This is a genomic window from Acidovorax sp. Root275, from assembly GCF_001428965.1.
GTDB lineage: Bacteria > Pseudomonadota > Gammaproteobacteria > Burkholderiales > Burkholderiaceae_C > Acidovorax > Acidovorax radicis.
In genome coordinates, this window is sequence record NZ_LMJH01000010.1 from 171,154 (window position 1) to 227,693 (window position 56,540).

Annotated in this window: 53 protein-coding genes, 3 tRNA genes and 1 pseudogene (2 of these 57 only partly in view); 24 read left to right on the forward strand and 33 right to left on the reverse strand. The window is 63.6% G+C overall.

Features of this window, described 5'->3' with window-relative positions; translation table 11 throughout:
* The 4 genes from ASE52_RS20160 to ASE52_RS20175 all read left to right on the forward strand — a co-directional run.
* A protein-coding gene (locus ASE52_RS20160; RefSeq protein WP_010461849.1) for a YicC/YloC family endoribonuclease crosses the window boundary here: on the forward strand, positions 1-440 show its end. It extends 478 nt beyond the left edge of the window; the window shows 440 of its 918 coding nt (coding positions 479-918); the start codon falls outside the window, past its left edge; the stop codon is at positions 438-440.
* 36 nt (positions 441-476) lie between these two features.
* Positions 477-1,097, forward strand: coding sequence for a guanylate kinase (gene gmk, locus ASE52_RS20165; protein ID WP_010461851.1), 621 nt, complete (start codon positions 477-479; stop codon positions 1,095-1,097).
* Positions 1,098-1,113: 16 nt separating this feature from the next.
* The gene (gene rpoZ / locus ASE52_RS20170) at positions 1,114-1,317 is read left to right on the forward strand and encodes a DNA-directed RNA polymerase subunit omega (protein ID WP_005794722.1); all 204 of its coding nucleotides are present in this window, start codon (positions 1,114-1,116) and stop codon (positions 1,315-1,317) included.
* A 96-nt stretch (positions 1,318-1,413) separates the two neighbouring features.
* Entirely contained in the window at positions 1,414-3,693 is a 2,280-nt protein-coding gene (locus tag ASE52_RS20175; RefSeq protein ID WP_029413878.1) for a bifunctional (p)ppGpp synthetase/guanosine-3',5'-bis(diphosphate) 3'-pyrophosphohydrolase, read from the forward strand.
* Positions 3,694-3,759: 66 nt separating this feature from the next.
* On the opposite strand, the gene greB is transcribed toward ASE52_RS20175, so the two are convergent.
* The 4 genes from greB to hrcA form a co-directional block, all read right to left on the reverse strand.
* The gene (gene greB / locus ASE52_RS20180) at positions 3,760-4,320 is read right to left on the reverse strand and encodes a transcription elongation factor GreB (protein ID WP_057228778.1); all 561 of its coding nucleotides are present in this window, start codon (positions 4,318-4,320) and stop codon (positions 3,760-3,762) included.
* Between the two features lie 79 nt (positions 4,321-4,399).
* Positions 4,400-4,476: transfer RNA gene (locus ASE52_RS20185), tRNA-Arg, on the reverse strand.
* 206 nt (positions 4,477-4,682) lie between these two features.
* Positions 4,683-4,759, reverse strand: a tRNA-Ile gene (locus ASE52_RS20190).
* 52 nt (positions 4,760-4,811) lie between these two features.
* Positions 4,812-5,816: a heat-inducible transcriptional repressor HrcA gene (gene hrcA / locus ASE52_RS20195; protein WP_010461859.1), complete on the reverse strand. Its 1,005-nt coding sequence runs from the start codon at positions 5,814-5,816 to the stop codon at positions 4,812-4,814.
* A gap of 28 nt (positions 5,817-5,844) precedes the next feature.
* Between hrcA and ASE52_RS20200 the strand changes: the two genes are divergently transcribed.
* Genes ASE52_RS20200 through rapZ form a run of 3 tightly spaced genes read left to right on the forward strand, consistent with a single transcriptional unit; the run spans position 5,845 to position 9,277 of the window.
* Positions 5,845-6,741, forward strand: coding sequence for an NAD kinase (locus ASE52_RS20200; RefSeq protein ID WP_057228779.1), 897 nt, complete (start codon positions 5,845-5,847; stop codon positions 6,739-6,741).
* Positions 6,742-6,743: 2 nt separating this feature from the next.
* The gene (gene recN, locus ASE52_RS20205) at positions 6,744-8,414 is read left to right on the forward strand and encodes a DNA repair protein RecN (protein WP_057228780.1); all 1,671 of its coding nucleotides are present in this window, start codon (positions 6,744-6,746) and stop codon (positions 8,412-8,414) included.
* A complete protein-coding gene (gene rapZ, locus ASE52_RS20210) occupies positions 8,414-9,277 on the forward strand; it encodes an RNase adapter RapZ (protein ID WP_010461862.1) in 864 nt (287 codons plus the stop codon). The genes recN and rapZ overlap by 1 nt, the downstream gene beginning before the upstream one ends.
* A 21-nt stretch (positions 9,278-9,298) precedes the next feature.
* Here rapZ and mutY read toward each other — a convergent pair whose 3' ends face one another.
* The 3 genes from mutY to mutM form a co-directional block, all read right to left on the reverse strand.
* A complete protein-coding gene (mutY, locus tag ASE52_RS20215; protein ID WP_057228781.1) occupies positions 9,299-10,369 on the reverse strand; it encodes an A/G-specific adenine glycosylase in 1,071 nt (356 codons plus the stop codon).
* Complete coding sequence (locus ASE52_RS20220) at positions 10,366-12,327, reverse strand: dynamin family protein (protein ID WP_057228782.1); 1,962 nt, start codon at positions 12,325-12,327, stop codon at positions 10,366-10,368. Before ASE52_RS20220 ends, mutY begins: the two co-directional genes overlap by 4 nt.
* Before the next feature lie 106 nt (positions 12,328-12,433).
* Positions 12,434-13,249, reverse strand: a complete 816-nt coding sequence (mutM, locus tag ASE52_RS20225; RefSeq protein ID WP_057228783.1) for a bifunctional DNA-formamidopyrimidine glycosylase/DNA-(apurinic or apyrimidinic site) lyase — start codon at positions 13,247-13,249, stop codon at positions 12,434-12,436.
* A 29-nt stretch (positions 13,250-13,278) separates the two neighbouring features.
* Between mutM and ASE52_RS20230 the strand changes: the two genes are divergently transcribed.
* The 7 genes from ASE52_RS20230 (at position 13,279) to pth (ending at position 19,189) form a co-directional block, all read left to right on the forward strand.
* Positions 13,279-15,057 (forward strand): tetratricopeptide repeat protein, encoded by a 1,779-nt coding sequence (locus ASE52_RS20230; protein ID WP_057228784.1) that lies wholly within the window; start codon positions 13,279-13,281, stop codon positions 15,055-15,057.
* Positions 15,058-15,074: 17 nt separating this feature from the next.
* Positions 15,075-15,593: a lipoprotein insertase outer membrane protein LolB gene (locus ASE52_RS20235; RefSeq protein WP_010461870.1), complete on the forward strand. Its 519-nt coding sequence runs from the start codon at positions 15,075-15,077 to the stop codon at positions 15,591-15,593.
* Between the two features lie 36 nt (positions 15,594-15,629).
* Positions 15,630-16,487: a 4-(cytidine 5'-diphospho)-2-C-methyl-D-erythritol kinase gene (gene ispE, locus ASE52_RS20240; protein ID WP_057228785.1), complete on the forward strand. Its 858-nt coding sequence runs from the start codon at positions 15,630-15,632 to the stop codon at positions 16,485-16,487.
* Positions 16,488-16,517: 30 nt separating this feature from the next.
* Positions 16,518-16,594, forward strand: a tRNA-Gln gene (locus tag ASE52_RS20245).
* A gap of 56 nt (positions 16,595-16,650) precedes the next feature.
* On the forward strand, positions 16,651-17,625 hold the full coding sequence (locus tag ASE52_RS20250; protein ID WP_010461875.1) for a ribose-phosphate pyrophosphokinase: 975 nt from the start codon (positions 16,651-16,653) through the stop codon (positions 17,623-17,625).
* Between the two features lie 164 nt (positions 17,626-17,789).
* Entirely contained in the window at positions 17,790-18,422 is a 633-nt protein-coding gene (locus ASE52_RS20255) for a 50S ribosomal protein L25/general stress protein Ctc (RefSeq protein ID WP_010461878.1), read from the forward strand.
* 158 nt (positions 18,423-18,580) lie between these two features.
* On the forward strand, positions 18,581-19,189 hold the full coding sequence (gene pth, locus ASE52_RS20260) for an aminoacyl-tRNA hydrolase (RefSeq protein WP_057228787.1): 609 nt from the start codon (positions 18,581-18,583) through the stop codon (positions 19,187-19,189).
* Between the two features lie 74 nt (positions 19,190-19,263).
* Here the strand turns inward: pth and ASE52_RS20265 are convergent, their stop codons facing one another.
* Entirely contained in the window at positions 19,264-19,521 is a 258-nt protein-coding gene (locus ASE52_RS20265; protein ID WP_010461882.1) for a YfhL family 4Fe-4S dicluster ferredoxin, read from the reverse strand.
* Between the two features lie 208 nt (positions 19,522-19,729).
* Here ASE52_RS20265 and ASE52_RS20270 point away from each other — a divergent pair, with 208 nt between their 5' ends.
* The 8 genes and pseudogenes from ASE52_RS20270 to ASE52_RS20305 all read left to right on the forward strand — a co-directional run.
* Positions 19,730-20,692, forward strand: a complete 963-nt coding sequence (locus tag ASE52_RS20270; protein ID WP_010461883.1) for an ABC transporter permease — start codon at positions 19,730-19,732, stop codon at positions 20,690-20,692.
* Positions 20,693-20,699: 7 nt separating this feature from the next.
* Positions 20,700-21,575 (forward strand): ABC transporter permease, encoded by an 876-nt coding sequence (locus ASE52_RS20275; RefSeq protein WP_057228790.1) that lies wholly within the window; start codon positions 20,700-20,702, stop codon positions 21,573-21,575.
* A 34-nt stretch (positions 21,576-21,609) separates the two neighbouring features.
* A complete protein-coding gene (locus tag ASE52_RS20280; RefSeq protein WP_057228791.1) occupies positions 21,610-22,647 on the forward strand; it encodes an ABC transporter ATP-binding protein in 1,038 nt (345 codons plus the stop codon).
* Entirely contained in the window at positions 22,644-23,543 is a 900-nt protein-coding gene (locus ASE52_RS20285) for an ATP-binding cassette domain-containing protein (RefSeq protein ID WP_057228793.1), read from the forward strand. Before ASE52_RS20280 ends, ASE52_RS20285 begins: the two co-directional genes overlap by 4 nt.
* A 109-nt stretch (positions 23,544-23,652) precedes the next feature.
* Positions 23,653-25,143: an ABC transporter substrate-binding protein gene (locus ASE52_RS20290; RefSeq protein WP_057228794.1), complete on the forward strand. Its 1,491-nt coding sequence runs from the start codon at positions 23,653-23,655 to the stop codon at positions 25,141-25,143.
* A gap of 264 nt (positions 25,144-25,407) precedes the next feature.
* Positions 25,408-26,811: an amidase gene (locus ASE52_RS20295; protein ID WP_057228796.1), complete on the forward strand. Its 1,404-nt coding sequence runs from the start codon at positions 25,408-25,410 to the stop codon at positions 26,809-26,811.
* Between the two features lie 125 nt (positions 26,812-26,936).
* The gene (locus ASE52_RS20300; RefSeq protein WP_010461896.1) at positions 26,937-27,545 is read left to right on the forward strand and encodes a hypothetical protein; all 609 of its coding nucleotides are present in this window, start codon (positions 26,937-26,939) and stop codon (positions 27,543-27,545) included.
* Between the two features lie 23 nt (positions 27,546-27,568).
* Positions 27,569-28,909, forward strand: a pseudogene (locus ASE52_RS20305) (tetratricopeptide repeat protein); the annotation flags it as partial.
* A 578-nt stretch (positions 28,910-29,487) separates the two neighbouring features.
* On the opposite strand, the gene ASE52_RS20310 reads toward ASE52_RS20305, so the two are convergent.
* The 12 genes from ASE52_RS20310 to ASE52_RS20365 form a co-directional block, all read right to left on the reverse strand.
* Positions 29,488-29,706 carry a histidine phosphatase family protein gene (locus ASE52_RS20310; protein ID WP_241777068.1) on the reverse strand — a complete coding sequence of 73 codons (219 nt, stop codon included), beginning with the start codon at positions 29,704-29,706 and terminating at the stop codon, positions 29,488-29,490.
* A 144-nt stretch (positions 29,707-29,850) separates the two neighbouring features.
* The gene (locus ASE52_RS20315; protein WP_140426302.1) at positions 29,851-31,218 is read right to left on the reverse strand and encodes a nitrate/sulfonate/bicarbonate ABC transporter ATP-binding protein; all 1,368 of its coding nucleotides are present in this window, start codon (positions 31,216-31,218) and stop codon (positions 29,851-29,853) included.
* A 5-nt stretch (positions 31,219-31,223) separates the two neighbouring features.
* Complete coding sequence (locus ASE52_RS20320) at positions 31,224-32,978, reverse strand: ABC transporter permease subunit (RefSeq protein WP_241777069.1); 1,755 nt, start codon at positions 32,976-32,978, stop codon at positions 31,224-31,226.
* A gap of 8 nt (positions 32,979-32,986) precedes the next feature.
* Entirely contained in the window at positions 32,987-33,760 is a 774-nt protein-coding gene (locus ASE52_RS20325) for a hypothetical protein (protein WP_140426303.1), read from the reverse strand.
* Between the two features lie 500 nt (positions 33,761-34,260).
* Positions 34,261-34,932, reverse strand: a complete 672-nt coding sequence (locus ASE52_RS20330; protein WP_010461910.1) for a histidine phosphatase family protein — start codon at positions 34,930-34,932, stop codon at positions 34,261-34,263.
* A 136-nt stretch (positions 34,933-35,068) separates the two neighbouring features.
* On the reverse strand, positions 35,069-35,293 hold the full coding sequence (locus tag ASE52_RS20335; RefSeq protein WP_057228802.1) for a hypothetical protein: 225 nt from the start codon (positions 35,291-35,293) through the stop codon (positions 35,069-35,071).
* 36 nt (positions 35,294-35,329) lie between these two features.
* The gene (locus ASE52_RS20340; RefSeq protein ID WP_057228804.1) at positions 35,330-36,214 is read right to left on the reverse strand and encodes a DUF429 domain-containing protein; all 885 of its coding nucleotides are present in this window, start codon (positions 36,212-36,214) and stop codon (positions 35,330-35,332) included.
* Positions 36,211-37,092, reverse strand: a complete 882-nt coding sequence (locus ASE52_RS20345; RefSeq protein WP_057228806.1) for a DMT family transporter — start codon at positions 37,090-37,092, stop codon at positions 36,211-36,213. The genes ASE52_RS20340 and ASE52_RS20345 overlap by 4 nt, the downstream gene beginning before the upstream one ends.
* A 208-nt stretch (positions 37,093-37,300) precedes the next feature.
* Positions 37,301-37,723, reverse strand: coding sequence for a BLUF domain-containing protein (locus tag ASE52_RS20350; protein ID WP_010461918.1), 423 nt, complete (start codon positions 37,721-37,723; stop codon positions 37,301-37,303).
* Positions 37,724-37,726: 3 nt separating this feature from the next.
* A complete protein-coding gene (gene folE, locus ASE52_RS20355; RefSeq protein WP_057228809.1) occupies positions 37,727-38,455 on the reverse strand; it encodes a GTP cyclohydrolase I in 729 nt (242 codons plus the stop codon).
* A gap of 238 nt (positions 38,456-38,693) precedes the next feature.
* Complete coding sequence (gene clsB, locus ASE52_RS20360; protein WP_057229635.1) at positions 38,694-39,932, reverse strand: cardiolipin synthase ClsB; 1,239 nt, start codon at positions 39,930-39,932, stop codon at positions 38,694-38,696.
* Between the two features lie 142 nt (positions 39,933-40,074).
* Entirely contained in the window at positions 40,075-40,812 is a 738-nt protein-coding gene (locus ASE52_RS20365; protein WP_010461924.1) for an endonuclease/exonuclease/phosphatase family protein, read from the reverse strand.
* Positions 40,813-40,932: 120 nt separating this feature from the next.
* Between ASE52_RS20365 and ASE52_RS20370 the strand changes: the two genes are divergently transcribed.
* On the forward strand, positions 40,933-42,684 hold the full coding sequence (locus ASE52_RS20370) for a tetratricopeptide repeat-containing response regulator (RefSeq protein ID WP_057228811.1): 1,752 nt from the start codon (positions 40,933-40,935) through the stop codon (positions 42,682-42,684).
* Positions 42,685-42,718: 34 nt separating this feature from the next.
* Here the strand turns inward: ASE52_RS20370 and ASE52_RS20375 are convergent, their stop codons facing one another.
* The 6 genes from ASE52_RS20375 to ASE52_RS20400 are packed head-to-tail and all read right to left on the reverse strand — an operon-like array spanning position 42,719 to position 48,769.
* Positions 42,719-43,567 (reverse strand): aldolase/citrate lyase family protein, encoded by an 849-nt coding sequence (locus ASE52_RS20375; RefSeq protein ID WP_057228813.1) that lies wholly within the window; start codon positions 43,565-43,567, stop codon positions 42,719-42,721.
* A 9-nt stretch (positions 43,568-43,576) separates the two neighbouring features.
* Complete coding sequence (gene hpaH, locus ASE52_RS20380) at positions 43,577-44,392, reverse strand: 2-oxo-hept-4-ene-1,7-dioate hydratase (RefSeq protein WP_057228815.1); 816 nt, start codon at positions 44,390-44,392, stop codon at positions 43,577-43,579.
* A gap of 10 nt (positions 44,393-44,402) precedes the next feature.
* Positions 44,403-45,401 carry a Bug family tripartite tricarboxylate transporter substrate binding protein gene (locus ASE52_RS20385; protein ID WP_057228817.1) on the reverse strand — a complete coding sequence of 333 codons (999 nt, stop codon included), beginning with the start codon at positions 45,399-45,401 and terminating at the stop codon, positions 44,403-44,405.
* Between the two features lie 26 nt (positions 45,402-45,427).
* Complete coding sequence (locus ASE52_RS20390) at positions 45,428-46,372, reverse strand: fumarylacetoacetate hydrolase family protein (protein WP_057228819.1); 945 nt, start codon at positions 46,370-46,372, stop codon at positions 45,428-45,430.
* Complete coding sequence (locus ASE52_RS20395; RefSeq protein WP_057228821.1) at positions 46,369-47,268, reverse strand: extradiol ring-cleavage dioxygenase; 900 nt, start codon at positions 47,266-47,268, stop codon at positions 46,369-46,371. The genes ASE52_RS20390 and ASE52_RS20395 overlap by 4 nt, the downstream gene beginning before the upstream one ends.
* Before the next feature lie 25 nt (positions 47,269-47,293).
* A complete protein-coding gene (locus ASE52_RS20400) occupies positions 47,294-48,769 on the reverse strand; it encodes an aldehyde dehydrogenase (protein ID WP_057228822.1) in 1,476 nt (491 codons plus the stop codon).
* Positions 48,770-48,924: 155 nt separating this feature from the next.
* Between ASE52_RS20400 and ASE52_RS20405 the strand changes: the two genes are divergently transcribed.
* Positions 48,925-49,830 carry a LysR family transcriptional regulator gene (locus ASE52_RS20405; RefSeq protein WP_057228824.1) on the forward strand — a complete coding sequence of 302 codons (906 nt, stop codon included), beginning with the start codon at positions 48,925-48,927 and terminating at the stop codon, positions 49,828-49,830.
* 30 nt (positions 49,831-49,860) lie between these two features.
* Here ASE52_RS20405 and nudB read toward each other — a convergent pair whose 3' ends face one another.
* The 7 genes from nudB to ubiB all read right to left on the reverse strand — a co-directional run.
* The gene (gene nudB / locus ASE52_RS20410) at positions 49,861-50,340 is read right to left on the reverse strand and encodes a dihydroneopterin triphosphate diphosphatase (protein WP_057228826.1); all 480 of its coding nucleotides are present in this window, start codon (positions 50,338-50,340) and stop codon (positions 49,861-49,863) included.
* Positions 50,337-51,170: a CsgG/HfaB family protein gene (locus tag ASE52_RS20415; RefSeq protein WP_198928155.1), complete on the reverse strand. Its 834-nt coding sequence runs from the start codon at positions 51,168-51,170 to the stop codon at positions 50,337-50,339. Before ASE52_RS20415 ends, nudB begins: the two co-directional genes overlap by 4 nt.
* A 148-nt stretch (positions 51,171-51,318) precedes the next feature.
* Positions 51,319-53,121: an aspartate--tRNA ligase gene (gene aspS / locus ASE52_RS20420; protein ID WP_010461942.1), complete on the reverse strand. Its 1,803-nt coding sequence runs from the start codon at positions 53,119-53,121 to the stop codon at positions 51,319-51,321.
* A 41-nt stretch (positions 53,122-53,162) separates the two neighbouring features.
* The gene (locus ASE52_RS20425; protein WP_010461944.1) at positions 53,163-53,786 is read right to left on the reverse strand and encodes a DUF502 domain-containing protein; all 624 of its coding nucleotides are present in this window, start codon (positions 53,784-53,786) and stop codon (positions 53,163-53,165) included.
* A gap of 9 nt (positions 53,787-53,795) precedes the next feature.
* Positions 53,796-54,140 carry an FmdB family zinc ribbon protein gene (locus ASE52_RS20430; protein WP_057228829.1) on the reverse strand — a complete coding sequence of 115 codons (345 nt, stop codon included), beginning with the start codon at positions 54,138-54,140 and terminating at the stop codon, positions 53,796-53,798.
* A gap of 63 nt (positions 54,141-54,203) precedes the next feature.
* Positions 54,204-55,649 (reverse strand): sodium:solute symporter family protein, encoded by a 1,446-nt coding sequence (locus tag ASE52_RS20435; RefSeq protein WP_057228831.1) that lies wholly within the window; start codon positions 55,647-55,649, stop codon positions 54,204-54,206.
* Positions 55,650-55,746: 97 nt separating this feature from the next.
* On the reverse strand, positions 55,747-56,540 hold the 3' portion of the coding sequence (gene ubiB, locus ASE52_RS20440) for a ubiquinone biosynthesis regulatory protein kinase UbiB (RefSeq protein WP_010461949.1). The gene runs 772 nt beyond the window's last position; the window shows 794 of its 1,566 coding nt (coding positions 773-1,566); its start codon lies off the right edge, out of view; its stop codon occupies positions 55,747-55,749.

Consider the following 56,540-nt stretch of genomic DNA (forward strand, 5'->3'; position numbering starts at 1 on the left):
AGCGCCTGGCTACCATGCTGCTGGACAGGGTCAAGCAATTGCGCGCCCTGGCAGAGCAGGCTGTCCCCATGGTTCCCCTGCTGGTCGAGCAGCAGCGGCTGCGCTTCATGGAGCGCTGGAAGGAAGCCATGGCCCTGACCGACGGCGCGACCCTGCCCGAAGCAGCGCGCGACCGTGCCCTGACAGAAGCCACGGCCTTTGCCATCCGCATCGACGTGGCCGAGGAGATCACCCGGCTGGACTCCCACCTGGATGAGATCGAACGCCTGCTCAAGAAGGGCGGCGAAGTGGGCAAGCGCCTGGATTTCCTGATCCAGGAACTGCACCGCGAAGCCAATACGCTGGGCTCCAAATCTGCCGCACTCGACCTGACCCGCATCAGCGTGGACATGAAAGTGCTGATCGAACAGATGCGCGAGCAAGTGCAAAATATCGAGTAATACTCATTTTTTGATAGCGCCTAGCGCACATCAACTATGGACTATCCCGGAAATCTCATCGTAGTTGCGGCCCCCAGTGGTGCCGGAAAATCCAGCCTGGTCAAAGCCTTGCTGGAGTTGGACTCCCATGTCCACCTGTCGATCTCCCACACCACCCGCGCGCCACGTGGTCAGGAAAAGCATGGCCGCGACTACTACTTTGCATCGCAGTCCGAATTTGACGCCATGGTGGAGGGCAATGCCTTCGTGGAGTGGGCACACGTCCACGGGAACCGCTACGGAACCTCCAAAAAAGCCATTGAGGAGCGCATCGCCCAGGGCTCGGATGTGATCCTGGAAATCGATTTCCAGGGCGCACTGCAGATCAAGGAGGCCTTTGCGAATGCCCTTCTGGTCTTCATCCTCCCGCCGAGTTGGGAAGAGCTACGCTCGCGCCTGGAACGCCGGGGCGAAGACTCCCCGGAAGTGATCGAAGTCCGCCTCAAGAACGCGGCTACAGAGATGGCGCAGGTGAGCAAATTCGACTTCGTTATAATCAATGAGTTGTTTGAGCGCGCGCTTTTCGACCTGAAAGCCGTAGTTCACGCCCAGCGACTCAAGTACGCCGCCCAGCGCCGCGCCCGTGCTGACACCTTCCAGTCGCTCAATATCACCTGAATCCCGGAGTAAAACGATGGCACGCATCACTGTAGAAGACTGTCTGGAAAAGATCCCCAACCGCTTCCAGCTCGTGTTGGCCGCCACGTACCGTGCCCGCATGCTGAGCCAGGGTCATGCCCCTCGCATCGAAAGCCGCAACAAGCCCGCCGTGACCGCCCTGCGCGAGATCGCCGAAGGCAAGGTCGGCCTGGAAATGCTCAAGAAGGTTCCTGGTTGAATTTTTTCCTGGGCGCTGCCCGCAAAGAGCACCGCGACAGCGGTGCTTTTTTTTGCCCCGAAGTCGTCTGATGCGCTCCCGCGCTACATTTAAGGCATGAACGCGGTGCTCAATTCACCTTCTGCAACGCAAGCCCGACCCGGTGAAGTGCCAACGGCGGGAACCTTGTCAGCAGCCGCAGCGGCCGCCAATGCGGCGGCGGCCAGCTTTGCTGCGCTGACAGATAGTCTCGACTACCTGGACGCGATCAGCATAGAACAGGTGCGTCAAGCCTACCGTTTCGCTGATGAGGCCCATCTGGGCCAGTTGCGCAACAGCGGCGAGCCCTACATCACGCACCCCATTGCCGTAGCAGCGCAATGCGCCACCTGGAAGCTCGACGCCCAGGCGCTCATGGCAGCACTGCTGCACGATGCCATGGAAGACTGTGGCGTCACCAAGGCCGACCTGATCGACCGCTTTGGTGCCCCCGTGGCCGAACTGGTGGACGGGCTGACCAAGCTGGACAAGCTGCAGTTCAACACCCGCGAAGAGAACCAGGCCGAGTCTTTCCGCAAGATGCTGCTGGCCATGGCACGCGATGTGCGCGTGATTCTCATCAAGCTGGCGGACCGCACGCACAACATGCGCACGCTGTCGGACATGCCACGTAGCAAGTGGGGCCGCATCTCCTCGGAGACGCTGGAAATCTACGCGCCCATCGCCCACCGCCTGGGCCTCAACCAGACTTACCGGGAATTGCAGGACCTGGCCTTCCGTCACCTGCACCCCTGGCGCTATGCCACCCTCTCCAAGGCTGTCAACAAGTCTCGCAACCGCAGGCGCGACCTGGTGCAGAAGGTGCAAACCGAAGTGGATGCCGCCTTCTCAAAGATTGGCATGAAGGTGCGCCTCGCAGGCCGCGAAAAGACTTTGTACGCCATCTACCAAAAGATGGATCTCAAGCATCTGAGTTTTGCCCAGGTCACGGACATCTACGGTTTTAGGGTGATCGTGCCCACTGTGACGGACTGCTACACCGCGATGGGCGTGCTCCACCAGATGTACAAACCGGTTCCTGGCAAGTTCAAGGACCACATCGCCATCGCCAAGCTCAATGGCTACCAATCCTTGCACACCACCTTGGTGGGGCCCTCCGGTGTGAACATTGAATTCCAGATGCGCACGGACGAGATGCACGTCATTGCCGAGGCCGGTGTGGCAGCGCACTGGTTGTACAAAGCACAGGACGGCGATGGCACTTCGGCCGAACGGCTGGGGACCAAGTGGCTGCAGTCCCTGCTCGACATCCAGAACGAGACCCGCGATGCCGCAGAGTTTTGGGACCATGTGAAGGTGGACCTTTTCCCGGATGCGGTCTATGTCTTCACCCCCAAGAGCCAGATCATGGCGCTCCCTCGCGGGGCTACTGTGGTGGACTTTGCTTACGCCATTCACAGCAACGTCGGCGACCGCACCACGGCGGCCAAGATCAACAACGAGCAGGTGCCCCTGCGCACTGAACTCAAGAATGGCGACGTCGTGGAAATCATCACGGCGCCCGTGTCCACCCCCAACCCGGCCTGGCTGGGTTTTGTGCGCACAGGCCGCGCGCGCTCCAAGATCCGGCACTACCTGAAGACCTTGGCGCAGACTGAATCTGAAGGACTGGGCGAAAAACTGCTGACCCAAGCCATCCGAGCGGAAGGCCTGGAGCAGTTGCCCCCCCTGGATGCAGAGACCCAACCCATGTGGGACAAGCTGCTGCGTTTTACAGGGAACCGCACCCGCAGCGAGCTGATGACGGACCTGGGCCTGGGCAAGCGGATCGCCAGCATCGTGGCCAAGCGGCTCATGGTGCTGATGTCCGAACATGGCCATCGCCCCGATGCACTGCTCATGACGCGGGAGCGCTATACGTCCCATGAAACGCTGTCCCAAGGCGCAGTCACCCTGGACGGCAGCGAGAACGCATCGGTACAGTACGCATCATGCTGCCGCCCGGTGCCCGGCGACAGTATTGTGGGCTACCTCGGACGGGGAGAGGGGCTGGTGGTGCACAACGTGCACTGCACAGTGGCAAAGCGCCTCCAGCACAAGGACAGCGAGCGTTTCATCGCCGTGGACTGGTCTGACGAGCCCACGCGCATGTTCGAGACCGGTGTTGTTGTCACCGTGACCAATGGCAAGGGGGTGTTGGCCCGAGTGGCTGCGGAGCTGGCCAATTCAGAGGCTGACATCACCCACGTTGACATGGATGACGAAGCCGCACTGGACACCACCGATCTGCGCTTTATCGTGGCCGTGCGTGATCAGGCTCACCTTGAACTGGCACTAAAAAATCTGCGCCGCACTCAGGCAGTCATCCGCGTCGCCAGAATCACGCCACAGGCCTGACAGGCGCTTACCGCAAGGAAAGCAGCGCCTGTTTCATCGCGCATCGCCCCCACCCGAGGGTGGCTGCTACGCTGTGCGCGGCTGCGGGTACCGCACTTCCATCACTTCCAGATTGCGAGCGCCGCCCGGGGTTGGCAGTTGCACCTCATCACCCACACGAGCTTTCAACAGTGCCCGGGCGACCGGTGAAATCCAACTCACCTGCGATTCTCGGCTGTCTGCCTCATCAATTCCCATGATGGTGATCGTGCGCTCCACATCCTCATCATCCCGATAAGTCACGGTAGCCCCAAAAAACACCTGATCACTTCCCGCATGCAGACTGGGGTCTACGACTTCGGCAATCTCCAGCCGTTTGGTCAAGAACCGTATGCGGCGGTCGATCTCACGCAGGCGCTTCTTGCCATACAAGTAATCGCCATTTTCAGACCGATCACCGTTGCTGGCAGCCCAATGCACAACATCCACCATCTTGGGCCGCTCGTTGTCAATCAAATCAAACAGCTCATCCCGCAGGCGCGCATAGCCCACAGGGGTGATGTAGTTTTTGCCGCCCGCAGGCAATGGGGGTAGTGCCAACTCGTCGTCGTCACCGCCATCTGCCTCTTTGGTAAAAGCCTTGCTCATCGCCAGATCTCCCCGACAAGCGCAAAGCGCTTGGACAAATGAAAAAGCCTGCAATCTTGCGATTGCAGGCTTTAAACATTGGTGCGGCTGGCAGGAATCGAACCCACGACCCCTTGGTTCGTAGCCAAGTACTCTATCCAGCTGAGCTACAGCCGCTAAGCTTTGAATTATAGCATGATTTCTTGGCGACCCTTGAAATCAACTTTTTTACCAGCTCCATGCCGCATGGGCCTGTTCAGTAAAAACTCAACTCAATACAAGCCAAGATTGTAATGCACTCCAGAGACTCCAAAAGAGGAATGGCGCACATTGCGACAAGAAAACTGGCTGTGACCGTGATGATCGCCCACTCGAATGATGGGTGGTAGGGCGTGTTGGACTTGAACCAACGACCAAAGGATTATGAGTCCTCTGCTCTAACCAACTGAGCTAACGCCCCAAGCCATGCTCCAGCGCTATACAACGGGGCAAGCGCCTTATTGTAGGGGGCTTTACTTGCGATAGCTGAGTGCGTTGGACACCAGTTTTGATGTGATGTCCACGATCTGAATCATCCGGTCATAAGGCATGCGCGTAGGACCGATCACACCCAAAGTACCGACTACCTTGCCATCGACCTCATACGGCGCACTCACGATAGAAAGCTCCTCAAACGGCACCACGTGGCTTTCCCCGCCAATGTAGATGCGCACTCCCTCTGCCTGGCTAGAGATATCGAGCAGCCGCAGAATCTGCGTTTTCTGCTCGAACAGATCGAAGGCGCGCCGGAGGTTTCCCATGTCACTGGAAAAATCGCTCACAGCCAGAAGGTTGCGCTCACCAGAAATCACTACCTCGTCCTGCGCTTGTGACAGAGCCTCAGAACCCACGTTCACCGCAGCCTGCATGAGCGAAGCGATCTCGCCCCGCAGCACATCCACCTCCGATTTCAGGCGCTCACGCACCTGCTCCATCTCGAGCCCTGCATAGTGCGCGTTCAGAAAGTTGGAAGCTTCAATGAGTTGTGACTGGGTGTAGTCCACATCCGTGAAGATCACCCTGTTTTGAACGTCGCCCTCCGGCGAGACGATGATCACCAGAAATCGTCGCTCGGACAATCTCAGGAACTCGATGTGGCGAAACACAGAGGTCCTCCTGGGCGCCATCACAACACCAACGAACTGCGATAGATTGGACAACAACTGTGCTGCGTTCGCGATCACCTTCTGCGGCTGTTCGGGCGCAAGCTGCGGAGGGGTCAATGGGTCCCGCTGCACTGTCAGCATGGTGTCTACAAATAGCCGATAGCCCCGAGCAGTAGGGATGCGCCCTGCAGAAGTATGGGGACTCGCGATCAGCCCCAACTCCTCCAGATCTGCCATGACGTTGCGAATGGTGGCGGGGGATAGATCCAGCCCCGACGCGCGCGACAGAGTCCGCGACCCAATGGGCTGTCCATCGGCGATGTAGCGCTCGACCAGCGCTTTAAGCAACAACTTGGCACGGTCATCGAGCATGGAATGATTTTAATGATGTAATTTCGCGATGACGTCCAATTTCCGCCGTGTCGCACTCATAGGCAAATACCAAGCTTCGTCGGCAGGCGCCCTCAGTGACAGTTCCCGCCACGCCCTGGAAGACATCGCCCATTTTCTTGAACGCGAATGTTGCGAAGTGGTGCTGGAAGCAGAAACCGCAAGCAACACCGGAATCACACAATACCCAGTCCTGAATGTAGACGAGATAGGCCGCCGGTGCGACCTGGGCCTTGTGGTAGGTGGTGACGGCACCATGCTGGGCATAGGCCGACGGCTGGCGCGGTTTGGCACGCCCCTGATTGGGATCAATCAGGGGCGTTTAGGCTTCATCACCGACATTCCTTTTGACACGTACCAAGCCACACTGCCACCCATGCTTCAAGGCGAATACGAAGAAGACCTGAGGCCGCTCATGCACGCGACAGTTGTGCGCGACGAGCGCATCGTCTTTGAAGCACTTGCGATGAACGACGTTGTTGTGAACCGTGGCGCGACTTCGGGCATGGTGGAATTGCGAGTCGAGGTTGATGGACGCTTTGTGGCCAACCAGCGCGCAGACGGGCTCATCATTGCATCACCAACGGGGTCAACGGCGTACTCCTTGTCTGCAGGGGGGCCTATGCTTCACCCCTCCATTCCTGGATGGGTGCTGGTGCCCATCGCCCCCCACACGCTCTCCAACCGCCCCATTGTGCTGTCGGATGCCGCCGAAGTGGCTGTCGAGGTTGTGAGCGGTCGGGATGTTAGTGCTAATTTTGATATGCAGTCGCTGGCCTCTCTGCTGCATGGCGACCGCATTCTGGTCAAAAGGTCGGAGCACTGCGTGCGGTTTCTTCACCCGCAAGGGTGGAACTACTTTGCCACTCTGCGCAAAAAATTGCGCTGGAATGAAGGAGGCTCCTGACCATGGCGCTCAGGCGGATTACCCTGCGTGATTTTGTGATTGTTCAGGCACTGGAGCTTGAACTAACTTCTGGTTTCACCGTGCTGACCGGAGAAACTGGCGCTGGAAAATCCATCCTGATTGATGCACTTCAGCTTGTGCTGGGGGCACGCTCGGATGCGGGCGTTGTTCGCGAGGGTGCTGATAAAGCAGACCTTTGTGCAGAATTCGACTGCCCTGCCCATCTGCACCCATGGCTTGACGAGGCGGGTTTCGACATTGACGAGCTGTTGCTTCTACGCCGTACGGTGGACTCCCAGGGCAAAAGCCGGGCGTGGATCAACGGCACGCCAGCCACTGCAACTCAGCTTCGAACCGTCGGGGACAGCCTGCTGGACATCCATGGCCAACATGCATGGCAAAGCCTCACAAAACCAGAATCGGTGCGAGGTCTGCTGGACGCATTTGCAGGTGTGCGCACCGCAGAAACTGCAGTGCGCTGGACCCAATGGCGCTCGGACCAAAAGGCGTTGGAGCAAGCGCGCCTGGCTCAAGCTACTTTGCAACAGGAGCGTGAGCGCCTGCAGTGGCAAATCAATGAGGTGGGCAAGCTGGCGCCTGCGGAGGGCGAATGGGAAGACCTCGATGCACAGCACAGACGCCTCTCGCATGCGCAAGCGCTGCTGGATGGAGCCGAGGGGGCCATCCAAGCCCTTCAAGATGAAGAGACAGGGTCACTTACAGGGCTCACACGCGCACACGATCTCCTGCAAAGCCATGAGCACATTGAGCCTGAGTTCGCCAATCTCGCAGACATCCTTGCCTCTAGCCTCGCACAAGCCGGCGATGTCCTCCACTCGCTGCAGCTGTACCTGAGGCATGCCGAAATCGATCCACAACGCCTGGCTGAACTCGACACCCGCATCTCGCTCTGGATGACGCTGGCGCGCAGGTACAAACGCACGCCCGCAGAGCTGCCCGCACTGCACCAGAATTGGAAAGAAGAGATGCGTCGGCTGGACGCTGCTACAGACCTGGAACAACTGGAGGCTGCGGAGGCCTCCAGTGCCACGGCTTACCACGTATCGGCACGGGCACTCTCCCTGAGACGTGCAAAAGCAGCGCCGAAACTGTCCAATGCCATTACGCAAGCCATGCAGGGCATGGGCATGGAAGGTGGCAAGTTCGAGGTATCTATTGCGAAGGCACAGGAGCCTTCGTCCCATGGTATCGATGACGTGGTATTTCTCGTGGCAGGTCACCCTGGCATGACGCCCAAACCCATTGGCAAAGTCGCCTCGGGCGGTGAGTTATCTCGCATTTCGCTGGCCATCTCGGTGACAACCAGTGAATTGGGCATGGCCCCCACCCTCATATTTGACGAAGTGGACTCTGGCGTAGGGGGCGCGGTGGCAGAAACGGTGGGGCGCCTGATGCAGCAACTCGGTAGAGATCGCCAAGTGCTCGCGGTGACCCACCTGCCACAGGTGGCAGCCTGCGCACACCACCATCTGAAGGTCTCCAAACACAAGAGCCCTAAAGGTACCACCAGCACGGTATCGATGGTGCAAGGCGAGCACCGCGTCACGGAAATTGCGCGCATGCTAGGCGGTGAGCGCTCCACCGGCACTACGCTTGCGCACGCACGGGAGATGCTGGATCTCGCCGTCGCGGCACCGGAAGGACGTAGCTGATGGCGCTTGAAATTGTCCTGATCACGGGTATGTCAGGCTCAGGGAAGTCCGTTGCGCTGCACGCCCTGGAAGATGCCGGGTACTACTGCGTGGACAACCTCCCCCCGGAACTGCTGCCAGCTTTTGTGGCGCTGGAGCACCGCCACCATGCGAACCGCGTGGCCATCGCGATGGACGTTCGCAGCGCTACCTCGCTGCATCAGGTTCCGCAGGAATTGAGCCGACTAAGAAACCAGGGGGTGTCGGTGCAATCGGTTTTCCTGGATGCAACCATTGATACGCTGGTTCGACGCTTTTCAGAAACGCGCAGACGCCACCCCCTGTCGCACGATGACCTTCAGCAGGGGCGTAGGGCGCTAGTCCAGATTATTGAGCTGGAGCGGGAACTCTTGGCCGAACTGCGTGAGCAGTCGCATGTCATCGACACAAGCACAATACGGGCGTCGCAACTCCAAAGCTATGTGAAGAGTTTGCTTGTCACCACGCGGGGACAGATGACCTTGGTATTCCAGTCTTTTGCATTCAAGCGTGGCATACCGATGGATGCGGACTACGTCTTTGACGTACGGATGCTACCCAATCCACACTATGAGCCTGCGCTGCGCGATTTGACCGGGCTGGACGAACCTGTTGCACACTTCCTCAGCCAGCAACCGGACGTATCACTTATGCAAGCGCACATTGAGCAATTCCTGGCGCACTGGCTGGAAATGCTTGATCGGAACCACCGCAGCTACGTGACGGTAGCCGTTGGTTGCACCGGCGGCCAGCATCGCTCCGTCTATTTGGTAGAGCAACTCGCCGAGGTTTTGAGCAATCGCTGGACCACTCTGAAAAGGCACCGCGAGTTGGATGGGCGTTAGTGCACACGACCCCAGCTCCGTTCACCACAACTGCGCCTGCATCGAATCAAGCAGCTTGCGGATGGGCGCAGGCAGGCCAATAGAGGCCCATTCGTCAACACCAAACCACGCACCCTCTTCCGTGGGTTGGTTGGGAATGCTGCCAGATACCACGACGGGGTGAAGATGCAAGTCTCTGTGCGTCAGCACGTGGAGGAAAGGCTGAAGTTCGTTGCAGGAAATGCGGGATGCATCTCCCAAAGATGCAACATATCCGCGCAATGAGGTGCTATCGGCAAAGACCGGGACGCAGTGCATGCCAGCCCATATGCCCACCGAAGGGCGACGCTGCAACCACACCCGCCCTCCGGAACTCAGGAGAACGAGGAGTTGCCAAGATTCTGATCGGCGTGCCAACCGGCGGATCTTGACGGGGTAGCGCTCGGGGTCTCCGCCTTTGGCTGCCACGCAACGGTTTGTCAACGGACACTGTCCGCAACGTGGCGCTCGTGGCGTGCAAATCGACGCGCCAAGATCCATGAGCCCCTGGGTGTACCGGGGCATGGCCGTGAGCAAATTTCTCTGAGGGAGCAAGGACTCCGCTTCATTCCAGAGCAGACGTTCATTTCCCGACGATGCAAGGTCTTTCTCAAAACCGAGAAAGCGCGTCAACACCCTGCGCACGTTGGCATCCAGAATAGGAACACGCTCAGAAAAACAGAAAGCGGCAATCGCCCCAGCTGTAGAACGGCCAATGCCCGGCAACGTAGCCAGCATCTCGGCAGTACGGGGAAAAGAGCCTCCGTGTTCCGCAACGACCTGCTGGGCGCAGCGGTGCAGATTGCGGGCTCGGGTGTAGTAGCCCAGCCCGCTCCAGAGGCCCATCACCTCGTCCTGGTCTGCTCGTGCCAAGGCAGCCACGTCAGGAAAGCGAACAAGAAAACGCGCGTAGTAGTCGAGCACCGTGGTCACCTGCGTTTGCTGCAGCATGATCTCGGACAGCCAAACCCTGTATGGATCACGCGTCTGCTGCCAGGGCAGATGGTTGCGACCGTGTGACCCCTGCCAGGCAACTACAAGCTCAGCTACGCCGTCCCGATCCAGGGCACTCATGCAGATACCAGATGGCTATCCGGGTTCATGGCGTCAAGGCTGGGCAAAGCGACGAGCTGGGATGTCAGTTCCTGCAACCTGTGCTCCAGTTGCACCAACTCATCCTCACTCGCTTCGATTTCCGCAATACGCTCCACCAAGCCACTGGCAGCCTGCTGAATACGATCTACGGCTTCGATGCGACGTGCGAAACTGCGGCGACGCTCCCTCAGCTGCGCATCCAGTTGGGCCGTGGCAGATTTGCTCCACAGTTCCAGATCGTTTGCAGCCGACTCATACACTGTCCGCAAGCGCATGGCCAAAGCCCGGACCAGACGCTCCGCAAACTCGGGCTGAGCGAGCTTTAATGCGTTCCCCACGCCAAGGTACTGGAGATGGCTTTGTTCGATCTGATTCAGATCGTGCGTGAAGTGCTCCAGTTGCGGCGGCGACGGCACTTGCAAAGAAAATCCAAACTCGGCATTGAGTTGCCTGAATGTCCCGCCCAGCATGGCCTGGATCTCGGTTCCCGACGCTTGTGCCTTGTCCAGCGTGCCGCGCAGTTTGTCGAAAGTCTGGAGATAGATTTTCTTCACCCCCAGCTTGAGTCCCTTTTGTTGCAGCGTCTGAGCCAACTCTGCAAGCTCGGCTTTGAGCGCCTTGGCACCCAACTGCTGAAACACATCTCGAAGAAGTTTCAGATGAACCGCGCGCACTGCCTGGATTTTGGAAGTGCTCAGATCGAACTCCCGCTGCTCCTGTTCGATGCGATGGCGCATAGATTCGATCACCGACGCGTTCTTGCCCCGCAAGCTTCGCAACTCGGCCATCTGGTCATCGAGATCCCTGCGCCGGATATTGATGACCCGTGATGTCTCGGTGCGCAAACTGGCGACTCCATTGGCCACGGCTGCCCGCAAAATAGACTGCCGCCGGCCCATGATGCCTTTGGCCAATGCCTCTTCCAGAACAGGGAGTCCGCTGGTCTCCAGCAAAAGGTCATCGGCCGTGATCTTGGCGACCAGGCCTTTCTGCGCAGACACGGGCACAACCCTGTCCAACGGAACCCCGAGCATCTCTGCAGACGTACGGCATTGGCGCTCCATCTGCGCCTGCACCTGTTCAGCGGAGTTGAGCGTGTCCCACAGCGTGTCGATTTTGTTGAGCACCACCAATCGGGCATCCATGCTGTCCGCGGAAATGGCCAAGTGCTCTCGCCAGATGGACAGATCGGAACGGGTAACCCCGGTGTCGGCACTCAGAATGAAAACAACCGCATGCGCTTGCGGAATGAGATTAACCGTGAGCTCCGGTTCCGCCCCAACCGCATTCAACCCTGGCGTATCCAGAATCACCAGCCCCTGTTTGAGCAACGGATGGGGAATATTGATAAGGGCGTGGCGCCACATGGGCACCTCCACCAGGCCCTGAGCATCAGGCACCGGGTTTTCATCTGTCAGGTCATCGTGCCAGAAGCCCAACGCGCGCGCGTTTTCCAGGCTGACCTTTCGCACTTCGGCCACCTTTTCGAGCGCCTTGGCAATCTGGTCCGCGTTTCCAACATCCAGGGGAATCTCCTGCCATCGTTCGGTTTTGACCCGCCACTCGGCCAAGCTCTGCATCTGCAGTCGGGTTTCAATTGGCAGCAATCGAAGGCTGGGGGCCAAACTCGCGTCGTAACCAAGTTCGGTAGGGCACATGGTAGTGCGCCCTGCACTCGCAGGCATGATGCGGCGACCATAGTCCGCAAAAAAGATTGCGTTGATCAGCTCGGACTTACCGCGCGAGAATTCGGCAACAAAAGCCACCATGACCTTGTCACTGCGAACCTGTTCCTCCAGACGGTGCAACCGCTCATGGACAGCAGCGTCCATGAGCTCGTGCGAGGACATCCACTCGGCCAGCCGCTTGAGTTGCTGGGCGAACTCACGCCGCCACGCACCATGCTGGTCGAACTGTTCGTTGAATGAAGGTCCCACTTTGCTCCCAGAGATCTAAGAATGGCCTACAAGGCAGGCATACACAAAATATAGCATCGACCGCGCGTGGGCCGTAATAGAACCAGGAATTTGCGGTCAGTCTGGTTCAGGGTCGCTGGCACACAGGGCAAAAATAGGTACTCCGCTGCCCCTGGCGAAGCACCCGTATCGGAGTGCCACAGACATGGCATGGTGCTCCATCGCGCCCGTAAACATTGGTTTGGGTCTGGAAGTGGCCGGCCATTCCGTCTGCATTCGAAAAATCGCGCAACGTGCTGCCCCCCATCTCCACGGCCCGTGTCAGCACAGTGCGAATGGCGGAGTGCAGCTTGTGCACCCGCTCCACCCCGATGCGTGCAGCGCGGGTCGTCGGGCGGATTCCAGCCAAAAAAAGCACTTCCGATGCATAGATATTGCCGACCCCCACCACCAGCCGGCCAGCCAGAAGCAATTGCTTGATGGGCATCTGGCTCTTTTTCAGTCCGATCCGAAAAGCCGCGAGTGAAAACGCATCTGACAGTGGCTCCATTCCCAACCCACCCAGCAGCTTGACCGCAACAGGGTCGTGTTCTCCTTGAACGTAAACCACAGCACCAAATCGACGCGGATCATGCAGTCTCAGGGTCCCCTCGCTGGTCAGCATGTCAAAGTGGTCGTGAACTCCCGCCGCAGGCAAACCCTGGCTGAAGCGCAGGCTTCCAGACATTCCCAGGTGCAAAAGCAGGACCCCGTTGCTGATGTCAGCCAGCAGGTATTTACCGCGCCGACGCAAACCAACCACGTGCTGCCCCACCAAAGCCTGCGGAACACAACCCAAAGGCCAGCGCAAAGGTTTTCCGAGGTTGACCGCCTCAATGCGCGCGCCCGTGATGGCCGAGACCAAACTGCGGCGTGTCACTTCCACTTCGGGCAACTCAGGCATACAAAGACCCCGGCAATGGGTTAACAGGCATGGATTATTATGACCCGATGGTGCTATTTCACAGCTTTCGGATTGCCGCATTGACTACCGTTTTTGCAGTATCCGCCCACTCAGCATGGGCACAACCAACGGGCGGTGACAGCCCCCCCGCCACAAACGACTCTGCAGTGACATCCAATCCGGCGCTGGATGCGGAATTGTTCTATGAGATTTTTCTGGGCGAAATCAGCGCCCGGACAGGTGACCCGGGGGCTGGCTATGCCTTCATGCTGGAGGCGGCACGCCGCAGCGTTGACGGTCAGCTCTACCAAAGGGCCGCTGATATCGCTTTGCAGTCGCGGTCGGGCGAATATGCATTGGCAGCAGCCAAGGCATGGAAGGAAGCGCTACCCCAATCGCGCGAAGCAAACCGCTATGTGCTGCAAATTCTGGTTGCACTGAACAGGATCGGTGAAACGCCCGATCTATTGCGCCAGGAACTCGCCCAATCCCCTCCGCGTGCGAAGGCCTCGACACTTTCCGCACTTCCTCAAATGTACGGACGTGCGAGCGACAAGGCCCTGGCGGCCAAAGTGGTGGAGGCAGCCCTAGTGGACGAGCTCGCACACCCCGCAACAGGACCTGTGGCCTGGGTCTCCCTGGGGCGCCTTCGTCTGGCGGCAGGTGATAAATCGGGCGCATTGAATGCAGCGCAGCGAGCACAGGTACTGGACGGCGCCAATGAAGACGCAGCCAGGCTGGCGCTTGAACTGATGGAGGAGAACACGCCTGAGGCTGAAGCCCTGGTGGCGCAAGCACTGGCCAAACAGCCGGTGCCGGAATTGCGCATGGCCTATGCGCGGGTTCTTCTGGGCTTGCAGCGCTATCCAGACGCCAGCCGCCAATTGGAATATGTCACCAAGGAGAAACCGGAACTGGTGGAGGCCTGGCTGGTGCTGGCCACTCTGCAATTGCAGGACAACCAGCTGCCAGCTGCGGAAAACGCGTTGCGGCGCTTCATGGAACTAGTTTCCACCTCTACCGATGCAGAAGTGCGCCAAAAAGGTCTGACGCAGGCCTATTTACTGTACGCACAGATCGCGGAGAAGAAGCAGGATTTTGCAGCCGCAGAGGCCTGGCTCGGTCGCATCGACAACGTGGACGAAGTATTCGGCGCGCAAAGCCGCCGCGCATCCCTGTTGGCACGGCAGGGCAAAGTCGCCCAGGCAAGGGCGCTCTTGCGCAATCTGCCGGGGACTTCGCCCGACGAAATCCGCATGAAGCTGCTGGCCGAAGTGCAGCTGCTGCGCGACCTGCGGCTCTACCAGGATGCCTACAAAGTCCAGAGCGAACTTGTTGCGTTCGCGCCGGATGACGCGGAATTGGTCTACGACCAAGCCATGCTGGCCGAAAAGGCCGGCCAGCCCGAAAAAATGGAGCAACTTCTGAGGCAGGTGATTGCCCAGAAGCCCCAGTACCACCATGCCTACAACGCCCTCGGCTATTCGCTGGCAGACCGAGGCGTGCGATTGGAAGAAGCCAAACAGCTGATTCTCAAGGCGCTGGAATTCGTACCCGCAGATCCGTTCATTACGGACAGCCTGGGGTGGGTGGAATTTCGCATGGGCAACAAGGCAGAAGCTCGGCGACACCTTGAAACCGCCTATAAAGCCCGCCCGGACGTAGAAATCGCAGCACATCTCGGCGAGGTACTCTGGAGCCTCGGGGACAAGGACGCTGCGGTCAAAGTCTGGAAAGAAGGTCGGCGCGCGAGTCCTGACAACGAAACCCTGAAAGAAACGCTGACGCGCCTCGGGGTGAACTTTTGATGGAGGGCGGGCAAAGAATGCCCTTCCACCGACTGGCCCGCCAGTTGCTCGCTCAACGCCTCATGGGGCTGTTCTTGTGGGCCGTATGCGCGCTGTGGCTGGCTGGCTGCGCGCAGCCGCCACCGAGCCCGGCAGGCGAAGAAGACGCATGGAGCGGACGAATCGCCCTGCAAGTGGAAGGACAGGCATCCCAGTCGTTCTCGGCGATGTTTGAACTCCGAGGCAATGCCCAGAGAGGCGGACTCGCACTGATCAGCCCGCTGGGCAACCGTCTTGCGCAGCTGGAATGGAAAGATGGCCACGCACAACTGATCAGTGCTCAAGAGACGCGCTCTTCTGATTCACTCGATGCACTGCTGCAAGAAGTGACCGGTACGAGCATACCCGTCGCCGCGTTGTTCGACTGGCTCAAGGGCCTACAAACTACCGCGCCAGGCTGGAGGGCCGACCTTTCAGCCCTCGAACAGGGACGGCTGGTGGCGCATCGCGACGACCCCGCGCCACAGGCCACGTTGCGCCTCGCCCTGACCCGCTGACCTTCCTGACACCTTCATCGCGCACTGTTCGTTGCCATGCAATCCCTGTATGACGTGCCGGCTCCGGCAAAGCTCAACCTTTTCCTCCACATCACGGGGCAACGCGCCGACGGGTACCACCGGCTTCAGTCGGTGTTTATGCTGATCGACTGGTGCGACACCCTTCATTTCGAGCGCCGCGCAGGAAGCGGGATCACCCGCGAAGACCTGGGCACTCCGCTGCCGGAGGTAGACCTCTCCATCAAAGCGGCGCTTGCATTGCAGCAAGCCACCGGTTGCGCGCTTGGCGCGCACATTGGCGTCCTGAAAAGCATCCCCTCGCAAGCCGGCATGGGAGGCGGCTCTTCAGATGCGGCCACGACCTTGCTCGCCCTCAACCGGCTGTGGGGCCTGAACCTGTCGCGATCAGCACTGGAAACCATTGGGCTGAAGCTCGGAGCCGACATTCCATTTTTTTTACGTGGCCACAACGCCTGGGTCGAAGGAATTGGTGAGACAATCACGCCGCTTGAGAAAGCCCAGCAACTACCGCAAGCGCGCTTCGCCATCGTGAAGCCCGCAGCAGGTTTGGAGACAAAAGCAATTTTTTCGTCGCCAAGTTTGAAACGTGATTCAGATAGTGCTACAATCTTAGGCTTTGCTGCAACACACTTTGACTTCGGTCGAAACGACCTGCAGCCAGTTGCCCAGGCACTTTGCCCCGAGGTCACCGAAGCCATTGATTGGCTCAGGGTCCGAGGATTGCAAGGCCGGATGACAGGCTCAGGCAGTGCAGTGTTTGCGCAGATGTCACATGCGGTTGATTTGAGTGGAGCTCCACAGGGCTGGCAAGTCAAGGAATGTGAAAATCTGATGGTTCATCCTCTGGCAGGCTGGGCATCAGACAAGAATTAAGGTTAGCTGCCCTCGGCAGTTGACCTGTGTAGGGGAGTCGCCAAGCTGGTTAAGGCACCGGATTTTGATTCCGGCATGCGAAGGTTCGAATCCTTCTTCCCCTGCCAAATTTCTTCTCGCTCACGCGCAGTACGGGCTTTTTTTTCAGACCGCTGGGACGCTCATGCAAGGCAATCAACCCGACTTCATGGTTTTCACCGGCAATGCCAATCCTGGCATGGCAGCTGAAATTGCCCAACACCTCGGAACCACCCTCGGAGCTGCCGATGTCGGTCGCTTCTCGGACGGTGAGGTCACCGTCGAGATCAAGCAAAACGTTCGTGCGCGGGATGTGTTCGTGGTGCAATCCACCTGCGCTCCGACGAACGAAAACCTCATGGAACTGCTGATCATGGTCGATGCGCTCAAGCGTGCATCGGCAGAGCGCATCAGCGCCGTGATCCCCTACTTCGGCTATGCCCGCCAGGACCGCCGTCCCCGCTCTTCGCGCGTGCCCATCACCGCCAAGGTAGTGGCCAACATGCTGCAGGCCGTGGGCGTGGCCCGCGTGTTGACCATGGACCTGCATGCCGACCAGATCCAGGGTTTCTTCGACATTCCGGTGGATAACATCTACGCATCGCCCGTGCTGCTCGGCGACCTGCGCCAGAAGAATTACGAAGACCTGATCGTGGTCTCTCCTGACGTGGGCGGCGTGGTGCGCGCCCGCGCTTTGGCCAAGCAGCTCAATTGTGATCTGGCCATCATCGACAAGCGCCGCCCCAAGGCCAATGTGTCGGAAGTGATGCATGTGATCGGCGAGATCGAAGGTCGCAACTGCGTGATCATGGACGACATGATCGACACTGCCGGCACGCTGGTGAAGGCGGCAGAAGTGCTCAAGGAGCGCGGCGCCAAGAAGGTGTACGCCTATTGCACGCATCCCATTTTTTCGGGTCCTGCCATCGAACGCATCGCCCAGGGCTCGGCCCTCGACGAAGTGGTGGTGACCAATACCATCCCATTGAGCGACAACGCCCGGGGATGTACCAAGATTCGCCAACTCTCCGTGGCCCCGCTGATCGCAGAGACGATCCAGCGCATTGCCAAGGGTGAGTCGGTGATGAGTCTGTTCTCGGACCAAGACAACCTGTTCTGACGCGCTTCCCTTCGGGAGCGTTGCAGACTGGATTGCACGCAGGCCTCCTTCGGGAGGCTTGTCTGTTCGAGGACATTGCGTGGGCCTGCTGCCAAACAATGGCACAACAGGCCTTTTTACAACAGGGCAAGACTGGTCGCGGTCTGTCCTTTCAGGAGCTAACTATGAACTTCGTCGCTTTTGAGCGCGCCAAGCAAGGTACGGGTGCGAGCCGCCGTCTGCGCAATTCGGGCAAGACGCCTGGCATCGTCTACGGTGGCACCACCGAACCCCAACTCATCGAGGTGGACCACAACGCACTGTGGCACGCCCTCAAGAAGGAAGCGTTCCACTCCAGCGTGCTGGACATGGAAGTTGCCGGCACGACCGCCAAGGTTCTGCTGCGCGACGTGCAATACCACCCTTACAAGCAACTCGTGCTGCACATCGACTTCCAGCGCGTGGACGAAAAGACCAAGCTGCACATGAAGGTGCCACTGCACTTCTCCGGCGCTGAAGAATCGCCTGCCGTCAAGGTCGACAAGTGCATGGTCAACCCGATCGTGAACGAACTCGATGTGACCTGCATGCCTTCGGACCTGCCAGAGTTCATCGCTGTGGACCTGTCCACCCTCGAAAAGGGCTCGTCGCTGCACCTCAAGAGCATCAAGCTGCCAAAGGGCGTGACCGCCAAGATCCGTGGTGGCCAGAACAACAACCCCGTGCTGGTGTCTGTGGTTCCTCCTGTGGTCGTGGTCGAAACCCCCGTCGAAGCCGCTCCTGCCGCCGATGCCAAGAAGGGCAAGGGCAAGAAGTAATCTTCAAGCCGCAGGTTTTTTCCTGCGTGCCGGTCAGCCCGCCTTGGCGGTGCTGGCCAATGAAAACGGCCCACCTGTGTGGGCCGTTTTCATTGGCAACGGCGCCCGGCATGGACAGGCCCCACGTCCATCCACAACCCCCACGGATAATCGCGCAGATGATCAAGCTGTTTGTAGGCCTTGGAAACCCGGGGCCAGACTACGAGTCCACCCGCCACAACGCTGGTTTTTGGTGGATTGATGCGCTGGCGCGTGAACTCAAGGCCACATTGGTGCCCGAGCGCAGCTACCACGGGCTCGTCGCACGCACCACGGTGCACGGACAGAGCGTGTGGCTGCTGGAGCCCCAGACCTTCATGAACCTCTCGGGCAAGTCCGTCGCTTCGCTGGCGCGCTTCTTCAAGATCCAGCCTGAAGAAATCCTGGTGGTGCATGATGAACTGGACATTCCACCGGGACAGGTCAAGCTCAAGCGCGGTGGCAGCCACGCTGGCCACAACGGCCTGCGCGACATCCATGGCCAGCTGGGCTCCCCCGACTATTGGCGCCTGCGCGTGGGCATCGGCCATCCTGGGGTGAAGAGCGAAGTCGCCAACTGGGTACTCAAGAAGCCCTCCCCCGACCAGCGCACGCTGATCGAAGACAGCATCGCCCATTCGTTGAAGGCCTACCCGGCCATGCTGGCGGGCGAGATGGACAAGGCCACCTTGCTCATCCACACCACCAAACCGCCCCGCCCCAAGCCACCCCGCCCGGTGGAAGATTGAGTGTGGCAAAACTACTATTTTGATAGCAGCTAGCGCTTTATGGATAAGCGCCAGGGCCCGAAAACCCCTAAAAATCAGCTGGCCGTAGGCACCTGCAGCCGCTGGAACTTCTGCCACAGCGTCTCCCGGCTTTCCACATGCTGCGGGTTCACGGGAATGCAGGCGACGGGGCAGACCTGCACGCACTGGGGTTCGTCAAAATGCCCCACACATTCCGTGCACTTGCTGGGGTCGATCTCGTAGATCTCCTGCCCCAGGTAGATCGCCTGGTTGGGGCACTCGGGCTCGCACACATCGCAGTTGATGCATTCGTCGGTGATCATCAGCGCCATACGGCCTCCTTGGGCACGGGGCCAAAAACAATGGCAAGGGGGTACGCAGCGCAGTTCATGCTCCGTATTATCCCGCGCTGGTGGCATGTGCCTTGCATGCCACACTGCAACCCACCACCGCTGACGGGGATGTTTTTACCGTTATGCTGTGTATACACATTAATTTTGACGCCCGCGCGCCCTACCCCTCTCCTCACCCACCTCACCCATGGGCCTGTTTTTTCTCAAGCGGTTTATCACCCTCCTGGCCACGCTGATTGGCGCGTCCATCGTCGTGTTCCTGGTGCTCGAGATCCTGCCGGGCAATGCCGCCCAGATCCTGATGGGCCCCGATGCCTCGCCAGAGGCCGTTGCCGCATTGGCCAGCAAACTGGGGCTGGACCAACCGGCGGGCCTGCGCTACTGGCAATGGGTCAGTGGGCTGGTGGTGGGCAACATGGGCGACAGCTATGCCTACAGCTCACCCGTGCTCGACCTGGTGCTGGAGCGCCTGGCCCTCACGGTGCCACTGGCCCTCATGGCCATGGTCATCACCACCGTGCTGGCGCTGGCGGCAGGCGTGTATGCGGCGTCCCGCCACAACAAGCTGGGTGATGTCGGTGTGATGGGGCTGGCACAGATCGGTATTGCCATTCCCAATTTCTGGTTCGCGATCCTGCTGATCCTGCTGTTTTCGGTGAAGCTGCAGTGGTTCTCGGCCGGTGGTTTTCCGGGCTGGACGGAAGACGCCGGTGGCAGCCCGTTCGAAGCCCTCAAGGCCCTGCTCCTGCCTGCCATCGCACTGGCCGTGGTGCAAGCCGCCATCCTGGCGCGCATCACGCGCTCGGCCGTGCTCGAAGTGCTCCGCGAGGACTTCGTGCGCACCGCACGCGCCAAGGGGCTGACGCAGCGCGCCGCGCTCTGGGGCCACGTGCTGCGCAACGCCATGATCCCCGTGATCACCGTGATGGGGCTGCAGTTTGCCAACCTGCTGGCCGGCACCATCGTGGTGGAGAACGTGTTCTACCTGCCGGGCCTCGGCCGCCTGATCTTCCAGTCCATCTCCAACCGCGACCTGATCGTGGTGCGCAACTGCGTGATGCTGCTCGCCGCCATGGTGGTCATCGTCAACTTCGTCGTGGACATCCTTTACGCCGTGATCGACCCGCGCGTGAAGGCCTCCGATATCTGACCCGACCATGAGCGCCGCCATCACCCCTTCCTCTCCTGCCACCTCGGCACCCGGTTGGCTGCACCGTGCGCTGCGCCACCGCAGCTTTGTCATCGGCGCAGTGCTGTCGCTGCTGCTCATCCTGGCGGCGGCCCTGTCGCTGGTCTGGACGCCCTGGTCTCCGTACGAGATGGACCTGGCCGCCAAGCTGCAGCCACCTACCGGCACCCACTGGCTGGGCACAGACGCATTCGGGCGCGACGTGGCCTCGCTGCTGCTCGTGGGTGCGCGCAACTCCATCCTGGTGGGCGTGATCGCCGTGGGCATAGGCCTGACCATCGGCACGGCCCTGGGCCTGCTGGCCGCGGCCAAGCGCGGCTGGGTCGAGGAACTCATCATGCGGCTGGCGGACTTCACCTTCGCCTTCCCTGCGATCCTGTCGGCCATCATGATGACGGCGGTGTTCGGCGCGGGCATCGTCAACTCCATCATCGCCATCGGCATCTTCAACATCCCGACCTTCGCGCGCGTCACCCGCGCCTCGGCCAATGCGGTGTGGTCGCGCGAGTACATCATGGCTTCGCGCGCCTGTGGCAAGGGCGCATGGCGCATCACCCTCGAGCACGTACTGCCCAACATTTTGTCGGTGCTCATCGTGCAGGCCACCATCCAGTTCGCCATCGCCATCCTGGCCGAGGCCGCCCTGTCGTACCTGGGCCTGGGCACACAGCCGCCCCAGCCCTCGTGGGGCCGCATGCTCAGCGAGGCGCAGACGCTGATGTTCCAGGCGCCCCTGCTTGCTGTGTGGCCCGGTGTGGCGATTGCCATGGCGGTTCTGGGCCTGAACCTGCTGGGCGACGGGCTGCGCGACCTCCTTGATCCCCGCCTTTCTCGCAAGCGCTGACCGGCCATATCAAAAGACAAGCCAAGAGCCCACGATGCCCCTGTTAGAAGTCTCCAACCTCCGTATCCGCCTGCAGACCCACCGGGGTCCGGCCGATGCTGTGCGCGGCGTGAGCTTTTCGCTGGCGCGCGGCGAAACGCTGGGCCTGATCGGCGAATCGGGCTGCGGCAAGTCCATCACGGCGATGTCGCTCCTGGGTCTGCTGCCCGACAGTGCGCAGGTCACCGGCAGCATCCGCTTTGACGGCGAGGAGCTCGTGGGCCGCACCGATGCGCAGATGTGCAAGTTGCGCGGCAACCGCATCGGCATGGTCTTCCAGGAGCCCATGACGGCGCTCAACCCGGTGCACACCATCGGGCGCCAGGTGGCCGAGCCGCTGCGGCTGCACCGCGGTATGAACGCGGCGGCCGCACGCACCGAGGCGATTGCGTTGCTGGACCGCGTGGGCATTCCCAACGCGGCGCAGCGCTTTGATGCCTACCCGCACCAGTTCTCGGGCGGGCAGCGCCAGCGCATCACCATTGCGATGGCCCTGGCCTGCGGGCCCGATTTGCTGATTGCCGATGAGCCCACCACCGCGCTCGATGTGACCATTCAGCAGCAGATCCTGGACCTCATCAGCGACCTGGTGGCCGAGCGCAACATGGCACTGATCCTCATCTCGCACGACCTGGGCGTGATCTCGCAGAACGTGGACCGCATGATGGTGATGTACGGCGGCAGCGTAGTCGAGAGCGGCTCCACGGCGTCCGTCTTCTCCGCGATGACCCATCCCTACACCCGCGGCCTGTTCGCTGCACGGCCCCACCTGGGAGCGGTGCATGCGCCGGGCCAGCGCCCGCGGCTGTCCACCATTCCCGGCACGGTGCCCGAGCTTGTGGACCTGCCCGCCGGCTGCCCCTTTGCCGGCCGCTGCAGCTACACCATCGACGCCTGCCACCACGAGCAGCCAGCCCCCACGCTGGTGTCCACCGATGCCGACGGCGACCACGTCGTGCGCTGCATCCGCCGCGAGGCCATTGCCGCGGCCCTGAGCGCAGAGGCCGTCAAGGTCGTGGAGGTGGCCGCATGAACAACGTCATCGCTCCCTCCACGCAAGGCACCTCCGCAGCACAGCCCGATGGCGCACTGCTGCAGGTCCAGGACCTCGTGCGCGAATACACGCTGCCGCGCGAACATTTGTTCCGTCCCCCGGGCAAGGTGCATGCACTGAACGGCGTGAGCTTTTCGATAGCGTCCGGGCGCAGCCTGGGCATCGTGGGCGAGTCAGGCTCGGGCAAGTCCACACTCGCACGCGTCGTGATGGCGCTGGATGCACCCACCTCGGGCACCGTCCACCTGCAGGGCCGCAACCTGCACCAGCTGCCCGCGGCCGAATTGCGCGAGGCGCGGCGCGACTTCCAGATGGTGTTCCAGGACCCGTATGGATCGCTCGACCCGCGCCAGACGGTCGAGCGCATCGTGACCGAGCCGCTGCAGGCGCAGGGCCAGACCACGCGCGCCGAGCAGCGCGAGCAGGCCGCCCAGGTGCTATCGCAAGTGGGCCTGCGCACCAATGACCTGGGCAAGTACCCGCACGAGTTTTCAGGCGGCCAGCGCCAGCGCATCGCCATCGCCCGCGCCCTCATCACCCGCCCGCGCCTCATCGTGGCGGACGAGCCCGTGAGCGCGCTCGACGTGTCGGTGCAGGCCCAGGTGCTGAACCTGATGCAGGACCTGCAGCACGAGTTCGGCATCACGTACATGCTGATCAGCCACGACCTCGCGGTGGTCAACCACCTGTGCGACGAAGTGGTGGTGCTGTACCAGGGCCGCATCGTCGAGCGCGGCTCGCCGGCCGAGCTGTTCCGCAACGCGCAACACCCCTACACGCAGTCGCTGGTGGGCGCCGTGCCGCAAGTGCAGCCCGGCCGCGCCCGCGCGCGCCGCGCGGCGGCGGCCGCACAAGCCACCTCGAAAACCGCATAACCACATGCGCGCGTGATGGTGTAAAAAGCTTTTGTGGGCCCCGGTAACAATTTGCACCGGGCCCGTCCTCTGGTTTTTTTGTCAGGTCTTTTGTCTGGAGTATCCGAACATGCTGAACCGCCGTACCGTCCTTGCCACTGGCGCCATCGCCGCAGTGCCCCTGTCCACCCCGCTCGGCGCGCTGGCGCAGAGCCGCAAAGATGCGGTGACGCTGGCCATGACGCTCGAGCCACCAGGCCTGGACCCGACCGCCGGCGCGGCGTCTGCCATTGCAGAGATCGTCCAGTACAACATCTTCGAGACGCTCACCAAGATCAATGCCGACGGCAGCGTCTCACCCCTGCTGGCCGAGAGCTGGGAAGTCTCGCCCGACCTCAAGACATACACCTTCAAGCTGCGCCGCGGCGTGAAGTTCCAGAACGGCGAGCCCTTCACCGCCGCCGCCGTGAAGTTCTCGTACGACCGCGCCGGCGGCGAGAAGAGCACCAACAAGGACAAGCGCACCTTCGCCAACCTCACCACGCAGGTGGTGGACGACTTCACCGTCGTGGTGCTGAACAAGGACATCGACCCCGACCTGCTCTTCGTGCTGGGCCAGGCCACCTCCATCATCGTGGAGCCCAAGAGCGCCGAGACCAACGCCAACAAGCCCGTGGGCACCGGCCCCTACCAGCTCAATGCCTGGAACAAGGGCTCGTCCATCGTGCTGACGGCGTGGGAAGGTTTCCGCGACGCCAAGGCGCTCAAGATCAAGCGCGCCACGTTCCGCTTTATCTCCGACCCGGCCGCCCAGGTGGCCGCCCTGCTGGCGGGCGACGTGGATGCGTTCCCGCGCGTCACGCCCCGCAGCGTGCCGCAGTTCAAGTCCAACCCCCGCTTTCAGGTGGTGGTCAGCGGCTCGCGTGCCAAGACCATCCTGGCCATCAACAACGGCAAGAAGCCGCTCGATGACGTGCGCGTGCGCCGCGCCATCGCTGCCGCCATCGACCGCAAGGCCGTGATCGAAGGCGCTGCCGACGGCTACGGCGCTCCCATCGGCAGCCACTATGTGCCCGGCGCGTTTGGCTACGTGGACACCACGGGCGTGAACCCGTACGACCTGGAAAAGGCCAAGAAACTGCTGGCCGAAGCGGGCATCAAGACCCCGCTGGAGCTGACCGTGACGCTGCCGCCCACCCCCTACGCCCGCCAGGGCGGCGAAGTGATCGCCGCCCAGCTGGCCAAGATCGGCATCGTCGCCAAGCTGCAGAACGTGGAATGGGCGCAGTGGCTCAGCGGCACCTATGGCAGCAAGAACTACGACCTGACCATCATCAGCCACGTGGAGCCGTTCGATCTGGGCAACTTCGCAAAGCCCGACTACTACTGGGCCTACAACTCGCCCAAGTTCAACGAGCTGTTCAACCAGATCAAGAACGCTGCCCGCCCCGCCGACCGTGCCCGCCTGCTGGGTGACGCACAACGCCTGCTGGCCAACGATGCAGTGCACGCGTTCCTGTACTCCAACCAGTGGATCACGGTGGCCAACAAAAACCTCAAGGGCCTGTGGAAAGACATGCCCGTGTTCGTGAACGATATCTCGTCGCTGTCCTGGTCTTGAATTCGGACACCCCCCTGAGGCCCTGCGGGCCTTCCCCCCGCTCTCGCATCGCTGCGCGATGCGGGCAGGGGGACGCAGCCCTCGCTGCGGGGCGGCCCTTGCTCGGCTGCCCGCGCCTGGGCTGCGTCAGTTTCATAGGCTACGCGTTCCGCACAGAGCCCTGGAAAACGGAAACACGCGGAAGCCCTATTGCTACAAAAATAATAGCTACCAGCGCTTTACCAAAAAGCGGTAGCGGCCTTTTTTATTGGTAAAACTCCAGACATGACTGCCTTGCACGACCTGCCCGCCCACGAACTCCTGGCTGCCTACCGCCAGCGCACTCTCTCTCCCGTGGAGGTCACGCAGGCCGTGCTGGCACACATCGAGCGCTGGGAGCCCCACATCCAGGCCACCTACCTGCTGCGGCCCGAGGCTGCGCTTGAACAGGCCCGTGCGTCGGAAGCCCGCTGGCACAAGGGCGAGCCCCAGGGCCTGCTGGACGGCGTGCCCAGCACCATCAAGGAAAACATCGCCACGCAGGGCGACCCGACACCTCTGGGCACTGCAGCCGTGGAGCTGGTGCCTGCCGCTGCCGATGCGCCGCCCGCCGCCCGCATGCGCGAGGCCGGTGCCGTCATCGTGGCCAAGACCACCATGCCCGACTACGGCATGTTGTCCTCAGGCCTGTCCACCTTCCACCCGCTCTCGCGCAACCCGTGGGACACCCGCAAAGGGCCCGGCGGCTCCAGCGCCGGCGGTGGTGCGGCAGCCGCCGCAGGCTACGGCCCGCTGCACATCGGCACGGACATCGGCGGCTCGCTGCGCCTGCCAGCCAGCTGGTGCGGCATCTTCAGCCTCAAGCCCAGCCTGGGCCGCATCCCCATCGACCCGCCCTACACCGGCCGTGCCGCAGGCCCCATGACGCGCACCGTGGCAGACGCCGCGCTGATGATGCAGGTGCTGAGTCAGCCCGACGCGCGCGACAGCATGAGCCTGCCCGCGCAGGACATCGCCTGGAGCCAGTTCAACAAGGGTGCCGAGCGCCTGCGCGGCCTGCGCATCGGCTTGCTGCTGGACGCCGGCTGTGGACTACCGGTGGAGCCCGAGGTGAAGGCCGCCGTGGAACGCGCGGCCAAACTCATGGAGGCAGCGGGCGCCACCATCGTGCCCATGGTGCCCTTCATGACCCAGGCCATGCTCGACGGCATGGACCATTTCTGGCGCATGCGTTCGCACACCGACCTGAAGGCCCTTCCAGCGCAGCAGCGCGACAAGGTGCTGCCCTACATCCGCACCTGGGCCGACAGCGCCGCAGGCATGAGCGGCACCGAAGTCTTCAACGCCAGCCACCAGTTCCACCTGACCCGCGTGAACACCGTCAAAGCCTGCAGCGCCTTTGACTATGTGATCTCGCCCGTGGCACCCATGCCCGCCTTCCAGGCCGAGCTGCCCTCGCCCACCAACGACCCGCTGCGCCCGCTGGAGCACATCGGGTTTACCGTGCCCTTCAACATGTCTGAGCAGCCTGCGGCTTCGGTCAACTGCGGCTACACCCGCAGTGGTCTGCCCATCGGCCTGCAGATTGCAGGCGCCCGTTTTGACGACCTTGGGGTGCTGCAGGTGGCGCACGCATTCGAGCTGATCCGCGAGCCACAGCGGGCCTGGCCCCAGCCGCCTGCGGCTTAACCCTTGGCAGGCCGATGCGCTGTTGTTGGTAACCTTGAGGGCATGCTCTGGGTGTGCTGCCCCGCCATTCGATAGCGGGCAAATGCCCTGGACCCCACCCCTACAACACCTTACGCAACCACCGCATGGACATCCTTATCCTGGCGATTCTCATCGCCACCGGCACCTACATGCTCAACGCCAAGGAGCAGCGCAAGCGCATCGCGCTCCTGGGCAGCCACCTGGCCAACTACCAGATCGAGAAGCTCATGGAGGCACTCACCGACGGCTACCTGCGTGCCCTGGGCGAGAGCACGGACGAGCGCCGCAACCAGATCTGGAGCCTGCTGAGCACCACCGAATCACAGCTGACCGAGCAGTTCAACCGCTTTGCCGCCGACTTCGCCAAGGTGAACGAGGCGGACGCGCGGGTCAGCCGCCTTTCCATGGCCATCCCGTTTGCTGAAAAGCTGCTGCCCGCCATGACCTTCGACATGCGCAAGGCGTTGGCGATCCACGCGCGGGGCATTGCCCATGTGGTGCAAAACACCAGCCACCTCTCACCCAAGGACCGGGCCTTCATGATGACTGCCGAACTGTTCCTCATGCAGCACACCTGCCATTGGTTCTGCAAGTCCAAGACCATTGCCACGGCCCGCATGCTGGCGCGCCACCAGACGCCGCACGAACAGCTCGTGGCTTCGGTGTCCGCCGAGACTCGCAACGCGTATCTGACCCTCATCAAAGGCGGTTGACCCACCGCCTCCAACAATGCCCCATGCCATCCTCCACGCACACCCGCATGACCGATAGCCTGGGTAACTCCGTCACGTTGCACGACCCGGCCAGCGCGGCCGCCCTCAACGACTTTGTTGAAGGCTTCATTGCGTGCGAAGCCCGCGCGGTGAATGTGCTGAACGCGGCAGCAGACACCAGCCCCATCGTGCAGGCCAGCTGCGCAGCGCTGCACATGTTTGCCGAGTCGGCCGATGCCTCGCGCAACGCGCGCCCCTTCATCAATCGGGCGCTGGCCAACGCCCCACAGGCCAGTGACCGGGAGCAGCGTTTTGTCGCTGCCGTGGCGGCCTGGGTGGATGGCGACCTGCCGCGCGCCATTGCGCTGCATGAGGAACAGGCCCGCCTGTTCCCCCGCGACCTGGCCTCGCTCAAGCTCGGCCAATACCATTTGTTCAACCGGGGCGACTCGCCTGGCATGCTGCGCCTGGCCTTTCAAGCTGTCCCTGCCGCTGCCGACGTGCCTTACCTGCACGGCATGCTCGCCTTTGGCTGGGAGCAATGCCACTTGCTCGACCATGCCGAGGCAGCCGCACGCCACGCCATCGCCCTGTGCCGCAAAGAGCCCTGGGCCCACCACGCGCTGGCCCACGTGATGCTGACCCAGGGCCGCATCCGCGAAGGCACCGACTTCATGGCCAGCGTGAGCGACACCTGGACGGGCCTCAACTCCTTCATGGTCACCCACAACTGGTGGCACCAAGCGCTGTTTCTGCTGGAGCAGGACCGGCATGCGGAAGTGCTGGCGCTGTACGACCAGCAGGTCTGGGGCGTGGTCAAGGAATACACGCAGGACCAGATCGGCGCCGTCTCACTGCTGGCGCGGCTGGAGCTGGCGGGCGTGGACGTGGGTGATCGTTGGGCCGATGTGGCCGACCACCTCGCCCTGCGCCTGGCCGACCATGTGCTGCCGTTTCTGGACCTGCAATACCTCTACGGCCTGGCCCGCGCCGGGCGCATGGAGGCCGCGCGCACGCTGCAAAACAACATCACAGCCCACGCCGCCACCCGCACCGAGGCGCATGAGCGCACCGTGTGGCAGCAGGTGTGCGTGCCCGCCGCCCAGGGCCTGCTGGCGCATGCACAGGGCGACTGGGCGACTGCGGCGGAGAAGCTGGGCGTGGCCCTGCCCCGGCTGGTGGAGATTGGCGGCAGCCATGCGCAGCGCGATCTGTTTCATCAGATCTGGCTGGATGCGCTGCAACGTAACGGGCAGTGGGGGGCGGTACAGAATTTGTTGCAACCGTTGGTGAATGGGCAGCCGGAGTCGGTGCGATTGGCGAAGCAGGTGCGGTTAGTGAACAAGCAATTGGGGCTACCTGAAAAGTACAAAAAGCCCGCCTCACAGATCAACCAGTTGCGTCTGAGACTGATGCACCAGCAGGCGCTGCAAAGATTGAGTGACGCGGACTTGCTCGATAACGCATCAGACGATGGGGATCAATTTGATTCTCAGTACTTACTGCGCTTGCTAGGCATGGAGCTTTTGCTCAAAGTGGTTTTTGAGCAAAAGCTCCACGAAAAGGCACACGGGCATAAATATGACAAGCTGTTCAAGCGCTTGCCTAAAGATCTGCAAGATCGCCTTCTCCGCCTGGCAGGAGAGCGAATTGGGCCGTCGGGCTTAACGAACAATCCCCAAAGCCTTTTCAGGGAATGGGGGCAGAACTTTGTCGCCTTACGGTATCCATGGGAGCGCTATGAAGGGCTATCAGAAGACCAGTACGCAACGCTTGGAGAAAAGTGGATTGCTGAGGGCGCCTCGCTAGAACAGGCAACTTTTCGGTATCACCCCGAAGAGCTCTTCGGCATGCTTTACGCACTTCAAACCGTCGCAGATGAGTTACGCGAGTCTTGACTTTTGACGCGTGACCATCCGAGCCGACTTCCCACTCGCTGACCTCACCGCACCACCAACTTCGTCTGGTCATACACCGGCTGCTCCGGCAAATCCGCCAGGTGCCGCACGCCGGCCCAGTCCAACACTTCCACCGCCTCACCACTCACCCGAACGCGATTGAGCCCCGCGTTGGAGATGTCGCTCTGGCGCGGGCCATCCAGCCCCGTGCCGCGCGCGGTGCGCCAGACAATGTCGAGCATGCCGCCGTGGGTGACGACCATGCCCTTCTGGCCCTGATACTGCCGCGCAAGGCGGCGCAATGCGGCGCACGGCGTCCATCACGCGTGCGTGGAACTGGCGGGTGGTCTCACCGCCGGGCATGCCATAGTCGCCCGATCCCTGCGCTTTCACGCGCCGCCGCCGCGCTACCGGTCTGCGCCACCTGCGTCTGCGCCGACCGCGCGTTCGTCGTCCTTGGGCACAAACACCTTTCGCGTGTTCGGATTGCAGTCCATCAGCCCTGCGTAGCGCCCCCAGGCGATCATGGTCTGGAAGGTTTTCTCCGGGTTGTCATAGGGCAGCGCGCTGCCGATGTCCTTGATCACCCGGGAGGCGTCCACTTCCTCATACTCCTTGAGCAGGGCAATGATGATGTGGAAGATGCGCAGCTTGAACACCTGCTCGGCGAAGATGGCGCGCCGTCCCTGGCGGTCGGCGGCCACAAAACGCCGGCCCAGCTCGGTGAAGCGGACCTCGTCCTTGGGCGTGTCGATCAGCTCCAGGATTTCCGCGGCCTTGACCAGTGCGATGGTCTCGCCGAACTCCTTGCCGATCTCGTCCGAGATGTCGTAGATGTTCGACAGCTCCGGCGTGTCGTGAAGAATGCTCAAGAGGCCCAGGATCTGCGCCACCGGCACCAGGGGGATGGACTCCATGCGGCCGCGTGCGCGTGAGATGGGGTGGCCCGCCACGGGGGTTTCGGCTGGCAGGTCGGGCAGCGTCATGGTGGTGATGGTTTCGTGGATGACCTTCACCAGGCGCTGGAACTCCAGGTCCCGGCTGTCGCGCGGGTAAGGCAGCGGGTTCTCCAGCACCAGGCCCAGCCTGCCAGGGTGTGGGAACAGCACCACGATGCGCGTGGCCATCTCCACCGCTTCCTCGATGTTGTGGGTGACCATGAAGACCGAACTCGGGCCCGTTCCCCGGCCCCGCCACAGTGTTATCAGCTCCTGGCGCAGGTTCTCTGCGGTGAGCACGTCCAGGGCGCTGAACGCCTCGTCCAGGCACAGCAGCCGGGGCTGAGACACCAGCGCACGGGCAATGCCCACACGCTGGCGCATGCCGCCCGAAAGTTCACGCGGATAGGCCGCGTGGTGGTTGCCCAGGCCAATCAACTCGATGGCCCGCCCCACCGCCGCATCGCGCTCGGCCCGGCTTGTGCGGTGCGCCATCAGGCCCACCGCCACGTTCTGCGCCACCGTGAGCCAGGGGTAGAGCGCAAAGGTCTGGAACACCACCGAGGCATCGGAGTTGACGCCGTGCAGAGGCCGGCCATCGGCCAGCACGCGGCCAGAGCTGGGCTCGATCAGCCCTGTGAGGCAGCGCAGAATGGTGGACTTACCCGAACCCGACTGCCCCAGCAGGGCCAGCATTTCGCCCTCGTGGATGTCGAGGTCGATGTTGTCGAGCACCTTGAGCTCGTGGCCCCCCGCGATGGTGAAGGACTTGTTGACCGCACACAGCTGGGCGATGGGTGCTGCGGCGTTGTGGGTGGGCACGGAGTTCGTCATCATCATGTTCAGTCCAGGCGAAAGCGGCGTTCTGCAAACGCATACAGGCGCCGCCAGATCAGTTTGTTCATCAGCAAAACGAAGACCGACATCACCGCGATGCTGGCGATGATGAGCGGCGTGTTGCCCAACTTCGTGGCCTGCGCAATGAAGGCACCCAGGCCATCGGCCTGCAAGGTCGTGTCGCCCCAGGTGGCGAGTTCGGCGACGATGCTGGCGTTCCACGCACCGCCTGCGGCCGTGCACGCCCCGGTGACCCAGAAAGGAAAGATCGCAGGCAGGATCAGGGTGCGCCACAGCGCCCAGTTGCGCAGGCCATACACGCGCGCGGCCTCCTTCAGGTCGTTGGGGATGGCCATGGAGCCCGCGATCACGTTGAACAGGATGTACCACTGCGTGCCCATGGCGATCAGCAGAATGCTGCCCCAGTTCATCGGGGTCTGCGTGGCGACAAAGAAGCCCACCACGATGGGAAACGTCATGTTCACGGGGAACGACGCGCCAATCTGCGCGAGGGGCTGCATCCACTTCGCCACCCGTGGGTGAAACCCGATCCACACGCCCACCGGCGTCCAGACGAGCGTGGCGAGCACGGTCATGGCCACCACGCGCAGCAGCGTCAAAAAGCCCAGCCCCACGATGTGGGCGACCATGCCCAGCGTGACCGCACCGTGCAGCGCAGAGATGGCAGCGATCAGGCCCCGCAATACCTCGAAGCCCAGCCACGCTGCGGCAGCCAGGCCCAGGGCGCGCAGGGGCCATGGGTTGCCTTTTCGGAAAGAGCTGCCCCTGCCAGGCCGCTGGCGCAGGAACAGGCCCTGCAACACGTCTGTGAGTGGCCGCCACACCGCCCGGCCGAGCCAGCTGAACACATAGGCCCGGCGCAGCAGGCCGTACACCCACGAGGTGGCTGGCGCAGCAGATTCCGTCAACTCCACTTTGAACTTGTCGGCCCAGGCCAGCAGGGGGCGCCACACCAGCTGGTCGCTGACCAGGATCAACAACAGCATGGCCAGCACCGCCCAGAGCGCGGCCTGGCGGTCGCCCAGCTCGATGGCCTGCGCCATGTACGAGCCCAGGCCTGGCAGCTGGATGTCCTTGTTCATCACGCTGATGGCTTCGCTCTGCGCCACAAAGAACCACCCGCCACCGAAGGACATCATCGAGTTCCAGATCAGGCTGGGCGTGGAGGCCGGCAGTTCCAGGGTGCGAAATCGCTGCCAGCGGCTCAGGCCGTAGTTCGACGCGGCCTCCTGCATGTCGCCCGGGATCGTGACCATCGAGTGGTAGAAACCAAAGGCCATGTTCCACACCTGCCCCGTGAAGATCGCGAAGATGGCCGCGCACTCCACCCCCAGCAGACTGCCGGGAAACAGCGCCATGAACCCCGCCACGGTGGCCGACAAAAAGCCCAGCACGGGCACCGACTGCAGCACGTCCAGCGCCGGCAGGATGACGGCGCGGGCCGCGCGGCTCTTGGCCGCGAGGTAGCCCACCGCAATCGCAAAGAACAGCGAAAAGCCGAAGGCGACCCACATGCGCAGCAGCGTGCGCCCGGCGTAGTAGGGGATCTGGCTGGGCGACACATCAAGCGGGGGCATGCTCGCCGCATCGAAGTGCACCAGCATGCCCTTGCCAAAGTGCAAGGCGCTCCACAGCAGGCCCATCAAGGCCAGCAGAACCAGGCCGTCCACCCAGCCAAAACCACGGGGGCTTTCGTTGACGGCGAGTTGGGGCGCGGTGTTTTTCAGGTTGCGGTGCATGGCCAACATCACCGCTGGAAGGCCCAGTTGAGCCCCACCGTCCACCAGGCGGGTGCACCGCCTGCAACAGCCCGCGCCTGGCTCAGGTCCACGCTGAGCGCGTCGGTCACCGCGTAGCGCGCGCCCAGGCGCCAGAAGCCGGCGTCGCTCTCACGGAAGCGTTCTGCCACCAGCGACCAATGCGGCGTGGTGGTCCACTCCAGGGCTGCGCCGCTGCGCGGGAGATCGGGCCCTTGGCGGCGGAAATCACGGCCCAGGTTCATATGGACTGCCAGGCCCTCGGCCGGTTGCCAGGTCACGGGGAACACCACCGCGCTGCCAGCAAACCGTGGCCGGGTGTCCTGCCAGGCGGCCGAGACCACGACACCCACACTGAGCGATTCGGTCAGCGGCGCGGCCCATTTGACCTGCGGGCCTCCGCTCACTGCTGCATCACTGCCAGACCAGCGCGTGCGGTCCAGATTCAGGCCCAGCTCCAGCGGGCCGATCCGGCAGGCTGAGCCCAAGTGCACCAACGCGCGGCCGCCCCCGCGCTCCCGGTCTGCCCAGGTTTCAACCTGGCACTGGCCGGGCTCCAGGATGGCGGCGTCGTCCACCGCGTGGTGGCCGCCCGCTGCATGGGCTTCCTGCAGGGCAAAACCCAGCACGGCAGCTGCAGCGCCCAGGTGCCGGCGCGTTGGCAGGCCGGGCCGCATGGATCGCACTGCGCGCATTGTGGGGAGGAACGGGCCGCGCGTGCAGCCTGCTGCGGGCACACGGCGTGTGGGTTTTTTTCGGCTCATGGGACTCTTTCTGGCTTCCTTGGCCTTGTGGCTTTCGGGGGGCTTTGAAAACAGCCGGGCGTGGCGCAGCAACGCGCCGCTATTGCGGCCCGCAAGCTTCTGCATTGGAAAGATGGGGTGTGACGAGCACGCGGCAATGCGGCCCGGTTTGTGGTGAAACGTTAAGAAATGGCTTGCCACAAAGGGGCAACCACATCGCTGCGGCCATGCGGCGCACAGCGCGGACGCAGGGCGCTACGCAGCCGAATGTGCCGCACCCGCAAGGGCGCTCTTCACACCTGATCTACAACTGGCACTGTCCACGCGCGCGGCTCCGAAGTGACGACGGGGCGAATATTGCACCGCACAAAACCGAGCGTCAAGCCAGCCTCTGCAATCTTTACGAAATCTATATACGGAGCGAGGCGGTTCCCATTTTTTTGATGCGCGGGGCACGGCAGCGACGGAACCTGCCAAGCAAAAGCGCCGTCAAGCCACGCTGCCCCGGCCACGCCCCGGTTTCACCGCACCAGCAGCTTCGTCTGGTCGTACACCGGCTGCGCCGGCAGATCGGCCAGGTGCCGCACATCGGCCCAGTCCAGCACCTCCACGGCATCGCCATCCACCCGCACGCGGTTGAGGCCGGCGTTGGGGATGTCGCTCTGGCGGGGGCCATCCAGGCCCGTGCCACGGGCTGTGCGCCAGATCATGTCGAGCACGCCACCATGGGTCACGACCATGACCTTCTGGCCCTGGTACTGCTGCGCGATGCGGCGCACGGCGTCCATCACGCGGGTGTGGAACTGGCGGGTGGTCTCGCCCCCAGGCATGCCGTAGTCGGCTTCAAAGCGCAACCATCGCTCCCACGCATCGGCGTGGTCCGCCTTGACGTCGTCCACCCGCTTGCCGTCCACGATGCCGAAGTTTTGCTCGCGCAGGCTGCTGTCGGTGAGGGTGTCGATATGCAGTTGCGGGAACAGCACCTGCAGGCTGGGGCTGGCGGTCTGCTGCGTGCGGATGAGGTCGCTGCAGACCAGGTGGTCCACCACCAGCTGGTCGGCGGCCAGGCGTTCGGCCAAGCGGCGGGCCTGTTCGTGCCCTGTGGCGTTGAGGGGCACGTCCACATGGCCTTGAAAGCGCAGTTCGCGGTTCCAGTCGGTCTCTCCGTGGCGGATCAGGATCAGTTCGGTCATGCACTCCATTATCGAATGTATACACACTATTGCAAGACTTTTTGCTTGCTAGCGCTTATGTACAAAGCGCTTATAGCTATGATTTTTATAACAACCGAACGCAGGCAGACAGGCACGTGGTGCCGGGCGCTCTCTGCTACCGCATGGGCACGATGAGCACTTTGCGGCGCGGCCGGCAGCCGGGACCTTCGTGCGCGGCGCTGTCGCGCTGCCAGCCCTGGCCGGGGGAGGTTTGTGCACAGACCCGCGCACCGTCCACCGTGCTGCGCCAGTAGTACCAGGGCGCGGGGGCGGCCTGCACCAGCGGGGTCAGCGGGGTCAGCAGGGCCAGGGCGAACAGGAAACGGGGAACAACGGGCATGGCGGTGGGGGAAACATCCAGCGTGTCCCGGCCATGCTACGCACCGTGTGCCGGGCCGATGCCTTGAAAAGCGGGGGCATTGGCCGTCACGATCCAGCCCTCCAGCGGGTCCAGCCCCGGTGGCAGGCCATACAGCGCGTCGCCGCCCTCGGCATGGCGCCGCTCGGCCCAGGCAGCTTGCACCAGGCACAACACGGCATCCAGGCTGTCGCCGCTGGCGTCGTCCACGAGGGCATCGCGCTGGGCGTGGCTGAGCGCCAGGCGCAGGCCCAGCCGGGTCTGGCCGACCTCCAGCGCAGTGAGAAGGTCCTTGCGGGCGATAAGTCGCTCGGGGGTCTGCTTGGCACGGTCATCGCTCTTGTAGCTGCGCTGCTGCAGCACCTCACGCGCCAACAGACCGGGGTAGGCCTCCAGCCCCACGCGGCGGGGGTCGCCATCGTGCAGGCCCGGCACATGCACACCGGCGTCCAGCAGCAATGGCACACCCGCGTGCAGCATGTACGCCACGGGCGGGTTCACCCATTTCATCGAGGGGCTGGAGCCTGCGGGGCCGTCGGTGCCGCGGTGGGAAAATTTGCCACCCACCGGGCGGGCATCGCAGAACGCTGCGAACTGGTCGCGGATCTGCGCGCGGCTGAGGCTGCAGTAGTGTTGCATGCACGCCAGCCAGTCTGTGGGCCAACCCAACGCCTGCACCAGCTCGCGCGGCAGGCCAAAAGGCAGGTCAAAGCCGCCCACCCAGTCGCCGGGCTGAGACAGCCATCGGCCGAACGCGGCCAGGGTATCGAACCGCTCCAGCGCAGCGAGCTGCACGCGTGCGCCCCGGCGTTGGCCCAGCGCCAGCACGATGGGCTTGCGCCGCGTGGGGCTGCTGGAGAAGTCGCAGCCCAGCAGCAGGGTTTGTGGTGCGGCGGCCGTCATCCCAAGGCCAACGCCGTGACGCCTGCCGCAATGCACAGCGCACCAAAAATGCGCGCCATGCGGTCACCCTCGCCCAGCAGGTGCCCGCCGATGAGGGCGGCAAACAGCATGGACACCTCGCGCGCCGGGGCCACGTGCGACAGGGGTGCCTGCTGCATGGCATACAGCACCAGCACATAGGCCACGGGGCTGACCACCGCCACGGCCAGCGCAAAACGCCACTGCGCCAGCCACAGCGTGCGGGCCGTGGGCAGGTCGCGCAGCACCACCGGCGCCAGCAGGCCCACACGCACAAAGTTGCCCATGTAGTCCACCAGAATGGGCGACATCAGCAGAAACTTGACCGCATAGCCGTCGACCACCGTGTAGCTGGCAATGAAGGCCCCCGTGAGCAGGCCGTACAACATGCCTTTGTGCACCCGCGCCCGTGCGGCAGGGTCGTGCGCGGCGCGCAGCAGGCCCGGGCCGCCCGCAATCAGGAACACGCCCCCCACCACGCCCACGATGCCCAATGCACCCAGCGCCGAGATCTGCTCACCCAGCAGCGTGATGGCCACCAGCGACGACAACAGCGGCCCCGAGCCGCGCGCCAGCGGGTAGACCACGGTGAGGTCCGCCACACGGTAGCCGCGCAGCAGGATGACGAAGTACGCCACATGCAGCAGCCCGCTGGCGGCGACAAAACCCCACTCCACCGCGCCCCACTGCGGCACCGCGTCACGCCCCAGCCACCAGCCCAGCGGCGCCCAGACAACCATCATGATCACCGAGGTGAAGAACGCAAACCGCGAGTCCCCCCCGGCCTTCTTGGCCACGATGTTCCAGCACGCGTGGATGAGGCCGGCGAGGATGATGAGGGCGAAGGCGGTAAAGGTCACGGGCGGGGAAAAGAACGGCCTGAACAGAAAAGCCGCAGCGCCTTCTGGGCGGCTGCGGCTGCAAAACGTGATGGACGGCTGCGAAGAAAAGTGGGGCGATTTGCGTAGCGAGCCAGCCTAGTCTGGGTCGATGCGCGCAGCCGTACTCTCGTACGGCGAGCACAGCAGGCCCGGAATCGGCTGGCGCAGTAGCAAAGCGCCCCGCTTTTCAGGCCCGGCCGATGATGGAGGCCGTGGCCATCAACTCTTCCAGCAACGCAAACGACACCTTGCCCGAGACCGCATACGGGTCCAGCTCGGGCTTTTCGGAATACTTGAGCAGGATCGAATGGTTGATCTTGGACAGGTTGACCTGCCCCATCGTCCAGCCGCCAAAGCGGCGCTCGGCGATTTCCTCGTAGTGCAGCAGTTCCACGTTCTTGTGGCGCGGATCCTTCTGGATGTGGCCATACAGGTCGCTCACGGCGGAGCGGCCACCCTCGATGGCTTGCAGGAAGACCCCGCCGCCGTAACAAAGCACGCCCGTGATGCCGCAGCCCGGGTTGTGCTGGCGCGACTGGGTCAGGATGGCCTCAATGGCGGCGGGCGAGGTATCGACAGCGCGGCTGGCGTAAAGCAGGCGTACCAACATGGGTTAGTTCCTTCCCGGGATGAGTGACAAAAATTCGCGACGCAGGGCACTGTCCTTGAGGAACACGCCGCGCATCACGGAGTTGATCATCTTGCTGTCCATCTCGCGGACACCGCGCCAGGACATGCAGAAGTGGCTGGCTTCCATCACGATCGCCAGGCCGTCGGGCTGGGTCTTTTCCATGATCAGATCGGCCAGCTGCACCACGGCTTCTTCCTGGATCTGCGGGCGGCCCATCACCCAGTCGACCAGGCGCGCGTACTTGGACAGGCCGATCACGTTGGTGTGTTCGTTGGGCATCACGCCGATCCAGATCTTGCCGATGACCGGGCAGAAATGGTGGCTGCAGGCACTGCGCACGGTGATGGGGCCGACGATCATCAGCTCGTTGAGGTGCTCGGCGTTGGGGAATTCCGTGATGGCCGGCTGCGCCACGTAGCGGCCCTTGAACACCTCGTTGAGGTACATCTTGGCCACGCGGCGTGCGGTGTTGTTGGTGTTGTGGTCGCCCTCGGTGTTGATCACCATGCTGTCGAGCACACCCTGCATCTTGACCTCGACCTCATCGAGCAGCTTCTCCAGCTCACCGGGCTCGATGAACTCTGCAATGTTGTCGTTGGCATGAAAGCGCTTGCGGGCAGCGGCAAGGCGCTCGCGAATCTTCACGGAGACGGGCGTGCCTTCATCATCCGGCGGGGTGGGCGTCATATCGGCGGCGGGTTGGCTGGACATGGCCAGAATCGTAACAGCGAATGCCAGGGCATGGATTCCAAGGGTTTTAGGCCCCTAGCGCTTGTTGGACAAGCGCAAATAGCTACCAAAATAATAGCAAACAATCCTGCAGGATTCCGTCGTCCCTGGCGCGAATCAGCCCCCGGGGCGCAGGCAAGCGGCGCACCCTCAGCAAGTGCCGCCGTGGAACCGGCTTCGCCCGGTGGCGTCCCCTGCGGGCTGCGGGTCAGAGGGGTCTTCAATACCGGTTTCCAGTGACCCACAGCGCCAGCCGCATGAGGCCGAAGGCGATGCGATCCAGGACGCGCTGGCGCAGGGGGCGGTTCGCGTAACGCGCCGGGTCCATGCGCCGGCCAGCGTGTTGCATGGCGTGCACCAGGCGCTGGCGCAGGTCGGTGGCAAAGGCGGCGTCTTCCACCACCACGTTGGCCTCGCGCGCCAGCAGCAGGCTCAGGGGATCCAGGTTGGACGAGCCCACGGTGGCCCAGGGGTTTTCGCCCAGCGCGTCGATGACCGCCACCTTGGCGTGCAGGAAGCTGGGCGCGTATTCGTGGATCTCCACTCCGGCCTCCAGCAGCGCGCCATACACCGGCCGCGCCGCGTGGTACTGCATGAAGTACTCGTAGCGCCCCTGCAGCAGCAAGCGCACGCGCACGCCCCGGCGCGCGGCCATCACCAACGCGCGGCGCAGCTTGCCGCCGGGCATGAAGTAGGCGTTGGCGATGATGACTTCGTGCCGTGCCGCGCCGATGGCCCGGCGGTAGGCTTTCTCGATGCGGCTGCGGTTGCGCACGTTGTCGCGCAGCACCAGCGCGGCCCGCATGGGCGGGCCTGCCTCCGCAGTCTGCACGGCATGCCGGGCCGCGCTGGCGGCGCGCAGGGCCTGCAGGGCTTCGGGCAGGCGGCGTTGGCGCACGTCGCGCACTGCCTGCATGCGCCACCACAGCTGGTCCATGGTTTCGCTGGCCGGCGCGACCAGGCTGCCGGTGGCCTGCACGGCAAAGTCAAAGCGCGGCGCATCCAGCGTGCCGTAGTTGGGGTCGTGAAAGTCGTCCAGTACATTGATGCCGCCGCAAAACAGCATGCATCCATCCACCACGCACAGCTTGCGGTGCAGCCGGCGCCACCGGTGGGGCAACAGCAGGCCCAACGGCCCCAAGGGGGAATACACGCGGTACTCCACCCCCGAGGCCTGCAAGCGTTCTGCCCAGCTGTGCGGCAATGTGCCCGTGCCCACCCCATCCACCACCAACTGGGTGCGCACGCCGCGCTCGGCGGCCCGCATCAGCGCCTCGGCCACCGCCGCGCCGGCACCGGTGAAATCAAAAATGTAGGTTTCAAACTGGATGTCCGACAGCGCCGCATCCATGGCCTCGATCAGGGCGGGAAACAGCTCCTCGGCCCCTTGCAGCAAGCGCACCCGGTGGTCGTCCGAAAACTCAGCCCTGTGAGCCCGGAACAACGACTTCTTGCTCATCGCGCCCATCCACCATGCAGCGCACCGCCAGCGAATGTGGAAACGGGCGCGCCCAAGGCCAGTGCCACCGTGGAACTGGCTTTGCCAGGCCACGGGTGGCGTCCCCCCACGGGGGAAGGCGCGAAGCGACTCAGGGGGGCGTTCAAAGCCTGAACTCCGCAATCAGCGGCAAATGGTCCGACATGCGCCACCAGATGCGGCCGCGCGGCACGTGCAGCGACAAGGGCGTGAGGCCACGCACATACACATGGTCCAACTGGGCAAGCGGCAGCCGCGCGGGATACGTGAAGGCGCGGGGCGCATCAAACTCATGCAGCGCAAAACCGGCCAGCATGCGCTTGATCTGCAAACCCCAGTCGTTGAAATCGCCGGCCACCACCAGGGGCGCGCCGGGCGGCACCTCGCGTTCGATGAAGCGCTGCAGGCGCTCGATCTGGCGGATGCGGCTGCCCGGGATCAGCCCCAGGTGCACCACGATCACATGGATGCGGCGGCCATGGGCGTCCACCTCCACATGCAGCAGCCCGCGCTGCTCGAAGCGGTGGTCCGAGATGTCCTCGTGCTGGTGGCCGATCACGGGCCAGCGCGACAGCAGGGCATTGCCGTGCTCGCCATGTTTGGTGATGGCATTGGTGCGGTACACGGCCTCATAGCCCTCGGGGGCCAGGAACTCGGCCTGGGGCAGCTCGGGCCAGCGCTGAAAATACGCCTGTTCCCGCCGGTGAAGCTTGCGCACTTCCTGCAGGCAGACGATGTCGGCGTCGAGTTGCTCTACCGCCAGCCCCAGGTTGTGGATCTCCAGCCTGCGCGCCGGGCCGATGCCTTGTACGCCTTTGTGGATGTTGTAGGTGGCCACCCGCAGAATGTCGTCGTGTTGCATAGTCTGATTGTGTCGCAAGCCGCACTGGCTGCGGGTTTGTACGACGCTGCCAGGGGCACCAGCGCCTTACACTGGGTTACATCCACTCCCCCGCTCCAGCGGGACCGGTACACACCCTGAATGGCTACCGAGACCGTTCCATCTGCCGCCCCTGCGGTGCTGGCGCTCATTGTCGACAGCAACGCCACCTCACGCAGCATCCTCGTGGGCCAGCTGCGCGAGTACGGCGTGACCCGCATCGTGCAATGCAGCCGTGTGCAGGACGCACGCAACCGGCTGGAGCACACCGTGTTCGACTATGTGTTGTGCGAACAATACTTTGGCGAAGGCGGCTACTCAGGCCAGACCTTGCTGGACGACCTGCGGCGCGCACAGCTCCTGCCGTTTTCCACCGTGTTTTTCATGGTCACGTCCGAGGCTTCGTATGCCGCCGTGGCCGAAGCCGCCGAATCCGCACTCGATGGCTACCTGCTCAAGCCGTTCACGCCCAGCGCGCTGTTCGAGCGCCTGAGCCTGGCACGCCTGCGCAAGATCCATCTGCGCCCAATTTTTGACGCCATCGAGGCCGAAGATTTCGAGCGGGCTGCCCGCCTGTGCGTGGCCCGCTTCGAGTCGCGCCAACCCTATTGGCTGTACGCCGCGCGCATTGGCTCCGAGTTGCTGCTGCGCCTGGGCCGCCACGACGAGGCCCGCACGCTGTTCGAGGCCGTGATCGCTGCCCGCGCCCTGCCCTGGGCCAAACTGGGCGTGGCGCGCGCGCAGATCGAATCGGGCCAGGCGGCACGCGCCGTGACCACCTTGCAGGAGCTGATTGGCGAAGATGCCTCGTTTGCCGATGCCTACGACGTGCTGGGCCGGGCACAGGTGGAGCTGGGCAATTTCTCGCAGGCCATCGAAACCTACCGCACGGCCAGCGGCCTGACGCCGGATTCGGTGGTGCGCCTGCAGAAGCTGGGAATGATGTCGTACTACATGGGCGACCGCGAAACCGCCACCAAGGTGCTGGCACGGGCCGCCATCCTGGGCATCGACTCCAAGCTGTTTGACTTCCAGTCGCTGGTGCTGCTCACGTTCTCGTACTTTGCCGAGAACGATCGCAAGGGCATCGAGCGCTGCATGGCCGACTTTGGCCGCATTCTGGAGCGGCACCAGGGTAGCGCCCGCGTGCAGCGCTTTGCCGAGGTGGCGCGCACGCTGCAGCTCATCCAGCAGCGGCAGTTCTCGCAGGCGGTGGAGTCGGTGCGCAGCATGGCACGCGAGATCACGTCCAGCAGCTTTGATTTCGAGGCCGCGTGCAACCTGGGCAGCCTGCTGGCGGTGCTGGCCGTCACGTCGATCGATCTGTCGGACAGCGAGGGTTGGGTGCGTGCGCTCGGCATGCGCTATGCCAACACGCGCGGCCTGACCGAACTGCTGGCCAATGCCTGCAACCTGCACACGCCCTACGGCGATCTGGTGCGCGAGTGCCTGCTCCACATCAACAAAACCGCCGAGGCCGCGATGGCGCAAAGCCTGCATGGAGACCCGGCAGGCGCAGTCCATCATCTGCTGGCCCAGGCCGAGAAAACACTCAATTCCAAATTGGTGGACATGTCCCAGCAGGTGCTGCTGCGCCACCGGGCACGCATGGCGTCGCCGGAACCGCTGCAGGAAGCCATCGACGCCTTGCGCGCCCGCGTGGGCAGCACCCCGGTGCGCGCCATCCTGGGGCAAGACAGCGAACGGAGGCCCGGCGGCGTGGTCATCCGTTCACGCAACGCGGCCGAGACGGGCCCCGCCACCAGGGCGTTGAGCGATGACGACCCCAGTGAGACTGACAGCTCGGAGCCTGACGATCCGCTGGACAGGCTCAGGCTGCGGCCATTGGGATAGGCACTCCGCCTTCATCGCCTGCCCACTGCCGCTTTCAGTACACGGCTGGCGGCGATGGTGCGGCAACGGAAGGACCCAGGCACACCGGCCTGCCATAGCGCGCCGCCAGGTCGCGCGTGGCGGCCACCAGCACGCTCGTGTCCACCCCTACGGCCACGAAGACGGCGCCCAGCTCCAGGTAACGACGTGCGAGCTTTTCATCGGCCATCAGGATGCCGGGCGCCTTGCCTGCGGCCAGCACGCGGCGTATCCCGCTCTCAATGGCCGCCTGTACCTCCGGGTGCCCGGGGTTGCCCACATGGCCCATGCTGGCCGACAGGTCGGCCGGGCCGAAGAAGACGCCGTCCACGCCCGGCGTGCGGGCGATCGCATCCAGGTTCTCGATGGCGAGGCCGCTTTCGGCCTGCGCCAGCAGGCACACCTGGGCATTGGCCTCCTTCAGGTAGCCGGGGTAGCGCATCCACTGCGAAGCGCGCGCCAGCCCCGCGCCCAGGCCGCGGATGCCGCCTTGCCCGTCGTCCTGCGGGTAGCGCATGGCACGCACCAGCTGCGCGGCCTGCTCGGGCGTATCCACCATGGGCACCAACAGGGTCTGCGCGCCGATGTCCAGGTACTGCTTGATCAGTGCCGTGTCGCCCACGGGCACCCGGGCCACTGGGTGCGGGCCCGCACCCAACATGGCGCGCGCGCTGGCCACGCCCTGCAACTGCTCCAGCACGCGCGGCACGTCGTTGGGCGCATGCTCGCCGTCGATCAGCAGCCAGTCGAAGCCGGCGCCCGCCACGAGTTCGGCCGCATAGCCGCTGGCCAGGCCAAACCACAGGCCGATCTGTGGCGTGCGCGCTGCCAGCGCCTGCTTGAAGGTGTTCACCGGTGTCTGCACAGCTCCCCCTCAGACGAAGCGGAACGCGATGTTGCCCAGCGGCCCGTAATCCGCATGGAAGGTGTCGCCCGCGGCGGCCGCCACGGGCCGCGTGAACGAGCCGCCCAGCACCACCTCGCCCGCCTTCAGCCCCTCGCCATAGGGCGCGAGCTTGTTGGCCAGCCAGGCCACCCCCGTGGCCGGGTGGTTGAGCACGGCCGCGGCCAGGCCCGACTCCTCGATCACCCCGTTCTTGTAGAGCAGCGCGCCGCACCAGCGCAGGTCCACCGCATCGGGCCGCACGGGGCGCCCGCCGGTGACGATGCCGGCGTTGGCCGCGTTGTCCGAGATGGTGTCGAACACCTTGCGCATCACGCCGGTGTGGCGGTCGTGCTGCTCGATGCGCGCGTCGATGATCTCGATGGCGGGCACCACGTACTCGGTGGCGGCCAGCACGTCGAAGATGTTCACCGGGGGGCGCCCCGGCTCGCCGCGCAGCGGCTTGTTGAGCACGAAGGCCAGCTCCACCTCCACGCGCGGCAGGATGAAGCGCTGCACGGGGATGTCGCCGCCCTCGGCAAAGAACATGTCGTCCAGCAGGGTGCCAAAGTCCGGCTCGGTGATCTGGCTGGCAACCTGCATGGCGCGCGAGGTCAGGCCGATCTTGTGGCCGCGCACCGTGCGCCCCTCGGCGATCTTCATCGCCACCCAGGCGCGCGAGATGGCATAGCCGTCCTGCACCGTCATGCCGGGGTGGCGCTTGGAGAAATGCTCCACCTGCACGCGGGTCTTCTCGGCCTGGTGCAACTCCCGGGCCAACTGCTGGATCAGTGCGTCGTCAAGCATCTGTGCGTCCTCAGGATTCCGCCGTGAAACCGATGGCCTTCACGATGGGCCCCCATTTGTCGCCATCGGCCTTGAGCAGCGCCGCCAGCTCGGCCGGCGTGGACGAGCGCGCCTCCAGCCCCATCGCGGCCAGCCCGGCGATCACGTCCTTGTCCGCCAGCGCGGTGCGGATGGCGGCATTGGCCTTTTGCACCACATCGGCCGATGCCTTGCCCGGCAGGAAAAAGCCGAACCATTCGTTGTAGGCCATGTCCTTGTAGCCCTGCTCGATCAGCGTGCTGACACCCGGCATGAACTTGTTGCGCGTGGCGCCCGAGGTGGCCAGCACGCGGATCTTGCCGCCCTGAAGGTGCGGCAAAAATTCACCTACCGGCGCCGAGACGGCCGCGATCTGCCCGCCCAGCAGGTCCAGGATGGCCGGCTGCGAGCCGCGAAAGCCCACGTGGCGCATGTCCACCTTGCCCGCGCGGCTGATGAGTTCGCCCACGAAGTGCGGCACCGAGCCCGGTGCGGGCGAGCCGAAGTTCGCGCCCGTGGGGTTGGCCTTGCACCACTCCAGGAACTCGGGCACGGTCTTCACCGAGGCCGGCACCTGCGGGCCCACGGCAAAGCCCATGTCGAACACCACGCCCAGCGAGACGGGCGTCACGTCGGCCACCGGGTCGTAGGGCAGCTTCTTGTAGGTGTGGGGGTAGATGCCCAGCATGGACATGGGCGTGGCCAGCAGCGTGGCGCCGTCCGCCGGGGCGGCCTTGAGCGTGGTGATGGCGATCTGCCCGCCCGCGCCGGTCTTGTTCTCCACCACGGCCGACTTGGCATAGCCGCCCGTGATCTGGGTGGCCACGCGGCGCGCCAGGGTGTCCACGGTGCCGCCGGCGGCAAAGCCGGCCAGGATCTTCACGGTGTCGATGGCCTGGGCCTGGGCCATGAAGGGCAGCGTGCCTGCGGCGCCGGCCAGGGCCAGTTGCAGGATGTCGCGGCGGGAAGGGGTGGGCGAGGATTTCGTCATGCGTTGTCTCCGGGTCTCGTTGTGGGTTATTTCTTGGCCGCCTGCCGGTAATTGGCCTTGAGGTGCTCGGGCACGCGCTCGTCGAAGCCGCAGGCCACGCGCCGCACCTCGGGGCTGTCGGTGGGCTGGTGGCCCACGCCCAGGGCCGAGGCCCGCGGTGCGTCGATGGCGACCACGGTGCCGGCCAGGCGTCCCAGGCCGGTGATCTCGCACTCCACCAGGTCACCCCGGTCCACCGAGCGCGAATGGCAGGGGGTGCCCATCAGGATCACGTCGCCCGGCACCAGGGTGATGTGGCGTGCGATGTCGGCCACCACGTAGTGCGGGCCCCAGATGGTCTCGTCGCCGATGTGCGCCTCCTGCACCACCAGGCCGTTGCGGTAGGTGCGCAGCGTCTGTTCGAACAGGTTCACGCCGCGCACGATGCCCGGGCCGATGGGCAGCAGCGTATCCGCGCCCTTCACGCGCAGCATGCTGCCCTGGTCGGTGTCGCGGTAGTTTTGCAGGCCCATGTCGAGCGCCGGGCAAAAGCCTTCGATGTAGTCCCACGCCTCGTCGGGCAGCACGTTGCGGCAGGTCTTGCCGATGACCACGGCGTATTCGCCCTCGTAGTTCAGGTACAGGCTGTCGGCGGGCTTGTGGATCTCGCAGCCATGGCCGTTGACCGAGGTCGGTGGCTTGGTGAAATAGGTCGGTGTCTCGGTCGGTTTGGGCTGGTTGCGCGTCTCGAAGCTGCGCGAGCTGTACGAGATGTGCACCGCGATGACCTTGCTGGGCGAGACCGGCGGCAGGTGCTGCACCGTGGCCGGGTCCACCACGCGGCCATCGTCCAGGCGAAGTTGCCCCTGCTGCGCGCCCTCTTCCACGAGGGTACCCCAGCAGGCGCTGCCGCCCACCAGCACGCGGCGGCGCTCCACGCGCGGGCCCCGCATCACGGCGGGCAGTTCGGTGATCGGGAATTCGAAGTTCATGCCGCCACCTCCAGCCTCCGGGCCGCTTCTTCGCCATCGAACCACATGTGCACATTGCCCGTGCCGCGGGCGTTCTCGTAGGCCGACAAGGCCACGCCGCGGGCGCGGCAGTCGGCCCCGCCCATGGCGCCCAGCATCTGCAGGTAGTGCGCGCCGAAGGCCTCCCAGGGCATCTTGCGGTACTCGTCCTGCCAGCGGTCGAGCACCACGTCGTGCCGGCCCTGCTCCATCAGCGCGATGGCGCCCTTGTCGCTCATGATGTTCTCGGGGCGCGAGACATTGCTCTCGTGGAAGATACGCGGGTGGGTCGGCTTCCAGTCGATGGGGTTGAACTTGTGGCTCAGCGCGCCCGATGCCAGCAGCAGCACGCGCAGGCCGCTGCGGCGCACGGCCTCGGCAATCGCTTCACCCGATTTCAGGAAGTGGCGCCAGTCGCAGTTCTGGCACGAGCTCACGGTGACCACCGGCGTGTCGCTGCGCTCCAGGCGCAGGTGCTTGACCAGGTTGATGGTGGCGTACTGCTTGCCCAGATCGGGGTGGTTGATGACACGGTTGTAGCCCTTGTGCTCGCGCGACACGGCCTCGATTTCGAGCGCCAGGTCGGGGTGGCCCCGGTAGTCGTAGGGCACGCCGTGCAGGTACCAGGGCATCTCGTCCGAGATGTAGGTGCCCTGGTAGCGCGCGGCACCGTCCACCAGGTGGTAGCCGGTGGTGAACCAGTGCGAGTCGAAAATGATGACCACGTCGGGCCGAGCCTCGGCGATGCGCTCGCGCAGGCGCGCGTAGCCGGGGATCAGGTCCGAGTCGGCCCCCGCGCCCTGCAACACGCGGAACTCCTCGCACTGCATCAGGCCGGGGTGGTGCGAGACGATGGCGGCGCCAACGATGCTTCCCATGGTGTGTGTCTCCTCTGGATGTGTCTTAGCGGTGGCTGAAACTCGCGCGGAACGGCTTTTTGGGGACGACGACATCCTTGACGTCGCAGAAGAACTCGAAGCTCCAGTCCCCGCCCTCGCGGCCCACGCCGCTGCGCTTGATGCCGCCAAACGGCGCGGCCAGGTCGCGGATGCCAAAGCTGTTGACCCAGATGAAGCCCGTGCGCACCTGCTGCGCCACGGCGCTGGCGTGTTCCGCTTGGCCGTAGCAGACGCCACCCAGGCCGTAGTCGGTGCCGTTGGCCAGGGCAATGGCCTCCTCGTCGCTGTCGAAGGTTTGCAGCGTGAGCACCGGGCCGAAGACCTCGTTTTGCACGATCTCGCTGTCCTGGCGCACATCGGTGAGCAGCGTGGGCTGGTAGTACTGCGCACCGAAAAGGTGGTGCGCCCCGCCCCAGAGCAGCGTGGCGCCATCGGCCACGGCGCGCTGCACAAAACCGTGCACGCGCTCAACCTGGCGCGGGTGGATGATGGGCCCGACCTCGGTGGCCGCCTCGCGCGGGTCGCCCACGGTGAGCTTTTCGACATAGCCGCGCAGGGCAGCCACGAAGGCATCGTGCACCTTGCGGTGCACCAGGAAACGCGTGCCCGCCAGGCACACCTGGCCGGCGTTGCGGTACATCAGCGCGCCGGTGGCGGCAGCGTTGTCGATGTCGGCGTCTTCCAGCACGATGAAGGCCGACTTGCCGCCCAGCTCTAGGCTGCAGGGCACGAGGTTGGCGCCGGCCGACTGCGCGATCCACTTGGCCGTGGGCACCGAGCCGGTGAACGAGACACGCGCCAGGCGCGGGTCGCTGACCAAGCGCGCACCGGTGCTGGCACCCGCCCCCTGCACGATGTTGAACACCCCGGGTGGCAGGCCGGCCGCGTGCGCGCAATCGGCCAGCAGGCTGCTGGTCAGCGGCGCCCATTCCGGCGGCTTGACGATGACACAGTTGCCTGCGGCCAGCGCCGGGCCAAGCTTCCAGGTGGCCAGCATCAGCGGCGCGTTCCAGGGCGTGATGATGGCCACCACGCCGGCCGGGTCGTGGCGCACGAGGTGGGTCGCCTGCTCGGTCTCGATGGGCAGGTCCTGAAGGGTCAGCGCATGCTCGGCGAACCAGGTGATGTTGAGCATGGCGCGCGGCACCACGCCGTGCTTCATGCGCGAGAGCAGCACGCCCGCATCGTTGGATTCGAGCGTGCAGAAGGCCTCGGCACGCTGGCCGATCTCGGCGGCAAAGCGGTCGAGGTAGGGCTTGCGCTCGGCCGCCGTGAGCGCGCTCCACGCCGGGAAGGCACGCGTCGCCGCAGTGACGGCTGCGTCCACATGGGCCGGCGAGCCCTCGCTGATGCGGCCCAGCAGCGCCTGGTCGATGGGCGAGTGCAGGTCGAAGCGCAGGTCCGAGGCCACGCGCTGGCCGTCGATGTAGTGGTGGGGCGATACGGCAATGCCGGCGACGTTCAGGGTGTCGGTGCTCAAGGGGGTTCTCCAATCAGACAACAGGGCGAGGCAGCCTTGCCCGTTCCGTCGCGAAGTATCTGCAGCGCTTTCCTTGACCACAATCAATGCTTTCTTCCGGATTGTGAAGATGGTCTAATGAATGGAACCACCCCAGCGACCCCACCGCGCCAGCCATGTCTCTGCCCCACTTCACGCCACGCCAACTCGAAGCCTTTGTCACCGTGGCCGAACTGCGCAGCTTCGCGGCCACCGCAGACCGTGTGGCACTCACCCCCTCGGCGGTAAGCCAGCTCGTGAGTGAGCTGGAAGACGCGCTCGGCTTCAAGCTGTTCGAGCGCAGCACACGCCGGGTGGACATCACCAGCGCCGGACGGGAGTTTCTCGCTTCGGCTGAGTCCGTGCTCAAGCACCTGCGCATGGCGCAGATGGCCGCCAGCGATGTGCGCAACCGCGCAGCGGGCATCGTGCGGATTGCCGCACCGCTGGTCGTGGCCAGCGTGATCCTGCCCAAGGCCATCAAGGCCTATGTGCAAAAACGACCCAAGGTGCGCATCCATATCCGCGACGTACCCGTGGAAAAACTCGTCGATGCGGTCGCCAGCGGCGACGCCGATTTGGCCCTGGGCCCGGATCGCGCTTGTGGTGACGATGTCACGCGCATCCAGCTGTTCGAGAGCCCCTGGGTGCTGTGGTGCGCACCCACCCATCCCCTGGCCCACAAGCGCAGCGTGACCTGGGACCAGCTGCACGCCTACCCGCTGGTGGCCGCCGGCCGGGACCACGAACGCAGCGTGGCGCAGATGCACACCGGCCTGCCCAGCGGGCAGCGGGTGACGCCGGTGGAGATCGTGGACAACATCTCCACCGCCATGGGCCTGGCTGCCGCCGATGTGGCTGCGACGCTGGCGCCCGACTATGTGGGCGCACTGGCCAAGCCACTGGGACTGGTGCGCCGCCGCATCTTGTCACCGGAGGTGATGCGCTACGTGTGCCTTTACAGCCCCGCGCGGCGCGCCACCTCGCCAGCGGCAGAGGGCTTTTCAGACCACCTGATCCAGACCCTCGCCAAAAGCAAATGAGCGAAGGCTCCAGGTGGCGCTCGGTTCGCGCTACTTCGCCTGTTGCGTAGTGAACCGTGGAAGAAGCAGGCAGGCCTCGGCATTGGAGGCCGAGAAACAGCGCTCGGCCGCACGCTGCCAAGGCAGCCATTCGAAATCATCGTGTTCGCGCGGACTCAGCACCACGGGCGTGCCTGCAGGCACACACAAGCCAAACACCCGCTCGCGGTTGCGCACAACCCCCGGTGCATAACGGTGCAGCCATTGCGGCCAGATGTCGTAGACATTCTCCAGCGCCCAGTCGGTCAGCACGCAGCCGGTAGCCTGCGCGTCAATGCCGGTTTCCTCAGCCACTTCGCGGCGCGCGGTTTCCTCAAAAGCTTCATCCAGTCGATCCTTGCTGCCGGTGACGGACTGCCAATGCCCGTCCCCGCCTGTGCGGCGGATCAGCAGCACCTCCAGGGCCGGAGTGTGGATGACCACCAGCACCGACTCCGGAAGCTTGTAGGGCCGCTGCTGGGCTGCCGTCATGGCGCCGCGCTACCCGCCCCCTTGGAACGCGGGGCAGCCGTGGTGGTGGCAGGAACCGGCGGTGGCAACTCCTTGGCCTGCAGTGCCCTGACCTGCGCCACCAGCTGGTTGTGCGCATCCAGAAACGCTGCGGCGATGACCTTGCCTTCGTTGGTATTGCTCCACCCGGCCCCCGCGGCGCCCCCCAGCTTGCCGAACACAAGCCCACCCACGCCCAGGTCGGTGGTGCGCGCCGCCCCAGTGGCTGCCGCAACCTGCTCAGTCGTTTCGTTGTCGGACAGCAGCAAGGCCGTCTGCGCTTCCTTGAACTTGACCTGCTCCACCAGCCCCGCCAGACCGGCAACGTCTCGCAGTACCGGGATCATGGCGATCACCCCGGCCAGGCCGCGCCCGGCATCTTGCTCACTGAAAGTGAGGCTGGGTGTCAGCGTGTACTGCGCCTCATAGCCCTTGCCCTTGGACACGGTGGAGTTCTTGCGCAGCACGCCAGATTCCTTCAGGTCTTGTTCCTGAATGGTTCCGCGCAGCCCGGCCGAACGGTCCACCACCCGAAAACACCCACTTTGCTGGGCCAGCAGCTTGACCAGGGGCACCGGCGACGCCGGCAACTGGTAGCCCGAGCCCATGGTGTAGCCATTGGGATTCTCGGCCAGCGCCAGCGTGGCCACCGGGGCCTCGCAGCGCAGCAGTTCGCGCGCTGCGTTGTGTGCGCCTGCCGGTCCCGCCGAGCCCGTCACCACGGAGCCGCCCTGGCCCAGTTCGGTTTTTTTCTCGCCGCAACCCGCGAGGGCCAGCAGCACCACACCCATCAGCAAGACAGGGGTTTTCATTGAAAGCATGGAGAGTTTCCTTTCAGCGCTTGCACCCTGGAGTCCAGAGCTCGCCAAGAAAAAAGCGGCGCGGGCCGCCAGACCCTTGCCGCTTTTTGTAGTGCGATGCCACAGGAGTGCATCTGCTGGGTTCGGGGAAAGCCCCGGATCAAGCTGCCTTGACAGCGTCGATGTTGCGCAGGCGGATGTGCAGTTCGCGCAGCTGCTTTTCGTCCACGGGCGAAGGCGCCTGCGTGAGCAGATCCTGGGCGCGCTGGGTCTTGGGGAACGCGATCACATCGCGGATCGACTCTGCACCGGTCATCAGCGTGATCAGGCGGTCCAGGCCGAAAGCCAGGCCACCGTGTGGAGGCGCACCGTACTGCAGGGCATCGAGCAGGTAGCCGAACTTGGCCTGTGCGTCTTCGGGCGTGATCTTGAGTGCATCGAACACCTTCTTTTGCACATCGGCGCGGTGGATACGCACCGAACCGCCACCCAGCTCCCAGCCGTTGAGCACCATGTCGTAGGCCTTGGCGATGCATTTGCCAGGGTCTGTGTCCATCAGGTCCTCGTGGCCATCCTTTGGCGACGTGAAGGGGTGGTGCACGGCGGCCCAGCGGTCGTTTTCTTCGTCATGCTCGAACATCGGGAAGTCCACCACCCACAGCGGCGCCCAGCGGCTTTCGAACAGGCCGTTTTTCTTGCCGAATTCGCTGTGGCCGACCTTCAGGCGCAGCGCGCCGATGGAATCGTTGACGACCTTTTCCTTGTCAGCACCGAAGAACAGCAAGTCACCGTCTTGCGCACCGGTGCGCTTCAGGATCTCGGCGATGGCCGCGTCGTGCAGGTTCTTCACGATGGGCGACTGCAGGCCCTCGCGGCCATTGGCCACTTCGTTGACCTTGATCCAGGCCAGGCCCTTGGCGCCGTAGATCTTCACGAACTCGGTGTACGCATCGATCTCGCCGCGCGAGATCTGCGAGCCACCGGGCACGCGCAGGGCCACCACACGGCCACCCTTGGTGGTGGCGGGGGCGGAGAAGACCTTGAAGTCCACGTCCTTCATCACTTCGGTCAGCTCGGTGAATTCGAGCTTCACACGCAGGTCAGGCTTGTCGGAGCCGAAGCGGAAAGCCGCTTCCTGGTACGTCATGATGGGGAATTCGCCCAGGTCGACACCCAACTGCTGCTGGAACACCTCAGCGATCATGCGCTGGAAGATCGCGCGGATTTCTTCCTCACCCAGGAACGAGGTCTCGCAGTCGATCTGCGTGAACTCGGGCTGGCGGTCGGCGCGCAGGTCTTCGTCGCGGAAGCACTTGGTGATCTGGTAGTAGCGGTCGTAGCCGGCCACCATCAGCATCTGCTTGTACAGCTGGGGCGACTGGGGCAGCGCAAAGAACTGGCCGTCGTGCACGCGGCTGGGCACCAGGTAGTCGCGCGCGCCTTCGGGCGTGCTCTTGCCCAGCATGGGCGTCTCGATGTCGATGAAGCCTTCCTTGTCCAGGAAGTTGCGCACCTGGATGGAGGTCTTGTAGCGCAGCATCATGTTGCGCTGCATGTGCGGGCGGCGCAGGTCCATCACGCGGTGCGTGAGGCGCGTGGTTTCCGACAGGTTTTCGTCGTCCATCTGGAACGGAGGCGTGACCGATGGGTTGAGCACGTTCAGCTCGTGGCACAGCACTTCGATCTGGCCGCTCTTGAGCTTGTCGTTGGTGGTGCCGTCGGGACGGGGGCGCACCAGGCCCACCACCTGCACGCAGAACTCGTTGCGCACGTCTTCGGCGGTCTTGAACATCTCGGCACGGTCCGGGTCGCACACCACCTGCACATAGCCTTCGCGGTCGCGCAGGTCGATGAAGATCACGCCGCCATGATCGCGGCGGCGGTTCACCCAGCCCGACAGGGTGACGGTTTGGCCCATCAGGGCTTCGGTCACAAGACCGCAATAGTGGGAACGCATGGCCATGGCAGAAACTTCCGGCGCCCGGGGGGCGCATTAAAAGGGATTCACTTACCCGGAGAAATGAGCGTGGGGTCCGCCGGAGCGACCACACCCATCGAAACGATGTATTTGAGGGCTGAGTCCACGCTCATGTCGAGCTCGACGCAGTCGCTCTTGCGCAGCATCACGAAATAGCCGCCCGTGGGGTTGGGCGTGGTGGGCACATACACACTCACGAACTCGTCACGCAGATAGGCGGCCACCTCGCCGTTGGGCGCCCCGGTGACGAAGGCCACGGTCCAGACACCCTCGCGCGGCCACTGCACCAGCACCGCCTTGCGAAAGGCGTTGCCGCTTTCGGAAAACAGCGTATCGGAGACCTGCTTGACGCTGGAGTAGATGGAGCGCACCACGGGGATGCGGTGCACCACCGCATCGCCCCACTGCACCAGCTTGCGGCCGGCGAAGTTGCTGGCAATGGCGCCCACCACCAGCAGGATCAGCAGAGTGAGCACCACACCAAAGCCGGGCACGTGGACGCCCAGCAGCTTGTCGGGATGCCATGCGCCCGGCAGGATTTGCAGGGTCTGGTCCAGGGTGCTCACAATCCAGTTGAGCACCCACGCCGTGATCACTCCCGGCACGATCACCAGAAGGCCTGTCAACAGCCATTTGCGCAGGGCAGCCATGAGGGTGACTCAGCTCGCGGAGGGGGTTGAAGAGGCAGAACTGCCGCCAGCGCTTGATGCATCAGCACTAGGCGCTTCTTTTTTAGGAGCATCACCAGAACTGGCAGGTGCCGCAGCGTCGGCTTTCGGCTCTGCCTTGCTGTCGGTCGCGGGGGCAGAATTGCCGCTGCTGCCACCGCGAAAATCGGTCACGTACCAACCCGAACCCTTGAGCTGGAAGCCCGCCGCAGTGACTTGCTTGGAAAATGCCTCCGCACCACAGGCGGGGCACACCGTCAGGGGCGCGTCGGAGATTTTTTGCAGCACATCCTTGGCATAGCCGCAGGAGCCGCATTTGTAGGCGTAGATAGGCATGTCAGAGTGTTGAGGGAAAGTGCAAAACCCTCAATTATAGGCGGCACGTCCATCTCCACAGCGTTACTCCGTCCCGACCAGCTTGTGATGGGATGCGTGGCTGTTGCGGATGGCCTGCGGGCCCAACGAGCCGACCAGCATGCCCGCCAGCGCCGCGAGCAGGCCTGCCAGCTGCGCGGGGAAGACAACACCGGCGGGCGTTGCCAGGAACAGCAACCAGGTCACCAGCCCCAGCACAATGGCAAATATGGCCCCTTGGGTGGTGGCACGTTTCCAGTAGAGACCAAAAACCAGGGGCACAAAGGCACCCACCAGCGGCACCTGGTAGGCGCCCGACACCAGTTCGTAAATCGACGTGCCCTGCATGTAGATGGCATACGCCAACACGCAGGCGCTGAACACCAGGGTGGTGATGCGCATGGTCCGCAGATGCTGCTTGTCAGAGCTGTGCGGACGGAACTGCCGCCAGATGTTCTCCGTAAAGGTCACGCTGGGCGCCAGCAGCGTGGCCGAGGCCGTGGACTTGAGCGCCGACAGCAGTGCACCAAAAAACAGCACCTGCATCACAAACGGCATCTTCTCCAGCACCAACGTGGGCAGCACCTTTTGCGGATCGTCCTTGAGCAGCGCGGCTGTCTCGGTGGGCATGATGATGAGCGCACTGGCCACCAGGAACATGGGCACGAAGGCGAACAGGATGTAGCAGATGCCGCCAATCACCGGGCCGCGCGTGGCCGCCTGGATGTTGTTGGCCGACATGACACGCTGGAACACGTCCTGCTGCGGGATGGAGCCAAACATCATGGTCACGCCCGCTGCAATGAAGAAAACCACGTCATGGAACTTGGGCTCGGGCAGGAAGCGGAACAACTCGCGGCTGGATGCGAATTCGATGACCTTGCCAGCGCCGCCGGCCATGTTGCCCGCGAACACGGCAATCACAGCCAGCCCCACCACCAGAATGATCATCTGGATGAAGTCCGTCACCGCCACCGACCACATGCCGCCAAACAACGTGTACGCCAGGATGGACACCACACCGATGGTCATGCCCATGGGAATACTGATGGAGCCGCCCGAAAGCAGGTTGAACACCAGGCCCAGCGCAGTGACCTGGGCCGAGACCCAGCCCAGATAGCTGAGCATGATGATGAGCGAGCAGACGACCTCCACCGTGCGGCCGTAGCGCTCCCGGTAGTAATCGCTGATGGTCAGCAGCGTCATGCGGTAAAGCTTGCCCGCAAAGAACAGGCCCACCAGGATCAGGCAGAAGCCGGCGCCGAACGGATCTTCCACGACATTGCCAAGGCCGCCCTCGATGAACTTGGCCGGAATGCCCAGCACCGTTTCCGAACCGAACCACGTGGCAAACGTGGTGGTGATGATCATGTACAGCGGCAGATGCCGCCCGGCGATGGCAAAGTCCGCCGCGTTCTTCACGCGCCGGGCTGCCAAGAGCCCAATGCCGATAGTGATCAGCAGGTAAACAATAACCAGGGTCAACAGCACGGCACGCTCCTCTCTCTTTGTCTCAATTTATCTGGTGTGAAGAAATGAAATCTGTCAGTTTGGCGTTCCTGCTCAAGAACGCAGGGGCGGCAGACTTCTAAAACAGCCGGATTCTGACCAGCAGTTGCATGACCAGCAATCCCAGCACAAACCCGACCCCAGCAAAAATGATGCCTTGCAACAGGCGATTGGTGCGTTTTTGCGCATCCAGCAGTTCGCGCAGAGCGTGCTGGTGGTCGGCCGGGCGCTGCCGCAGCGCGTCATACAGCAGGCGTGGCAGCTCCGGGATCAGCTTGGCATAGTGGGGTGCCTCCGCTCGCAGCTCACGCCACAGGCGCTGCGGCCCCATCTGCTCCAGCATCCACTTCTCCAGAAACGGCTTGGCCGTGCTCCACAGGTCGAGTTCCGGGTCCAGCTCGCGGCCCAGGCCTTCGATGTTGAGCAGCGTCTTTTGCAGCAGTACCAGCTGCGGCTGGATCTCCACATGGAAGCGCCGCGAGGTCTGGAACAGGCGCATCAGCACCATGCCGAGCGAAATTTCCTTCAACGGCCGGTCGAAGTACGGTTCGCACACGGCGCGGATGGCCGATTCGAGGTCGTTCACCCGCGTTTCGGGCGGCACCCAGCCGCTTTCGATGTGCAGCTCGGCCACGCGCTTGTAGTCGCGCCGGAAGAACGCCACGAAGTTCTGTGCCAGATACTCTTTGTCAGACTCGGTGAGCGTGCCCACGATGCCGAAGTCCAGCGAGATATAGCGCCCGAAGGTGGCGGGGTCCAGGCTCACCTGGATGTTGCCGGGGTGCATGTCGGCATGAAAGAAGCCGTCGCGGAACACCTGGGTGAAGAAGATGGTGACACCGTCGCGCGCCAGCTTGGGGATGTCCACGCCCG

Bases quoted from the DNA above. Each gene is read 5' to 3' on its own strand.
- gmk (WP_010461851.1), top strand. From the start codon at position 477: ATGGACTATCCCGGAAATCTCATCGTAGTTGCGGCCCCCAGTGGTGCC.
- rpoZ (WP_005794722.1), top strand. From the start codon at position 1,114: ATGGCACGCATCACTGTAGAAGACTGTCTGGAAAAGATCCCCAACCGC.
- ASE52_RS20175 (WP_029413878.1), top strand. From the start codon at position 1,414: ATGAACGCGGTGCTCAATTCACCTTCTGCAACGCAAGCCCGACCCGGT.
- greB (WP_057228778.1), bottom strand. From the start codon at position 4,320: ATGAGCAAGGCTTTTACCAAAGAGGCAGATGGCGGTGACGACGACGAG.
- hrcA (WP_010461859.1), bottom strand. From the start codon at position 5,816: ATGCTCGATGACCGTGCCAAGTTGTTGCTTAAAGCGCTGGTCGAGCGC.
- ASE52_RS20200 (WP_057228779.1), top strand. From the start codon at position 5,845: ATGACGTCCAATTTCCGCCGTGTCGCACTCATAGGCAAATACCAAGCT.
- recN (WP_057228780.1), top strand. From the start codon at position 6,744: ATGGCGCTCAGGCGGATTACCCTGCGTGATTTTGTGATTGTTCAGGCA.
- rapZ (WP_010461862.1), top strand. From the start codon at position 8,414: ATGGCGCTTGAAATTGTCCTGATCACGGGTATGTCAGGCTCAGGGAAG.
- mutY (WP_057228781.1), bottom strand. From the start codon at position 10,369: ATGAGTGCCCTGGATCGGGACGGCGTAGCTGAGCTTGTAGTTGCCTGG.
- mutM (WP_057228783.1), bottom strand. From the start codon at position 13,249: ATGCCTGAGTTGCCCGAAGTGGAAGTGACACGCCGCAGTTTGGTCTCG.
- ASE52_RS20230 (WP_057228784.1), top strand. From the start codon at position 13,279: ATGGATTATTATGACCCGATGGTGCTATTTCACAGCTTTCGGATTGCC.
- ASE52_RS20235 (WP_010461870.1), top strand. From the start codon at position 15,075: ATGCCCTTCCACCGACTGGCCCGCCAGTTGCTCGCTCAACGCCTCATG.
- ispE (WP_057228785.1), top strand. From the start codon at position 15,630: ATGCAATCCCTGTATGACGTGCCGGCTCCGGCAAAGCTCAACCTTTTC.
- ASE52_RS20250 (WP_010461875.1), top strand. From the start codon at position 16,651: ATGCAAGGCAATCAACCCGACTTCATGGTTTTCACCGGCAATGCCAAT.
- ASE52_RS20255 (WP_010461878.1), top strand. From the start codon at position 17,790: ATGAACTTCGTCGCTTTTGAGCGCGCCAAGCAAGGTACGGGTGCGAGC.
- pth (WP_057228787.1), top strand. From the start codon at position 18,581: ATGATCAAGCTGTTTGTAGGCCTTGGAAACCCGGGGCCAGACTACGAG.
- ASE52_RS20265 (WP_010461882.1), bottom strand. From the start codon at position 19,521: ATGGCGCTGATGATCACCGACGAATGCATCAACTGCGATGTGTGCGAG.
- ASE52_RS20270 (WP_010461883.1), top strand. From the start codon at position 19,730: ATGGGCCTGTTTTTTCTCAAGCGGTTTATCACCCTCCTGGCCACGCTG.
- ASE52_RS20275 (WP_057228790.1), top strand. From the start codon at position 20,700: ATGAGCGCCGCCATCACCCCTTCCTCTCCTGCCACCTCGGCACCCGGT.
- ASE52_RS20280 (WP_057228791.1), top strand. From the start codon at position 21,610: ATGCCCCTGTTAGAAGTCTCCAACCTCCGTATCCGCCTGCAGACCCAC.
- ASE52_RS20285 (WP_057228793.1), top strand. From the start codon at position 22,644: ATGAACAACGTCATCGCTCCCTCCACGCAAGGCACCTCCGCAGCACAG.
- ASE52_RS20290 (WP_057228794.1), top strand. From the start codon at position 23,653: ATGCTGAACCGCCGTACCGTCCTTGCCACTGGCGCCATCGCCGCAGTG.
- ASE52_RS20295 (WP_057228796.1), top strand. From the start codon at position 25,408: ATGACTGCCTTGCACGACCTGCCCGCCCACGAACTCCTGGCTGCCTAC.
- ASE52_RS20300 (WP_010461896.1), top strand. From the start codon at position 26,937: ATGGACATCCTTATCCTGGCGATTCTCATCGCCACCGGCACCTACATG.
- ASE52_RS20310 (WP_241777068.1), bottom strand. From the start codon at position 29,706: ATGGTCGTCACCCACGGCGGCATGCTCGACATTGTCTGGCGCACCGCG.
- ASE52_RS20315 (WP_140426302.1), bottom strand. From the start codon at position 31,218: ATGATGACGAACTCCGTGCCCACCCACAACGCCGCAGCACCCATCGCC.
- ASE52_RS20320 (WP_241777069.1), bottom strand. From the start codon at position 32,978: ATGCACCGCAACCTGAAAAACACCGCGCCCCAACTCGCCGTCAACGAA.
- ASE52_RS20325 (WP_140426303.1), bottom strand. From the start codon at position 33,760: ATGAGCCGAAAAAAACCCACACGCCGTGTGCCCGCAGCAGGCTGCACG.
- ASE52_RS20330 (WP_010461910.1), bottom strand. From the start codon at position 34,932: ATGACCGAACTGATCCTGATCCGCCACGGAGAGACCGACTGGAACCGC.
- ASE52_RS20335 (WP_057228802.1), bottom strand. From the start codon at position 35,293: ATGCCCGTTGTTCCCCGTTTCCTGTTCGCCCTGGCCCTGCTGACCCCG.
- ASE52_RS20340 (WP_057228804.1), bottom strand. From the start codon at position 36,214: ATGACGGCCGCCGCACCACAAACCCTGCTGCTGGGCTGCGACTTCTCC.
- ASE52_RS20350 (WP_010461918.1), bottom strand. From the start codon at position 37,723: ATGTTGGTACGCCTGCTTTACGCCAGCCGCGCTGTCGATACCTCGCCC.
- folE (WP_057228809.1), bottom strand. From the start codon at position 38,455: ATGTCCAGCCAACCCGCCGCCGATATGACGCCCACCCCGCCGGATGAT.
- clsB (WP_057229635.1), bottom strand. From the start codon at position 39,932: ATGAGCAAGAAGTCGTTGTTCCGGGCTCACAGGGCTGAGTTTTCGGAC.
- ASE52_RS20365 (WP_010461924.1), bottom strand. From the start codon at position 40,812: ATGCAACACGACGACATTCTGCGGGTGGCCACCTACAACATCCACAAA.
- ASE52_RS20370 (WP_057228811.1), top strand. From the start codon at position 40,933: ATGGCTACCGAGACCGTTCCATCTGCCGCCCCTGCGGTGCTGGCGCTC.
- hpaH (WP_057228815.1), bottom strand. From the start codon at position 44,392: ATGCTTGACGACGCACTGATCCAGCAGTTGGCCCGGGAGTTGCACCAG.
- ASE52_RS20385 (WP_057228817.1), bottom strand. From the start codon at position 45,401: ATGACGAAATCCTCGCCCACCCCTTCCCGCCGCGACATCCTGCAACTG.
- ASE52_RS20390 (WP_057228819.1), bottom strand. From the start codon at position 46,372: ATGAACTTCGAATTCCCGATCACCGAACTGCCCGCCGTGATGCGGGGC.
- ASE52_RS20395 (WP_057228821.1), bottom strand. From the start codon at position 47,268: ATGGGAAGCATCGTTGGCGCCGCCATCGTCTCGCACCACCCCGGCCTG.
- ASE52_RS20405 (WP_057228824.1), top strand. From the start codon at position 48,925: ATGTCTCTGCCCCACTTCACGCCACGCCAACTCGAAGCCTTTGTCACC.
- nudB (WP_057228826.1), bottom strand. From the start codon at position 50,340: ATGACGGCAGCCCAGCAGCGGCCCTACAAGCTTCCGGAGTCGGTGCTG.
- ASE52_RS20415 (WP_198928155.1), bottom strand. From the start codon at position 51,170: ATGAAAACCCCTGTCTTGCTGATGGGTGTGGTGCTGCTGGCCCTCGCG.
- aspS (WP_010461942.1), bottom strand. From the start codon at position 53,121: ATGGCCATGCGTTCCCACTATTGCGGTCTTGTGACCGAAGCCCTGATG.
- ASE52_RS20425 (WP_010461944.1), bottom strand. From the start codon at position 53,786: ATGGCTGCCCTGCGCAAATGGCTGTTGACAGGCCTTCTGGTGATCGTG.
- ASE52_RS20430 (WP_057228829.1), bottom strand. From the start codon at position 54,140: ATGCCTATCTACGCCTACAAATGCGGCTCCTGCGGCTATGCCAAGGAT.